Source organism: Domibacillus enclensis (genome assembly GCF_900156125.1).
GTDB lineage: Bacteria > Bacillota > Bacilli > Bacillales > Domibacillaceae > Domibacillus > Domibacillus enclensis.
Genome location: NZ_FTLX01000002.1, coordinates 55929 through 113599, shown reverse-complemented (window position 1 = coordinate 113599; position 57671 = coordinate 55929). Strand labels below are relative to the sequence as shown.

Annotated in this window: 55 protein-coding genes and 1 pseudogene (1 of these 56 only partly in view); 7 read left to right on the top strand and 49 right to left on the bottom strand. The window is 47.3% G+C overall.

All coding sequences use genetic code 11. The features are described 5' to 3' along the window. From BW952_RS04530 to BW952_RS04465, 13 genes and pseudogenes are all read right to left on the bottom strand, one after another. On the bottom strand, window positions 1-416 hold the 5' portion of the coding sequence (locus BW952_RS04530; RefSeq protein ID WP_045849316.1) for a YesL family protein. 217 nt of this gene lie to the left of the window's left edge; only the first 416 of its 633 coding nucleotides appear in the window; it begins with the start codon at window positions 414-416; the stop codon falls past the left edge of the window. Beyond that, window positions 413-943 (bottom strand): hypothetical protein, encoded by a 531-nt coding sequence (locus BW952_RS04525; RefSeq protein WP_045849315.1) that lies wholly within the window; start codon window positions 941-943, stop codon window positions 413-415. Before BW952_RS04525 ends, BW952_RS04530 begins: the two co-directional genes overlap by 4 nt. A 10-nt stretch (window positions 944-953) precedes the next feature. Further along, window positions 954-2246, bottom strand: a complete 1293-nt coding sequence (locus BW952_RS04520; protein WP_045849314.1) for an ABC transporter substrate-binding protein — start codon at window positions 2244-2246, stop codon at window positions 954-956. Between the two features lie 109 nt (window positions 2247-2355). Continuing rightward, window positions 2356-3963: a response regulator transcription factor gene (locus tag BW952_RS04515; protein WP_045849313.1), complete on the bottom strand. Its 1608-nt coding sequence runs from the start codon at window positions 3961-3963 to the stop codon at window positions 2356-2358. A 12-nt stretch (window positions 3964-3975) separates the two neighbouring features. Beyond that, entirely contained in the window at window positions 3976-5700 is a 1725-nt protein-coding gene (locus BW952_RS04510) for a sensor histidine kinase (protein ID WP_045849312.1), read from the bottom strand. Between the two features lie 49 nt (window positions 5701-5749). Then, window positions 5750-6583: a carbohydrate ABC transporter permease gene (locus tag BW952_RS04505; protein ID WP_094031946.1), complete on the bottom strand. Its 834-nt coding sequence runs from the start codon at window positions 6581-6583 to the stop codon at window positions 5750-5752. Between the two features lies 1 nt (window position 6584). After that, the gene (locus tag BW952_RS04500; RefSeq protein WP_082084520.1) at window positions 6585-7550 is read right to left on the bottom strand and encodes a carbohydrate ABC transporter permease; all 966 of its coding nucleotides are present in this window, start codon (window positions 7548-7550) and stop codon (window positions 6585-6587) included. A gap of 252 nt (window positions 7551-7802) precedes the next feature. Continuing rightward, window positions 7803-9062: pseudogene (gene larC / locus BW952_RS19645) on the bottom strand (nickel pincer cofactor biosynthesis protein LarC). 41 nt (window positions 9063-9103) lie between these two features. After that, window positions 9104-9850 (bottom strand): nickel pincer cofactor biosynthesis protein LarB, encoded by a 747-nt coding sequence (larB, locus tag BW952_RS04485; protein WP_045849308.1) that lies wholly within the window; start codon window positions 9848-9850, stop codon window positions 9104-9106. A gap of 65 nt (window positions 9851-9915) precedes the next feature. After that, window positions 9916-11391 (bottom strand): gluconokinase, encoded by a 1476-nt coding sequence (locus BW952_RS04480; protein ID WP_045849307.1) that lies wholly within the window; start codon window positions 11389-11391, stop codon window positions 9916-9918. After that, entirely contained in the window at window positions 11384-12202 is an 819-nt protein-coding gene (gene larE / locus BW952_RS04475) for an ATP-dependent sacrificial sulfur transferase LarE (RefSeq protein WP_045849306.1), read from the bottom strand. The genes BW952_RS04480 and larE overlap by 8 nt, the downstream gene beginning before the upstream one ends. A gap of 18 nt (window positions 12203-12220) precedes the next feature. After that, on the bottom strand, window positions 12221-12991 hold the full coding sequence (locus tag BW952_RS04470; RefSeq protein WP_045849305.1) for an SDR family oxidoreductase: 771 nt from the start codon (window positions 12989-12991) through the stop codon (window positions 12221-12223). Beyond that, a complete protein-coding gene (locus BW952_RS04465) occupies window positions 12988-14268 on the bottom strand; it encodes a nickel pincer cofactor-dependent isomerase, group 22 (protein ID WP_045849304.1) in 1281 nt (426 codons plus the stop codon). The genes BW952_RS04470 and BW952_RS04465 overlap by 4 nt, the downstream gene beginning before the upstream one ends. A 55-nt stretch (window positions 14269-14323) precedes the next feature. Between BW952_RS04465 and BW952_RS19320 the strand changes: the two genes are divergently transcribed. After that, window positions 14324-14464, top strand: coding sequence for a hypothetical protein (locus BW952_RS19320; protein ID WP_156149403.1), 141 nt, complete (start codon window positions 14324-14326; stop codon window positions 14462-14464). On the opposite strand, the gene uxaC is transcribed toward BW952_RS19320, so the two are convergent. Beyond that, window positions 14453-15856, bottom strand: a complete 1404-nt coding sequence (uxaC, locus tag BW952_RS04460) for a glucuronate isomerase (RefSeq protein ID WP_045849303.1) — start codon at window positions 15854-15856, stop codon at window positions 14453-14455. The two genes, BW952_RS19320 and uxaC, sit on opposite strands and share 12 nt — an antisense overlap. A 183-nt stretch (window positions 15857-16039) precedes the next feature. Here uxaC and BW952_RS04455 point away from each other — a divergent pair, with 183 nt between their 5' ends. Then, the gene (locus BW952_RS04455; RefSeq protein ID WP_045849302.1) at window positions 16040-17203 is read left to right on the top strand and encodes an ROK family protein; all 1164 of its coding nucleotides are present in this window, start codon (window positions 16040-16042) and stop codon (window positions 17201-17203) included. Window positions 17204-17404: 201 nt separating this feature from the next. On the opposite strand, the gene BW952_RS04450 is transcribed toward BW952_RS04455, so the two are convergent. From BW952_RS04450 to murJ, 7 genes are all read right to left on the bottom strand, one after another. Next, window positions 17405-18700: a TRAP transporter large permease gene (locus BW952_RS04450; protein WP_045849301.1), complete on the bottom strand. Its 1296-nt coding sequence runs from the start codon at window positions 18698-18700 to the stop codon at window positions 17405-17407. Continuing rightward, window positions 18697-19185, bottom strand: a complete 489-nt coding sequence (locus BW952_RS04445) for a TRAP transporter small permease (RefSeq protein ID WP_045849300.1) — start codon at window positions 19183-19185, stop codon at window positions 18697-18699. Before BW952_RS04445 ends, BW952_RS04450 begins: the two co-directional genes overlap by 4 nt. Further along, window positions 19178-20176, bottom strand: a complete 999-nt coding sequence (locus BW952_RS04440) for a TRAP transporter substrate-binding protein (protein WP_045849299.1) — start codon at window positions 20174-20176, stop codon at window positions 19178-19180. Before BW952_RS04440 ends, BW952_RS04445 begins: the two co-directional genes overlap by 8 nt. A gap of 275 nt (window positions 20177-20451) precedes the next feature. Further along, window positions 20452-21384: a nuclease-related domain-containing protein gene (locus BW952_RS04435; protein ID WP_045849298.1), complete on the bottom strand. Its 933-nt coding sequence runs from the start codon at window positions 21382-21384 to the stop codon at window positions 20452-20454. A 281-nt stretch (window positions 21385-21665) separates the two neighbouring features. Next, window positions 21666-23084 (bottom strand): NADP-dependent phosphogluconate dehydrogenase, encoded by a 1419-nt coding sequence (gndA, locus tag BW952_RS04430; protein ID WP_045849297.1) that lies wholly within the window; start codon window positions 23082-23084, stop codon window positions 21666-21668. A 52-nt stretch (window positions 23085-23136) separates the two neighbouring features. Next, window positions 23137-24642: a hypothetical protein gene (locus BW952_RS04425; protein ID WP_045849296.1), complete on the bottom strand. Its 1506-nt coding sequence runs from the start codon at window positions 24640-24642 to the stop codon at window positions 23137-23139. Next, window positions 24639-26156 carry a murein biosynthesis integral membrane protein MurJ gene (gene murJ, locus BW952_RS04420; protein WP_175607563.1) on the bottom strand — a complete coding sequence of 506 codons (1518 nt, stop codon included), beginning with the start codon at window positions 26154-26156 and terminating at the stop codon, window positions 24639-24641. Before murJ ends, BW952_RS04425 begins: the two co-directional genes overlap by 4 nt. Window positions 26157-26351: 195 nt before the next feature. Between murJ and BW952_RS19775 the strand changes: the two genes are divergently transcribed. Next, on the top strand, window positions 26352-26474 hold the full coding sequence (locus BW952_RS19775; RefSeq protein WP_269430715.1) for a hypothetical protein: 123 nt from the start codon (window positions 26352-26354) through the stop codon (window positions 26472-26474). Between the two features lie 178 nt (window positions 26475-26652). Here the strand turns inward: BW952_RS19775 and BW952_RS04415 are convergent, their stop codons facing one another. The 4 genes from BW952_RS04415 to BW952_RS04395 all read right to left on the bottom strand — a co-directional run bounded on the left by BW952_RS04415 (window position 26653) and on the right by BW952_RS04395 (window position 34134). Next, the gene (locus BW952_RS04415; RefSeq protein ID WP_045849294.1) at window positions 26653-28608 is read right to left on the bottom strand and encodes an S-layer homology domain-containing protein; all 1956 of its coding nucleotides are present in this window, start codon (window positions 28606-28608) and stop codon (window positions 26653-26655) included. A 110-nt stretch (window positions 28609-28718) separates the two neighbouring features. Continuing rightward, window positions 28719-29732: a C40 family peptidase gene (locus BW952_RS04410; protein ID WP_052698340.1), complete on the bottom strand. Its 1014-nt coding sequence runs from the start codon at window positions 29730-29732 to the stop codon at window positions 28719-28721. Window positions 29733-30678: 946 nt separating this feature from the next. Next, a complete protein-coding gene (locus BW952_RS04400; protein WP_045852498.1) occupies window positions 30679-32601 on the bottom strand; it encodes a S8 family peptidase in 1923 nt (640 codons plus the stop codon). 114 nt (window positions 32602-32715) lie between these two features. Beyond that, a complete protein-coding gene (locus BW952_RS04395; RefSeq protein ID WP_045852497.1) occupies window positions 32716-34134 on the bottom strand; it encodes an N-acetylmuramoyl-L-alanine amidase in 1419 nt (472 codons plus the stop codon). A gap of 249 nt (window positions 34135-34383) precedes the next feature. On the opposite strand from BW952_RS04395, the gene BW952_RS04390 reads away from it, so the two are divergent. Together BW952_RS04390 and BW952_RS04385 are read left to right on the top strand one after the other, a co-directional pair. Next, on the top strand, window positions 34384-35685 hold the full coding sequence (locus BW952_RS04390; RefSeq protein ID WP_045852496.1) for a hypothetical protein: 1302 nt from the start codon (window positions 34384-34386) through the stop codon (window positions 35683-35685). Beyond that, window positions 35678-38410 carry a DEAD/DEAH box helicase gene (locus BW952_RS04385; RefSeq protein WP_045852495.1) on the top strand — a complete coding sequence of 911 codons (2733 nt, stop codon included), beginning with the start codon at window positions 35678-35680 and terminating at the stop codon, window positions 38408-38410. The genes BW952_RS04390 and BW952_RS04385 overlap by 8 nt, the downstream gene beginning before the upstream one ends. A 239-nt stretch (window positions 38411-38649) precedes the next feature. Here the strand turns inward: BW952_RS04385 and BW952_RS04380 are convergent, their stop codons facing one another. Next, entirely contained in the window at window positions 38650-39126 is a 477-nt protein-coding gene (locus tag BW952_RS04380; RefSeq protein WP_331428878.1) for a single-stranded DNA-binding protein, read from the bottom strand. A gap of 122 nt (window positions 39127-39248) precedes the next feature. On the opposite strand from BW952_RS04380, the gene BW952_RS04375 reads away from it, so the two are divergent. Next, entirely contained in the window at window positions 39249-39683 is a 435-nt protein-coding gene (locus BW952_RS04375) for a YwpF family protein (protein WP_052698558.1), read from the top strand. Between the two features lie 76 nt (window positions 39684-39759). Here the strand turns inward: BW952_RS04375 and BW952_RS19315 are convergent, their stop codons facing one another. From BW952_RS19315 to BW952_RS04325, 10 genes are all read right to left on the bottom strand, one after another. Further along, a complete protein-coding gene (locus tag BW952_RS19315; protein WP_156149436.1) occupies window positions 39760-39906 on the bottom strand; it encodes a hypothetical protein in 147 nt (48 codons plus the stop codon). A gap of 26 nt (window positions 39907-39932) precedes the next feature. Then, window positions 39933-40337 (bottom strand): hypothetical protein, encoded by a 405-nt coding sequence (locus BW952_RS04370; protein WP_045852499.1) that lies wholly within the window; start codon window positions 40335-40337, stop codon window positions 39933-39935. A 162-nt stretch (window positions 40338-40499) separates the two neighbouring features. Then, entirely contained in the window at window positions 40500-40784 is a 285-nt protein-coding gene (locus tag BW952_RS04365) for a hypothetical protein (RefSeq protein ID WP_045852494.1), read from the bottom strand. An 813-nt stretch (window positions 40785-41597) separates the two neighbouring features. Next, entirely contained in the window at window positions 41598-42020 is a 423-nt protein-coding gene (gene fabZ, locus BW952_RS04355; RefSeq protein WP_045851819.1) for a 3-hydroxyacyl-ACP dehydratase FabZ, read from the bottom strand. Window positions 42021-42033: 13 nt separating this feature from the next. Then, a complete protein-coding gene (locus BW952_RS04350; RefSeq protein WP_045851820.1) occupies window positions 42034-42243 on the bottom strand; it encodes a DNA-directed RNA polymerase subunit beta in 210 nt (69 codons plus the stop codon). Window positions 42244-42252: 9 nt separating this feature from the next. Continuing rightward, complete coding sequence (locus tag BW952_RS04345; RefSeq protein WP_045851821.1) at window positions 42253-43041, bottom strand: flagellar hook-basal body protein; 789 nt, start codon at window positions 43039-43041, stop codon at window positions 42253-42255. A gap of 13 nt (window positions 43042-43054) precedes the next feature. Beyond that, window positions 43055-43855, bottom strand: coding sequence for a flagellar hook-basal body protein (locus BW952_RS04340; protein ID WP_045851822.1), 801 nt, complete (start codon window positions 43853-43855; stop codon window positions 43055-43057). Between the two features lie 139 nt (window positions 43856-43994). After that, window positions 43995-44999, bottom strand: coding sequence for a rod shape-determining protein (mreB, locus tag BW952_RS04335; RefSeq protein ID WP_045851823.1), 1005 nt, complete (start codon window positions 44997-44999; stop codon window positions 43995-43997). 513 nt (window positions 45000-45512) lie between these two features. Next, window positions 45513-45773, bottom strand: a complete 261-nt coding sequence (spoIIID, locus tag BW952_RS04330) for a sporulation transcriptional regulator SpoIIID (protein ID WP_045851999.1) — start codon at window positions 45771-45773, stop codon at window positions 45513-45515. Between the two features lie 121 nt (window positions 45774-45894). Then, window positions 45895-46419, bottom strand: a complete 525-nt coding sequence (locus BW952_RS04325) for a M23 family metallopeptidase (RefSeq protein ID WP_169714082.1) — start codon at window positions 46417-46419, stop codon at window positions 45895-45897. 282 nt (window positions 46420-46701) lie between these two features. On the opposite strand from BW952_RS04325, the gene BW952_RS04320 reads away from it, so the two are divergent. Beyond that, complete coding sequence (locus BW952_RS04320) at window positions 46702-47136, top strand: VanZ family protein (protein ID WP_052698518.1); 435 nt, start codon at window positions 46702-46704, stop codon at window positions 47134-47136. Between the two features lie 21 nt (window positions 47137-47157). Here BW952_RS04320 and spoIID read toward each other — a convergent pair whose 3' ends face one another. From spoIID to BW952_RS04255, 13 genes are all read right to left on the bottom strand, one after another. Next, the gene (spoIID, locus tag BW952_RS04315) at window positions 47158-48066 is read right to left on the bottom strand and encodes a stage II sporulation protein D (RefSeq protein WP_082084661.1); all 909 of its coding nucleotides are present in this window, start codon (window positions 48064-48066) and stop codon (window positions 47158-47160) included. A 166-nt stretch (window positions 48067-48232) separates the two neighbouring features. Further along, complete coding sequence (gene murA / locus BW952_RS04310) at window positions 48233-49522, bottom strand: UDP-N-acetylglucosamine 1-carboxyvinyltransferase (protein ID WP_045852002.1); 1290 nt, start codon at window positions 49520-49522, stop codon at window positions 48233-48235. Between the two features lie 308 nt (window positions 49523-49830). Then, complete coding sequence (locus tag BW952_RS04305; RefSeq protein WP_045852003.1) at window positions 49831-50064, bottom strand: DUF1146 family protein; 234 nt, start codon at window positions 50062-50064, stop codon at window positions 49831-49833. Window positions 50065-50208: 144 nt separating this feature from the next. Continuing rightward, window positions 50209-50616 (bottom strand): F0F1 ATP synthase subunit epsilon, encoded by a 408-nt coding sequence (locus BW952_RS04300; protein WP_045852004.1) that lies wholly within the window; start codon window positions 50614-50616, stop codon window positions 50209-50211. Window positions 50617-50639: 23 nt separating this feature from the next. After that, window positions 50640-52043 (bottom strand): F0F1 ATP synthase subunit beta, encoded by a 1404-nt coding sequence (atpD, locus tag BW952_RS04295; RefSeq protein WP_045852005.1) that lies wholly within the window; start codon window positions 52041-52043, stop codon window positions 50640-50642. Window positions 52044-52110: 67 nt separating this feature from the next. Next, window positions 52111-52974 carry a F0F1 ATP synthase subunit gamma gene (locus BW952_RS04290; RefSeq protein WP_045852006.1) on the bottom strand — a complete coding sequence of 288 codons (864 nt, stop codon included), beginning with the start codon at window positions 52972-52974 and terminating at the stop codon, window positions 52111-52113. 80 nt (window positions 52975-53054) lie between these two features. Beyond that, window positions 53055-54563, bottom strand: a complete 1509-nt coding sequence (gene atpA, locus BW952_RS04285) for a F0F1 ATP synthase subunit alpha (protein WP_045852007.1) — start codon at window positions 54561-54563, stop codon at window positions 53055-53057. A 47-nt stretch (window positions 54564-54610) separates the two neighbouring features. Beyond that, window positions 54611-55153, bottom strand: a complete 543-nt coding sequence (locus tag BW952_RS04280) for a F0F1 ATP synthase subunit delta (protein ID WP_045852008.1) — start codon at window positions 55151-55153, stop codon at window positions 54611-54613. Further along, window positions 55150-55668 carry a F0F1 ATP synthase subunit B gene (atpF, locus tag BW952_RS04275; protein WP_045852009.1) on the bottom strand — a complete coding sequence of 173 codons (519 nt, stop codon included), beginning with the start codon at window positions 55666-55668 and terminating at the stop codon, window positions 55150-55152. Before atpF ends, BW952_RS04280 begins: the two co-directional genes overlap by 4 nt. Window positions 55669-55923: 255 nt before the next feature. Beyond that, entirely contained in the window at window positions 55924-56136 is a 213-nt protein-coding gene (gene atpE, locus BW952_RS04270) for a F0F1 ATP synthase subunit C (RefSeq protein WP_045852010.1), read from the bottom strand. 77 nt (window positions 56137-56213) lie between these two features. Next, window positions 56214-56936, bottom strand: a complete 723-nt coding sequence (gene atpB / locus BW952_RS04265; RefSeq protein ID WP_045852011.1) for a F0F1 ATP synthase subunit A — start codon at window positions 56934-56936, stop codon at window positions 56214-56216. Window position 56937: 1 nt separating this feature from the next. Continuing rightward, complete coding sequence (locus BW952_RS04260) at window positions 56938-57330, bottom strand: ATP synthase subunit I (protein WP_045852012.1); 393 nt, start codon at window positions 57328-57330, stop codon at window positions 56938-56940. A 6-nt stretch (window positions 57331-57336) separates the two neighbouring features. Then, entirely contained in the window at window positions 57337-57561 is a 225-nt protein-coding gene (locus BW952_RS04255) for an AtpZ/AtpI family protein (RefSeq protein WP_045852013.1), read from the bottom strand. Between the last annotated feature and the right edge of the window lie 110 nt (window positions 57562-57671).

Sequence of the window (57671 nt, the reverse complement as noted above, 5' to 3'; positions counted from 1 at the left end):
ATTTTGTACTCGCCGTTCACAAAAACCGGAAAAATGTAAAAAAGAAGGGCAGCATACAATAGAATGAGTTGAACCGTCAGCATTTTCCCGATCAAATTCATGTTAGACTGTCTCTGCGAGAAAAAGTGCCAGTCAATAAAAAGCAGTATACCCGCTACTCCAAACACAAAGCTGATTTTTTGGCTTCTCCAGAAATAAAACCGGTATTCCTGCCAAAACTGCGTGAAAACGGCTGGTACCTCTTCCCCATTCACCCACTTTTTCGTGATGCTGAATAACGCCGCGGTCGCCGGGCTGATGCCGAAAATAACGCCGCCCATCAAGGTAAATAAAAGCCATAGTGCATTCACGTAAACGATTCTAGAGATCCATTCCATTCCTGTGTAAAGTGTTCCGGTTACATATCCTTGGTTCATTCAAGCACCTCCTCCTTTCCATCGTCCAGCATGCCGCGCAGCACTGCCTTGCTTTCTTCCTGCTTTGCACTAAATGACGGCAAAATAGCCGTCATCTCATCCGGTAGTTCTCCTTTTAGCGATGCAAAAATGGAATTCGCTCTTTGCACGGGCAGTCCATAAAGGTGCCGCTCGCCTGTTTTCCTGTTTTCCGTGTAGTCGTCCTGCACGTCCGGCGGCATTAGTTCATCGAGCGGTGTGAGTCCGTTTTGTGTCAGCAGTCCTTGCACGAAAGCCGGCTCTGTCACATAGACATCACCGGCTCTTTCAGCTAAGAGAACAGAAAATTTTTCGCGTGAGAGCGGATAAATAGAGACGTCAACCGGCTGGTCCGGCCCGGTTCGTTCCATTAAAAGCTGTTCGACTTCTTTCTCTTTCCCCATCATTTCATCAGCAAAAAAGAGAATGTTGATGTGGTCCTCGTTCGATGCAGCCGCCTGGCAGCCGGACAGCAAGAGCAGGCTGCCGATCATCAGAATCCATTTCATCCGCCTCACCTTACCGTCCTTTTATTTCTTCATACTGGCTTTTTAATTCTTCAAATGCCTGGTCCGGCTCAATTACACCGAACATGAGCTGTTCGCCAACCTGTCTGTAGGCGTTGTTTTGGAAGTCACCCCAGCCTTGCGGTCCGCCGTTAAATGGCTGTGCGTCTTCTGCTGTCTTATTAACCAGTTCAAGCTGTGCTTTGTCGGAATCTGTGAATCCTTCACTCATCGAATCCAAAATTTGATTCGAAACCGGCAAGCCGCGTGATACGCCTAAAATTTCAGCTGCTTCCGGATCATTGATAAAGAAGTCGATGAATTTTTTCGCTTCTTCCTTTTGTTTGGAGCTTTCACTTACCGACCAGAACATCGACGGTTTTAAATAGCCGCCTGCTTCAACATCCCCTGGTGCTTTCACTAGACCATAAGCGCCTGGCTTTACACTGTCATAGCTTGGGAATTGCGCCGCAAAGCTTTGTTTGATTAAAACAGCGTCCGTTAGAAGCAAGTCGCCTTTCGGATCGTATTCCACCTCTGCCACTGTCATTTCAGCTGGAGAAGCAACACCTTCATTGCGCAGCTGTTCAAAAGTGGAAATCCATTCCTTCCACGTTTCTTTATCGATGTTAAATTCGCCGTCTTCTGTCGTTAAATGGCCTTTGCCTTTGCTGAGCTGGTACATTTCATAAACGCCGGGATCGTACGTAAAGTCGCGAATCGCATATTTTCCATCTTCAAGCTTCGGCTGTACGTCTCTTGCCAGCGCAAACATGTCATCCCACGTCCATCCTGCTTCTGGAGCCGCTACACCCAACTTTTCAAAAGCAGCTTTATTGTACACTAGACCAAACGCATTATTGCCAAGTGGAACCGCATACAATTTATCGTTTACCTTGCCGGAGTCAGCCAGTGTTTCATCCATATCCTCGATGCTGATGCCTTCAGAAAGGTCCGCCAGCTGATTGCGTGTTGCATATTCCTGCAGGTACTGGGCATCCATTTGAATAATATCCGGTGCGTTTTGGGCAGCAGACTGTGTCGCAAGCTTATCCCAGTACCCTTCCCAGCCAGAAAACTCTGTTTCGAACGTAACATTCGGATTTTTTTCTTTGTACAGGTCCAGCACCTTTAATGTAGCATCATGCCGTTCCTGTGAACCCCACCAGACCATGCGCAGATTCACCTTGCCTCCATCCGCGCCTGTGTCTTCCTCTTCCTGATTCTGTGCCTGCTGTGCGCTGCATGCAGATAAAACAAAAACCATTAGTGCAGATAACAATACTGTGAGCCACTTTTTGTACATCCCTTACTCCCCCATTCACCCGTAATGTTTCTTACACCCCAATTATAAAACGCTTTCATAAATGCTTATATAAGAGAGATGCACAATTGTTTTTAAAATTGTACACCGATTATTGCTTTAATAAGTCTGTCGGATTCACACCTGTATACTTTTTAAACATTGAGCTGAAATACGGTGTATTTTTAAAGCCTACCTTTTCAGCAATTTCATAAATTAAATAATTGCCTTCTAAAATGAGGTACTTCGCTTTTTCCATCCGGACCGTGTTCAAATACTGATTAAAAGACGTTCCGGTCGCTTTTTTGAAAATCTGGCTTAAGTAATTGCGGGAAAGAAATACTTGCTCAGCCAGCTGGTTCAGCGTCAGGTTTTCATGATAATGGCTGTCGATGTATTCAATTAAGTATTCGACGGTTTGTTTATGACGAATGTTTTCCTTTTCCTCCTGCTGAATGCGTGACAGGATTTGATCAACAGATGCCAGAAGCCATTGCTGAAACTGCTCTTTATGATGAATTTTTTCGATATGAGACGCGGCTGTCTGGTAATCAATCATTTCCTCGAGGTTGATTCCTTCATCATAAAGGGAGTACGTTAAAATAATCCACGTTTCTTTCCCAATTGTCTGAAGGGTGGAAGGCAGCGAATATGACCGTTCGTTTTCATTTTGCATAAAATCCTGAATGATCCGGACTGCCTGCTCTCTTCGTCCATTTTTAACGGCATCAGACAGCTCCCGGTAAAATTGAACAGGCTTGCGGAATGCGGACTTTTGCGTGAGAAATTCCGACTGCTCCTTTGCCGGCATATCCTCATACGAAACAATGCCCTTTAATGTGATACGGGAAAGCGCGTAAAAGGCTTCTTCTGTTGAGACCGGTATTTCCTCCCACTGCTTTTTCACCCGGCCCATCCCCACCTTGCATTCGCCCGCTCCTTTTACATGAACCAGCTCCAATACTTTATCTGCTACATATTGAGCCGCTTTCTGGCAGCTGGCGTCCTCTGTCTTCTCGTCATATGAAAGCAGCAGCGCCGAATACGCAGCATCAAGCTCAATCCACTCCACATTCTTTACGTGCGTCAGCGTAGGCGCTGAAAAAAAGCAGCTGATGCTTTCCTGCAAATGCTCCCAATCAACGGATGAATGCTCATTATCCAGCTTCACGACGAACACCTGATGCTTTCGTTTTTGCAAATAGTCGGCTTTTTGTTCGTTTCGAATGGCGTTTTGATCCTCCATGCCCAGCATAAGTGACTTCAGCCAGGTGTTGGAGATTAATGATTTATAATAATTGATTTTCTCCTTCAGGTCGTCCTGGTCGCTTTGCTTCGCTCTTTCTTCCTCCAGCTTTGCGGTGACTCTGCCCAGTGATTCCTCCATCGTCTGAATCGTAATCGGCTTGCTTAAATAATCCTGCACCTTCAGCCGAAGCGCCGTTCTTGCGTATTCGAAATCCGAATAGCCGCTCAAAATAATGATGCTGCCTGTGTAATTGCTTTCGCGCAGGGCACTCATCATTTCCAGTCCATTCATAACCGGCATATAAATATCCGTCAGTACGATATCCGGCTGCATGTCCATAATAATGTCAAACCCGGCTTTTCCATCTGACGCTTCTCCAATGCACTCGATGTTGAGCCTTTCCCACGGAATAGCTTTTTTCATTCCACGGAGCACACGCGGATCATCATCTACGATTATCGCTTTCCACATGGAGCTTCCTCCTTATTTACGGCTTTTTTTAGGGATTTTTATGAAGACTGTCGTTCCTGCTCCAGGCTTGCTGTCAATTGTAATAGAGCTGCTGCTGCCAAAATAAGCGAGCAGGCGGTCCTCTACATTTTTAATACCGTAGCCGCCGTCTGCCGTCCGCTTTTCCACGGCCGTCTCTTTTGAAAACCCAATGCCATTATCCTGAATGACGATGCATAAGCTGTTTCCGGCATCGTGTATTTTGATCGCAATCACCGCTTTTTCCTGCCCCCGGAAGCCGTGTATTACCGCATTTTCAATAAACGGCTGCAATGTCAGCTTCGGAATATAATAGTGGACGTACTTTTCCGGAATAAAGATCTGATAGTGCAGCCCTCCTTCCAGCCGGATTTGCTGAATTTGAAGGTACGACTCTAAATGAGTTAATTCTTCCTTTAGCGTAATAAAGGTTTCTCCCTTTGACAGGCCGATCCGGAACATTCTTCCCATCAGCTCAAGCACACGGCTTATTTTCTCCTGCCCTTCCTCAATGGCCATCCAGTTCAGCTGATCGAGCGTATTATATAAAAAATGCGGATTGATGTTTGCCTGCAGGGCGGCCAGTTCTGCTTTCTTTTTTTCCTGATACTCTTCTTCTAAATTCGTATAAAGTCCTTTAATCCGGGTATTCAAGTTAAAGTAGCCGCGAAACAGAGCGCCGAATTCATTCCGGTACCCTGCCGGAAGCTTCGGTTCATGTTCATTTAAGGAAAAGTCATTCATGCTTCGCAGCAAATCCTCAATCGGCCTTGTGAACTGCCGGGATAAATAGTAGGTTAAAAAAACCGTTACAACGATGGTGATGCCGCTGATGAGCAAAAGCAGCTGCGCAAGCTTGACACTTCCGCTAATAATGTCCTCCCACGGTGTGACTTCAATTAATATCCACTCTGAGTTGACCAGCTTGGACCAGACGACCAGTGTTTCGTCCTGCCTTGCTGAACCGTTTACATTTGTATTGATCTTATCTTCCTCGCTCAGCTGATCAAACACCTTCAATGATGCCAGTGCATCACCGGACCCGTTGTACGTAATAATGTTGTGCTTTGCATCGACCAGCAGGCGGTGGCGGCTGTCCACTTCCCCGTCCATTAACCTCAAAAAGCGGTCTGTTTTCGTATTCACGACAATGATACCGGCCGCTGTTCCATTTCGCTTATACACTTTGCGCGCAAAGCTGACGACCGAAATATCTCCCTGCGGCGATGAAATAACATGCTGCTCCAGCCAGGCGGAATCGGCGTTTTTCAGCGGCTGCATCCACTCGATCGATTCATAATGGTCAAACGGGAAATAGCGAATCGGCCCCTCCTGATAGCGCACCGGCGGATCTTCCACATACACGTCGACCGTATCGATGATGGGAATGCTGAACATCGTATTAAAAAAAGACGTGTTAATTTCTGAAATAGCCCGCAGCGACTCATACGGATCGTTTTCACTTTGCAGGTAATCTTGCAGGTCTTCATTTCGTGACATCGCAATTGTCACTTGTTCGACGGACTGCTTCTGCATACTGATTTGCTCGTTAATCTTCCCGAGCAGGTTTTGCTGATAAAAGGATGTGTTTTTCTGCATCTCGGCGACCGACACTTTGTAGCTGACCAGGACAAAAAGCGTCAGCAGCAGCACAATCAAGCTGACAACTGCAAAAAAGAAAACCGTTCGGATGGGATATAGTTTAAATGGGTTTTTCATGGCGGCCCCTCTCTCTATTCCTCAGAATAGCAGAAAAAAGGCTGACGCGTCAGCCCTTTAATCCAGTGCTTGCTACCCCTTCCACAATGTGGCGCTGGGCAAAGAAAAAGATAATAACCGCCGGAATAATCGACAGAAGCGACATCGCGAACAGCTGGCCCCACGGCACGGCGGAATTCGCATCCACGAACATTTTCAGCGCAAGTCCCACGGTGTAGTTTTCCACTGAGTTTAAATAAATTAAGTGACCGAGGAAATCATCCCAGTTCCAAAGAAAGCAATAAATCGCGACCGTTACGAGCGGCGGCTTCATCAGCGGCAAAATAATCCGCCAGTAAATACCGAACCACGAGCAGCCGTCCATTTTTGCGGCTTCATCCAGCTCTTTCGGAATTCCTCTAATAAACTGAACGAGCAGGAAGATGAAAAACGATCCGCCAATTCCTCCGGCCAGCGCATGGGGAACGATAAACGGCAAGTACGTATCCACCCAGCCAAAGGCATTAAACATATCGTATTGCGGCACGAGCGTAATCTGGCTCGGAAGCATGAGCGTCACCAGCACGATGGAAAACCAGAAGTTGCGAAGCGGAAAATCCAGACGGGCAAAAGCAAAAGCAACAAGACTGCAGGAAATAATCGTCGTGAACAACACACCTAAAATTAATTCAAATGTGTTCATGAAGAAATGGCCGAACGAATAACCTGGAATGGCATACCAGCCTTCTGTAAAGTTCGAAAACATAAGCTGCGAAGGAAAAATGTTCGCCGAATCAATTTCTTCATTTGATTTAAACGCGGCGCCCACCCACCATAATATCGGATAGACCATAAACAGGGAGATCACTGATAATGTAAGATGACTTATCCATTTTTTCTGCATATTACTTCCCGCCTTTCGCTTCATAAAACACCCATTTTTTCGATGATAAAAAGATTAGCGCAGTGAAAACGCCGATAATGATAAGCAGTACCCACGCCAGAGCAGATGCATAGCCCATCTGGAAGCCGGCGAATGCCCGCTCGTATAAATAAAGCGCATACATATACGTGGACTGGATCGGTCCGCCTTTTGTAATTACGAACGCCTGTGTAAACATTTGAAACGAACCGATCGTCTGAAGCACTAAATTAAACAAAATAACAGGTGACAGCATCGGCAATGTGACCGATATGAATTGTCTCGTTTTTGAAGCACCGTCCACAGAAGCTGCTTCGTACAATTCAGGTGATATTTGCTTTAATCCGGCTAGAAAAACGACCATCGATGAGCCGAACTGCCAGACGACTAACAAAATAAGCGTGCCGAGCGCTGAATCCGGATTGGCAATCCAGTTCGTTCCTTGAATGCCGAAGATGCCGAGAAACTGATTGATCAGACCGTCGCTGCCAAACAGATTCCGCCATAAAATCGCCACCGCGACGCTCGTCCCGATTAAGGAAGGCAAGTAAATGAATGTTGTGTAAAAGGACATGTATTTAAGCTTCTGGTTTAAAAAGATGGCCATAAACAGAGCGGTCACAAGCTTGAGTGGAACCGAAATGACGACGAATAAAAGCGTGATATAAAGCGATTTGTAAAAGGTTGAATCATTAAAAAGCATGTTGCTGTAGTTTTCCATCCCAATCCATTCCGGCGCTTCCAACAGTGAATAGTTGGTAAAGGAAAAATAAAGGGACAGCAGCATCGGGTACAGCGTTAACAGGAAAAAGCCGATCAGCCACGGTGATAAAAACAAATAGCCCGCTACAGGCGACTCCCATCTTTTCCGTTTCTGTTTCCCTTTTGATATGAGTGACTGCTTCGACAGTTTTTCTTCTTTGATTGCGCTTTCATTTAGTTGCTTCATACGTCCTCCCCCATCTCTTTTTTTAAAGTATACGAAAGAGCGAGCGAAGAATATATGAGAGAAATGCACAATAATTATTAATAATTCACACATTTTTAGCGCAGAATCAGCGGCGATCGCCGATATATTATTTGTTGCGCTGATATCCACCGGGCTAACGCTGATATATTTTTTTACCGGCGTTAGCGGGTGATTTATCAGCGCTTCTTTCGTTTTACCGGCGATCGCCCGGCAAAAAAGCCCCGCCAGCTTTTACATGACAGGGCTTTTCCATACTTCCTCGTACACTTCCTTTAAAGGCACGCCATTCTGAAGAGCGATCGCGCGGCAGTCTTCATATTCGGGGGCGCGCTGCACAATTTCGCCGTCCAACAGCCCGCACTTTACGGTGACGGGTCCCCATTTGGTCGAGACCTCGATAAACTGCCGCTCCAGCCGGTGAACAGTGAGCGGGTAGTAGCGGATACCGAGCGTGGTCGTTTCGCGGAACAAAATACGCTCCATGTCCGGCACGTTCCGGGCAGCACAAAGCAGCTGAAGCAGGACACCGGGGCGGTTTTTCTTCATATAAATGGGTGTATAAAACACGTCATTGGCTCCCGCTTCAAACAACAGATCCATCACATGGCCAAGCCACTCGCCGGATATGTCATCGAGATTCACTTCCATCTTGATCATGTCGTGATCCAGGTGCTCCTCATTGGGCGGACGGTTCATGGCTTCTCATTCCTTTCCGATGACAACGCGCAGCACATTCGGATGATCCTTAAACGTTTTCGTTCCGGCACCATAGCCGATTTTCTCAACCGTCATCGATGGCATTGTCCCAAACGACTGAGCCAAAACGGCGGCAATCGCTGCACCGGTCGGAGTGGCAAGCTCGCCTTTAATCGATGTCCGGGCAATCGGCACGCCCTTTAGGATTTCGAGTGTGGCCGGTGCAGGCACTGGATACGTTCCGTGGTCAATGTGAATATGCCCGCTGCCGGTCGGGATCGGTGAGCAGTGAATGCTTGTAATCCCCAGCTGATCGATTAAAATGGCTGCGCCGATAATATCAATGATGGAATCCACAGCACCCACTTCGTGAAAGTGCACATCGGCAAGCGGCAAGCCGTGAATCTTGCCTTCTGCTTCGCCGATTTTTTTGAAGATGGCAAGCGACCTGTTCGTCACCGCTTCAGTAAAGCCGGCTGCTTTGATCATGTCTGTAATTTGTTTGTAGGCACGATGGTCATGATGATGATGGTGGTCATGAGAATGATCGTGATCATCATGTGAATGGCTATGGTCATGGTCGTGTACATGATCGTGATCGTGAGAGTGACTGTGATCATGATGGTGGTGCTCATTTTCGTTTAACACGTTCACGTCAAACTTCACAGCGGTAATGCCATTTTTGTTTACACTTTTTTGGGTAATGGTATATTCGCTTTCGATCTTCAGCTTTTTAAGCTCCTCTTCCATTTGGGCAAGGTCCGCGCCGGCGTCTAAAAGCGCGCCGATCACCATATCGCCGCTGATTCCCGAGAAGCAGTCAAAGTAAAGTGTTGTCATGTTGTGGCTCCTTTGTGAGCTAGTCGGTGAATAAGCACCGCATTATACGCTGCGCCGAATCCGTTGTCGATGTTCACGACACTGACGCCGGATGCGCATGAGTTCAGCATGGACAGAAGCGCGGATAATCCGTTGAAGTTCGCTCCATAGCCGATGCTGGTTGGGACGGCGATGATCGGATTTTCCACCAGTCCGCCAAGAACGCTTGGCAGAGCGCCTTCCATTCCCGCCACACAGACCGAGACATCGGCTCCGCGAATCTCATCGATATGTGCCAGCAGCCGGTGCAGCCCTGCCACGCCGACATCGTAAAACCGCCGAACCGGCACGCCGAGTGTTTCCGCCGTGACCGCTGCTTCCTCCGCTACCGGCAAGTCGGAGGTGCCGGCACAGACGATGGCAATGTAGCCCGCTCCTTCTGGCTTTTTTGTGACAAAGGATACTGTTCGAGCTGTTTCGTTATATGTAAGATCCGGCATTTCATTCAAAATAAACGCCGCTTTTTCCTGGGAAATACGCGTTGCCAGCACTTCATGGCCGCGTGATTTCAGCGATTCGATAATTGTTGTGATTTGCTCCGCTGTTTTCCCTTCGCCAAAAATGATCTCCGGGACGCCCTGCCGCTGGCGCCGGTGGTGATCAATTTTCACAAAGCCGAGATCCTCGTATGTGCCGAGTTCTTTTTTCGCCTCGGCTGCCGTTAATGTTCCGTTGGCTACGCGGGCCAAAATATCGTCAATCATGTGTGTCACCTGCTTTTAAAGTTTTCAGTGGCCGATCACTGACTGACCGGCCACTTTCAAATTGCTTATTTAAAATATTTAGCGGTATCCGCAGCGAGCGCAGCATACGTCTGATAAAGCGCTTGATAGGTTTGATGGCGGTCCATGTCAGGCTCAACGACATCGCCGGGCGGTACATTTTCTTTGATCTCTTTAAAGGAATCCACTTCACCAAGAGCGACGAGCGCTGTCCATGCCGCGCCCCAGGCCGCACTATGATGGCTTTCAGACATGTAGACGTTTTTGCCGAACACGTCTGCGAGCAGTTGAATCCAGATCGGCGAACGTGCGAGACCGCCATTTACATAAATTTTCTCCGAAGGACCGGCGATCCGTTCCAGCGCTTCTGCGATCTGGTACAGATTAAAGGTGATCCCTTCTAACACAGACCGGACAAAATGCGGGTGCTCATGCGTAATGCTCAAGCCGAAAAACGTTCCGCGCGCATTCTGGTTCCAAAGCGGTGCCCGTTCTCCATTAATATACGGCAAAAAGAACAATCCGTCTGCCCCCGGCTCCACCTGCGCGGCTTCTTCGGTAAATTCTGTATACGTTCCGGAATAGTTTAATGTTTTCTTCAGCCATTCCAGTGCAATGCCGCCATTGTTGGTCGGCCCGCCGATAATCGCCGTATTTTCTGTGAACATGTAGCAAAAGGTTTCATGCTTTTCACTGGCGCGAAACTCGTTTGTCCATTGACGGACGGCTCCGCTCGTGCCGGCTGTTATGGCCACCTCTCCCGGCAGGATCGCCCCGCTGCCAAGGTTCGCCAGCTGACCGTCCGCTGCCCCGATTACAAAGGGAAGGTCCGATGGAATGCCAATATACTTCGCTACGATCTCATTTAAGCCGGTCAGCTTATACGTCGGCGGCACCGGTGTGGACAGCTGCTGCTTGTCAACGCCAATATGAGCAAGAATGTCCTCATCCCACTTCAGCAAGGCACCGTTCAATAAGCCGCTTGCCGATGCCATAGAATAATCAACCACACGCTCGTTAAACCAGTGATACAGCACGTATTCCTTTAACGACATAAAATACGCTGCCTCATGAAAAGGCGCGTAGCCGGTTTCTTTCATCCAAATGAATTTCGTCAGCGGTGACATCGGATGAATAGGCGTTCCTGTTTTTTCGTAAAAGGCCGTGCCCTGCTCCTGCAGCAGCCGGGCTGCCTGTTCACTGCTTCGGCCATCTGCCCAGGTCATGGCCCGGGATAGAGCCCGTCCGTTTTCATCTACACAGATGAGAGAGTGCATCGCGCAGGAGAACCCGACCGACAGCAGCTCCTCCGCCGTAATATCCGCTTGCTCCATCGCTGCCTTCAACACAAAAACAGACGCGGATACGATTACATCCGGGTCCTGCTCAACAAAGCCAGGCTCCGGATAAAATGACGTATTCAGCTGTTCTGTTTCGGCGACGACATTGCCCTGCCGGTTAAACACAACTGCTTTTACGCTTGTTGTTCCAAGATCAAGACCAATTACAAACTGTTTAGACATTCTGAATATCCCTCTCCAGCGATTTATTCATGCTGCCGCTTTGATAGCCAGCCAGATCAAGCGATACGTACTTGTAGCCGAACTGCTTGAGCCGTTTGTCGATGGCAGCATGATAGTCAAGCACCAGCTGCATATCACCCGGCTCCACTTCAATCCGTGCTGTGTCGCCGTGTGTGCGGACACGAACCTGGCGGATAGAAAGTGACTTCAAGTATGCCTCCGCTTTATCCACTTTTGTTAACTTTTCCTGTGTGATTGTTTCTCCGTAAGCGATTCGTGACGACAGGCAGGCAAAGGATGGCTTGTCCCAGGTCGGCAGGTCCAGCTGCTTGGACAGCTGGCGAATTTCTTCTTTAAATAAATTCGCTTCCTGAAGCGGCCCGCGAATGTTTTTTTCCTTGGCTGCCTTCATGCCCGGCCGGAATTCATTCATGTCATCCGCGATGACACCGTAGACGATATTGCCGAAGCCGCGCTCCTCAAGCACCGGAATCAAATGGTCGAATAAGCTGCTTTTACAGAAGTAGCACCGGTTTTGATCATTTTCCGTATAGCCCGGAATCGCAAGCTCCGATGTTTCGATGACCATATGCCGCGCGCCGATCAGCGCAGCAAGCGTTTTCGCTTCCTCCAGCTCGCTTGATGGATAGGTTTCTGAATCCGCTGTGACGGCCAGCACCTGCTGTTCGCCTAATGTCTCCACAGCCGCTTTTAATAAAAAGGTGCTGTCAACGCCGCCGGAAAAAGCGACGACAACGGACCCCATGTCCCGAAGAATCTCCTGCAGCTTCCCGTATTTTTCCTCTGCCATCCTTTTTCACCCTTCCTGTTAAATCGTCATGCTGCCAAATCCGCCGTCCACCCGGATCGTTGTGCCGGTCACAAAGCTTGATGCCTTGTCTGACGCTAAAAACACAGCGGCGCCCTGCAGTTCATCCGGATCACCAAACCGGCGCATCGGCGTATGGTTCATAATAGATTCTGTCCGCTCCTCGCTTAAAATCTTCCGGTTTTGTTCCGCTGGGAAAAAGCCTGGAATGATAGCGTTTACGCGAATGCCTTCCGTTGCAAACTCCCGTGCCAAAAATTGTGTCACACTGTTTAATCCCGCTTTTGAAACAGAATATGTGAACACTTTAGACAGTGGCGTTGTAGAAGAAACCGAGGAAATGTTAATGATGCTTCCCACTCGCTTCTGCTCAATCATGCGCTTCGCAAACACCTGGCACGTCACAACGATTCCTTTTAAATTTACATTCATAATATCATCCCACTCGTCCATCTCCAAATCAAAAAACGGCGTCGTGCTGTTTTTTCCCGGTGCGTTCAGCAAAATATCCCATCCGCCGCTCCACGCTTCAATGTCTGCAGCCGCTTGTTCAAGCGCTTTTCTCGACACGACATCTGCCTGAAATGCTTTCGCTTCGCCGCCCATTTCCTGAATTTCCTTCACGACTTCATTTGCTTTGTCCAAATTGCGTCCGACAATGGCTACCTTCGCTCCGTGAGCGGCAAGCCCTTTTGCCATCGAAGCGCCCAAAACGCTGTTGCCGCCGATCGCGACGGCTGTTTTTCCGCTTAAATCAAATAATGTATTCATTTTGTTTCCTCCGTTATATTCCCATTTTCGTCAAACGTCCACGGCTTTGGTTCGGTCAGCACGTCTAGCTGCGGATGCTGCTTTACGTAGTCGTACAGCGCTTCAGAAACTTCAATTTCACCAATTTCAAGCGTGTTTTTAATCCGAACCATTTTCACGGTCGTGAAGTCCAAAATATTGCACGTTTTTATCGCTGCTTTAATCGCTTCCTGATCGTTTGCGAGTGTCGTGGCGATTTTCGTCGGCGCACAAACGGTTGACGTTAAGCCGTTGGCATACGTCGCTTCCCGGTCCATTTGGTCAACGAGGCGCTGCGTAGTGAAATCCGCTGTCCCGACGCCGTTCGCATTGCCTTCTGTTTCATGGGTCAAGTCCAGCACGACCATTTTGCTGACGTCCGGTCCACCCGTTGCGTATGGCGTCGGGAATCGGCCGGTAATATTCGGGTCCATGCCGTCGCCGCTAATGTTTTTGCCAATTTCATCAATGACCAGCACATCAATTTGGTCAAAAAACAGCTTTGGCAGCCGTTCCTTTGCTTTTACTTGCAGCTCTTTTTCGTTGTCGAGAATTTCCTGCTTCGTTAACACGTCCACGATCATCGCCCGGTCAAACGCGTTTTCCACTGTGGCAACGCCGAACAGGAACGGGCGCTCATCCATAATGATTTTCGCCATCGCCGGCACGTTTTCCGCCATGTATTTAAAGCCCATCTGGTGGCACGCTTCGGCTCCTTTTTGCTTGCCGAGGCCAATGCTGATCATCTTCATCAAGCCGCTTTCCACCGGTCCGCGAAACGCAGTATGCGGCTTAATGCGGTTAATGACAACAAGTCCGTCTGCTTCAGATGCGTACTGGTCGATATAAACCGGCAGCCCATTCTGGAGTTCACCGAGCTTCACAACCTCCATCGTGGAACGGATCTCGGCGCCGACGGTTTCTTCAGTAATGCCGAGATGACGCAATACATCCGTTTGTCCCTCAGCCGTTGCACCGCCGTGGCTGCCCATGCTCGGCACAATAAACGGCTCAGCTCCAAGGTCTTTTAAAAAAGCAATCGTCGCCGCTGTGATTTCCACGATCCGGTCGACGCCCCGGCTGCCGACTGCCACTGCAATTGACATGCCTGGCTTGATTTGCGACTTGATTTTTTCCTGGTCCAGCCCTTCCCGCAGTGCCGCTGTAATGTCGTCAATTTGCTCATTGTCAAAATGCTGCTTCACCTTTAGCATGTTCGGCATGGGGATATCCTTTAACAGCTCTTGTAAAATACCCATTTTCGTTTCCTCCTTTAGCATTGGCTTTTGTCTGTGGCCCCGGGTGGACCGGATTGTGACATGCGGTGACCGGAATGGAGCAAGCGATGACCGGATTCCGGATTTTCCGGTCATCCACTATGCGTTTCCGGTCGACAGGTCCGTTTTTCCGGTCAGCGCTGCGCCATCCAGCCGTGTGTTACAGTCAGCGGGCTAAAAAGTACCGCTCTGCATTTTCATACCCGATATTTCGCACCATTTGCGCTAAAAATTCTTCATCATTAACGGCTTTTCCCTGCTCGGCCCACTCCCCTAAAAGATTACACACAATCCGGCGGAAATAATCGTGGCGCTCATAAGAAATAAAGCTGCGAGAATCGGTCAGCATGCCGATAAAGTGGCTGAGCATGCCAACATTGGCGAGCATTTTCATCTGCAGCTCCATGCCGTCGAGATGATCGTTGAACCACCAGGCAGAGCCGAACTGAATTTTCCCCGGCACACCCGCTTCGTAAAAGTTGCCCATCATGCCGGCCAGCACGGCGTTGTCTTTCGGATTTAAGTTAAACAAAACCGTTCTTGGCAGGCTTCCTTCTTTTTCAAGCGCGTCCAGGAACCGGGACAGCCCTTCTGCTACATCGCCGTCACCCGGTGAATCAAAGCCCGTGTCCGGACCGATTTTTTCCTTCATCGGCGTATTGTTGCTGCGCATCGCTCCCATATGAAGCTGCATGACCCATTTCTTTTCAGCATACATTTGGCCGAGCTCCTTTAATAGGAAGGACCGGTAGCTGATAATATCTTCTTCGGTTAAAGATTCATCGTTCATTCGCTTCTCAAAAACCGCTTCCGCTTCTGCTTTAGTCGTTTCCCGGTAGACCATTTTCTGAACGTCGTGATCCGATGCGCGACCGCCCTGCTCATGGAAAAAGTCCACACGCTGCTGCAGTCCGGCCAGGAAGTCGGAGAACGAGTCCGCTTTTATGCCTGATACATCTGACAGCTTCTCGAGCCACGCGGTAAAGGCCGGACGTTCAATGAACAGCGCACCGTCCGGGCGGAAGGTTGGTGCCACAGTTGTATTAAACGAGTCATCCTCTGCCAGCAATTGATGATAACGCAGCGTCGAAACCGGATCATCCGTCGTCCCGACAAACGCAACATTCGATTTTTTAATAAAGTCACGCGGCAGGCAGCCCGGCTTTTTCAGCTTTTCATTGCATTCTTCCCAAATGGCTTTTGCGGTTGCCGGCGACAGCAGCTGATCGACGCCAAAATACGTTTTCAGCTCCATATGCGACCAGTGATACAGCGGGTTGCCGATTAAATGCGGCACCGTTTCAGCCCAGGCAGCGAACTTCTCCCAGTCACTTGCATTTCCGGTGATGCGCGCTTCGTCAATGCCATGCATCCGCATCAATCGCCATTTGTAATGATCTCCGCCAAGCCATAGCTGCGTCATGTTTTCATACGGCTTGTTTTCCCATATTTCCTGCGGCGGCAAATGGCAGTGGAAATCGAAAATCGGCAAGTCCTTTGCTGCTTTTTCGTACAGGGCAATCGCCGTTTTGTTGTAAAGCAGGAAATGGTCTGTTAAAAATGATGTCATCTTAAACTCCTCCTTCAAAATGAAAGCCTTTTCTTTACTTGTGAAAAAAATCGTCTTTTTAATTTGTTCACCAAACTAATTAATGTATAATAAGCTTATCACCCCTTTTTAAAACCGTCAATATCCCTTTTTATCCGATGGAAAACCTGTATAATATGAATCAAGAATGAAGGAGGATGTACTATGGCTGCAACCGGCGATGCCGCTTACATAAAGCAAATTAACCGCTCACTCATTTTGCAAAAAATTATTGAAAAAAAAATGATCTCCCGAGCGGATTTATCTAAATTGACTGATTTAACGAGAGCCACCATTTCCGTTCAGGCGGCCGATTTGCTTGAAAAGGAGCTTGTGGTGGAAACACAGCTTGAGCACCATTCTGTCGGCAGGCGGCCGATTATGCTGTCGATTAACGGGCAGGCAGGCTTCGTGCTTGGCATTGATCTGGACCTCGGTGCGATGACATTTGCCCTGTCAGATCTGGCTGGAAAGGTCGTCCGCCTGGAAACCATTCCTCTTCAATCGGATTCGTATGAAGAAGTGGTGAAAACAGCGGCAAAAAACATCCGCCGCATTCAATCGTATTGCGAAGAAAGCCGCTACGGACTGGTCAGCGTCGTTGTTGGTGTTCACGGCCTTGTGACGCTGGAGGAGCATGTTCACTTCGTTCCTCGTCTCGGATGGACAGACGTTTCGCTGAAAACGGACCTGGAGGAAGCGGCCGGACTGCCAATCACCCTTGAAAACAATGCCAATCTTTGCTCGTTTGCAGAACGGGTATATGCGCATCCGGAAGCGAAGAACCTGCTCGGCGCCAGTTTTTCCTCCGGTATCGGGCTCGGCATGATGATGAATGAAGATTTTTTCAAAGGGGAAAACGGATTTGCCGGAGAAGCGGGACACATGATCGTCGTGCCAAACGGACGGCCATGCAGCTGCGGCAATAAAGGCTGCTGGGAGCAGTACGGGTCCGAATCAGCGCTTTTCCGTGAGCTGTCCGTTAAAAAGAAACAGGAAACAATCACACGCGCAGATGTCATTGACTGGATTCAAGCCAGAGATGAAACGGTCATGGAGATGATGGACGAGTTTCTCTTTTATTTAAGTGTCGGGCTGAATAATATGATTAACTTATACAACCCGAATGTTGTCGTCTTGAACAGCGAATTGCTCCGGTTTTACCCGGAAGCGATTAAGCGGATTGAAGCGCAGCTCGTGTCGGACATCAGCCATTACCGGGAGCTGCACATTTCAAAGCTCGGCAAGCAGGCATGCTCACTCGGCGCCTGCGCACTCGGCATTAAACAGTTTTTCCACATTTCCACGCTGCAGCTGGAAATGGACTAACGGCATCGCCGGTATATTTCATTTATCGCTGATAAGTTGGCCGCTAACGCCGGTATAGTCAGTTATCGGCGTTAGCATGGCTTTTACCGGCGTTATGTCAGATTTACCGGCGATCGACCGATTTTATCAGCGCTCATCCACTATATCGGCGGTGCACCAAACGAAAAAGACGGCCCCTTGTTTAAAGGGGACCGTCTTTTTTTATAGTCCTAGCAGCTGAGGCAGAAACAGGCTGAGCTGCGGAATAAACGTGATTAGCAGCAGAACAACAATGACCGCTGCGAAAAAAGGAAGCAATGGCTTAATGACTTGCTCAATCCGGACATCGGCGACACTGCATCCGACGAACAGAACACTTCCGACAGGCGGCGTCATGTTTCCGATACATAGCGCGAAGCAGATGATCATGCCGAAATGAATCGGGTCCATGCTGAACGTCTCTGCAATCGGCAGAAAAATCGGTGTGAAAATCAGAACCGCTGGCGTGATGTCCATAAATGTCCCGATAACGAGCAAAATGAAAATCATAATCAGCAAAATGCCGTACTGATTATCCGTCAGGGAAAGCAGCGCTTCACTCATCGCCTGCGGCAGACCTGTGTAGGACATAACCAGTGAGAAAAGAGCCGAAGCGGTGATTAAAAACAAGATCATGCCGGTTATATCCACCGTTTCTTTGAAAATAGCCGGAAGATCCTTTAGTTTGATACTTTTGTAAATCATCGACAGGATAACGGAATAGACAACCGCAACCGCCGCTCCTTCTGTGGCTGTAAATACGCCGCCGACAATACCGCCGATCACGATAAAGATGAGCAACAAACTCGGGACAGCACTCCAGATAATGTACAGTACATCCCGCGCTCCAGGCATTGGAGACACTTCATACTTTTCTTTTTTGGCGATAAAATAAGCAACAATCATGACCGCAATGCCCCATAAAATACCTGGAACATAACCGGCAACAAACAGCGACGCAACAGACGTGCCGCCGCTCACAAGAGAATACACGATCAGCAGCGAGCTCGGCGGAATGATTAATCCTGTTGGCGCTGAGGCAATGTTCACCGCTGCGGAATACGTTGTTTTATATCCCTGTGCATTTTGCATCGGTGTCATGATCCGCCCCATTGCGGCCGCTGAAGCGACACTGGAGCCCGAAATCGAACCGAACAGCATGTTTCCAACCGCATTCGTATGAGCGAGAGAGCCCGGCAGGCGTCCGACCAGCACTTTCGCAAAATTGATTAAACGAAACGCAATTCCGCCGTTGTTCATCACAATTCCGGAAAGCACAAACAGTGGAATTGCGAGCATCGTAAAGTTGTCAATCCCGGTTACCATCCGCTGCGCCGACGCAAGAATCGCCACGTCAAACGGCATGATGAGCATAAACGTTAAAATGGAGCTGATAATAATCGCCACGGCGATCGGTGCCCCGAAAAACATGAGGAAAAAGAAACTTGCAAACAATAAAATTCCTGCGATTGCGGTCATTGCTTCACCACCTCTTCTCCCCCTGCTTCAACATGGTTTTTCATGTTGAGAATCGTATACAAAATAATAAACAAGCCGCTGACAGGAAGCGCTGCGTACACAATCGCCATGGAAATGCCGGTTGCGGCCGCTGTTTGCGACATCGTCAGAAGAACAATTTTAACGCCGCCATATACCATCAGGGCCGCAGTCAGCACAATAATCAGGAGGTCTGTTATTTTCTCCATCATTCGCTGTGTCCCCGCTCCCAGCTTTTCCTTGAAAAACAAGATCGCAATATGTTTTTTAGCCCCGAATACGTAGGCAGCGGACAGCAGGCTGAACCAGATCAGCAAATAGCGGATCGTTTCCTCTGTACCGGGGGAGGAAATATTAAAAACGTACCGCGCAAGCACCTGCCACATGGACAAAACAACCATCGCCGTCAACAGCGAAGCCGATACACCTAGAAGCAATTTATCGAGTGTCGTTTTTACTTTATTCATTCGTCTCAGCTCCTTCAATCAGCTGGTAAATATCTTTGGTTTTTTCATTTTCCGCATATTCCTTATGAAGCGGTTCCACGGATTTCATAAAGGCTTCCTTGTCCACCTGCAAAAATTCAACGCCCATTTCATTTTGAGCGGTTTCTTTTACTTCCTCAATTGTTTTATTCCAGACATCCTCATGATAAAGCGTGGATTCTGCTGCTGCTTCTTGAATAAGTGCCTGCTCTTCATCTGAAAATGACTTGAGGCTTTCCGCATTCATGATCAGCATATCCGGCACAATCTGATGCTCTGTATACATGTACTTTTTCGCCACTTCGCCGTGGTTGTTGCTGACGAGAGCGGATTCATTGTTTTCCGCTGCGTCAATAACGCCGGCCTGCAGCGCCGTGTACACTTCACCGTAGGCCATTGGCGTCGGCGTGCCGCCAAATGCTTCAATCATCTTCACGCTCGTCTGACTTGGCTGAACACGCACCTTTAATCCATTCATTTCATCCGGACTGTTCACCGGCTGATTTTTCGTATAAAGATTCCGGACGCCCGCATTGTAGTACGTCAACCCGACAAAGCCAATCTCCTCGGTCTGGTTGTAAATCTTACTTGTTACTTCCTCATTTTGCATCGTACGCTGGAAATCCTTGTAGTCATCAAAAACGTACGGAAGGCTGAAAATGGAATAATCCGGCTCAAATCCTTCTAAAGCGCTTGCACTCACCTTTGAAATATCAACAGCGCCGGTTTGTGTCAGTTCGATTACTTCCCGCTCGCTTCCCAGCTGGCCGTTTGCATAAATTTTCACCTTAATGTTCTGATCGGATTTTTCCTCCACCAGGCGGCCGAATTCGACTAAAGACTGGTGGATTGGGTGTTCAAGCGGCTGATTATGGGCAAGTCTCAGCTCTCTTACCCCATTTTCAGCTGCAGGACTCTGGCAGCCCGCTACGATGAGCAGCGTCATGATAAACGGCAGCAAGACTTTTTTCATCTTGTATTTCCTCCTCTTCTTATCATCAAGCGCTTCCAAAAACGCTTTTTAATTTGTAAACTAAACAAACTAATTATTTTATATCAAAAATACAGGTAAATTGCAACCGGATTCATTTAATTTTGTTGATGCCATCGCTGATATCTTTCAATTATCGCCGGTAAGTTGGGTGCTAACGCCGGTATATGTGAATACCGGCGTTAGCATGACTTTTATCAGCGGTATTTCACATTTACCGGCGATCGACGGGTTTTATCGGCGTTAACACAAGTTTGTTACTCCTCTTGCTTCCACTTATTTGGAAACTGATAGACTCTTCCCTTTCCTTCTCCTTTTTGTTCAACTGCCCATTTTTGCAGCAGCCTTTTGGCAACGAACTCCGATTGAATACCGAGGAAAGCTCTGATTGTTCCATTGGATGCCTGTGTGCCGAACAAATGGACATACTCTTTTAAAGCGATGAGATGCGGGTCTTTCATCACTTTTCTGCATTTTGTGCAGATCCAGCTTCTTTTTATTCTTTTGATGGACCAGCGTCCACAGTTTTCACAATGGATACCTGACTGAAGATGGGCGGGCAAAATATCAAATTGCCTCATGACATTCGGGTCGTGTGGTTGGTGATGCTCCGCTAGTTTATTCGCTAACTGATGAACTTCATGTTTCGTTAATAGCATGGGCTTTTCTTGATGAAATTCGTCTAGTTTCGCAGGAAGTTCCTGAACATAAAGGAGGAGCGATGAATCGAAGGAATCTGGTGGAGTGATGGTCAGATGGACGTTTGGATGAGTAAAAACAACAGCTGCGGTAATCGGAATGGGCTTATCAAGCCATTGTTCCAGTCCCCTTTTATGCCGCAGCACCTGGGTAATTGGATCTTCATATGCAATTTGACCTCTTTTCAGCTGCCTCGTGACGCGGTCCAAAACAAGGTTTCCGCTAAAATATTTTGCATCCAGGATAATAATCATGTGCTGCGTGATCACGACTGTATCCATTTGAAAATGGGTATAGCCACTCTGAAAAGGAAGCCGGATGTCATGCAGAATACGCACTGTCCCCTTTACCTCAGACAAATAATAAAGCAGCCGTTTTTCTCCTGTGAATCCAGCTTCACATTTTGCCAGTTCTTCTTCAATATCGCGCTTTGGAATGATTAGCCTTTTTTGCAAGGTCGTTATTTTTGTATGAAAGATCGATTTCTTCACTTTTTTCCTCTCCTTTCAATCGAATCATACTATGCATTGCCCTTATTTGCACGTAATTTACAAATTCTTCATAATCCTCCTACTTCTTGCGCCGATATATTTTAATTATCGCTGATATACTATGCGCTAACGGCGGTATATTCAGATACCGGCGTTAGCGCCCCACTTATCAGCGGTATTTCACTTTTACCGGCGATCGGCCCATTTTATCGGCGTTAGCCACATCGACTCACATCAAAAAACCCCCGCCAGCGTAACCGGCGAGGGCCATACAATCCATTTTATTTCTCCATCCACTCTGTGTGGAATGTGCCTTCTTTGTCCACACGCTTGTACGTGTGTGCGCCGAAGTAGTCACGCTGCGCCTGGATCAGGTTAGCAGGCAGTGTTTCGGTACGGTAGCTGTCGTAGTAAGCAATTGCGCTTGCGAATGATGGCACTGGAATGCCTGTTTCGATCGCAAGAGAAACCACTTTACGAAGCGACGTTTGGTAGTTTTGAACGATGTCTTTAAAGTAGCCGTCAAGAAGCAGGTTTGGCAACGATGGATTCGCATCGAAGGCTTCTTTGATTTTTTGCAGGAACTGCGCACGGATGATGCAGCCGCCGCGGAAAATCATGGCGATGTCGCCGTAGCGAAGATCCCAGCCATATTCTTCTGATGCTGCTTTCATTTGAGCAAAGCCTTGTGCATATGAGCAGATTTTGCTCATGTACAATGCCTGGCGAACGGCTTCGATCAGGTCTTTCTTTTGATCTTCGCTTACTTCAGATGCCGTTGGGCCGCTTAGCTGCTTGCTTGCTTCCACACGCTCATCCTTCAAAGCAGAAATAAAGCGCGCGAAAACAGATTCCGTGATAATTGGAAGCGGCACGCCGAGGTCAAGCGCGTTTTGGCTCGTCCATTTGCCTGTTCCTTTTTGGCCGGCTGCATCCAGGATCACGTCAACAAGCGGCTTGCCTGTTTCGTCGTCTTTTTTCGTAAAGATGTCCGCTGTAATTTCGATCAAGTAGCTGTCCAGCTCGCCTTTGTTCCACTCAGCGAATGTTTCAGCCAGCTCTTCTGTTGACAAGCCGATGACATGCTTCAGGATAAAGTAGGCTTCTGAGATCAGCTGCATATCGCCGTACTCGATGCCGTTATGCACCATTTTCACGTAATGGCCTGCACCGTCCGGACCGATGTATGTTGTACATGCTTCGCCATCTACCTTAGCAGCAATTGCTTCGAAGATTGGGCGAACGAGTTCAAATGCTTCGCGCTGGCCGCCTGGCATGATAGAAGGTCCTTTAAGCGCACCTTCTTCCCCGCCCGATACACCTGTACCGACGAAGTTTAAGCCAAGACCGGCAAGCTCTTTGTTGCGGCGAACGGTATCCTGGAAGAATGTGTTTCCTCCGTCGATAATGATGTCGCCTTTATCAAGGTAAGGTTTCAATGAATCGATCGTTGCGTCTGTTGCTGCACCTGCTTTTACCATAAGCAAAATTTTACGCGGTTTTTCAAGAGAGTTTACAAATTCCTCAACGCTGTACGCGCCTTTGAAATTTTTCCCTTTTGCTTCTTCTTGCAAAAATGCGGTTGTTTTATCAGCTGAGCGGTTGAATACAGCGACAGAATAGCCTCTGCTTTCAATGTTAAGCGCCAGGTTTTTGCCCATTACGGCCAAACCGACAACACCAATTTGTTGTTTTGTCATGTGTGAATCCTTCCTTTCTTTTTTTCCCCTTAATTAAGCATTATAGCGAAAGTTATTTTGAATTTAAATACTGTTCTTTACTTTCAATTAATTTCTGCAAAATTGGGCTGGGACTTCCACCAAGTTCTTTCCAGTTTTTTTCGTGTCTTTGAAGATCATAAAGCGTCAGCAATTCATAGTCACCGCCGTCAAATGTCCCGTCCCGGTTGATCTGATACCAGAGGTCGCCGGTCGGCCGAATCCATTTTTCCCCAGTCGATTCGATCGCTTTGCGGATATCCCGGGCAGCGAATAAATATTTTTTATCCTCAGTGACGCGGTATGCCTCGATGAACATGTTGGCCTCGCCAAGCGCATGGTTAAGCGACGCATGAATAAACTGCTTTCCTTGCTGCGGCGAATAATAATCGGCCGGATAATAACCGGTTTCCGCAGGCACAATGTTATCAATGCTGATCAAATTCAGCAAGTAATCACTGTAATCGACAAGTGCGGCTTCGAGCTCCGGCACACCGAGCTCCTTCCCGATCCGGTGCAAATACAGCGCAATCAGCTCGTTGTGCCGCGTGTCCACATACGGAGCGGTAATGTCATACTTTTGCTTTAGCCACGTGCTGGTGAATTCTGTTTTCCAGATCACATCATCGCGGCTTTCCCGGTAGGCCCACAGGTTTGCGGCTGATTGAACGGTTAAATTGTAAAAGTAACGGTCCTTGTATTTGAAAAAACGATCCACCGCTTCTTTTTCAATCATCGTGCCGAGATAGCGTCCGTATCCTTCCTTCGTGAACGGCTCAACCGACCACGGCAGCTTTTTCATCGGACCGTCCACAGTGAACCAGTTGTTCACTTCTTTATAGTTTTCTTTTTGAAACGTAATCCATTCATTTAAATGATTGGTTTCACTAAAAAGCGGCTCCTCCGCCAGCAAAAACCATTGTTCGGTAATTTCGTTTCGTTCCGCTGATAAGTCAAATGCCACTCCTGCTTTTGAGTGGGTCAGTGTATTTTTTTCTGACAGGAGCTCCCGAAGCGTGCTTTCACGCCCATTTCCGTAAAGCTCGCTCATCGTTTTGGATGAAAAAGAATGGCTCATGACCAGTTCGTTCATGAACTGATGGTTGTCGGTAAAACGGAACAAGCCTACCGGCGGTTTTGTCGGGTCCGTTCCTGTTACTTTATTGTGTTCGCGCTCCGGCATCTCCTGCGCCCAGTCAATCAAATAATAATCGTCGGCGCCCTTCATCGCAATCGTGCCTTTTAAGGCGCCCTTTCCATCCAGACGGAGCATAACAAACCGGTCGCCATTATTCAGCTTTCGGACCGTTACCGTGACAGCGGCTGAACCGCTGTCTATTTCATAAACGGTATCCTCGTACAAAGCGTCGAGCCCCTCCGGCTGATATTGACGCTCCATTCTCAGATTCTCTGACGTCAACAGCAATGACCGGCTGCCGAGCGGAATCTCCACTTCATTCCGCGCTGTTTCCTCTTCTCCACTGGCCGTACAGCCTGCTAGCAGCATGATGAAAAACAGAAGAAAAAATCGTTTTTTCACGACAAAGCTCCTTTGTTGCGTTTGACGAGGCTGAGAAGCTTGCGGAATCCTTCTTTATAAAAAAGAAACAAGCCGATCACATACAGAACCATGCCAGCCGGGACAAGAATCGCCAGCTGCCAGAGCGAATACAGCCCATCAACAAATGGACGCATGAAATAAAGCGGCAGCGCCATAAAAGCGGTGACGATAGTCGTCCGGACAAGCAGACCGATCAGCCTCGCCGGTTCCGACCGTTCGAAATCTTTGTAAACAAAAATCGTGCACGTGGTTAAGTAATAAAGCGAGACGATGGATGTCGTCAGCGCCAATCCCGGGTAGCCGAACGGACCGATAAACAGCCAATTCAGCACCACATTAATCGCAATTGTAAAAACGCTGATCCGGAAAACCGTTTTTGTTTTGCCCTGGGCATACAGCGCTTTAGCGACAATATACTGCATTCCCTGTGTAACAATCGTCGGCAAATAAAAAACGAGCGCCACATATGTATTGTGCGTATCCTCGGCGGTAAACTTCCCGCGTTCGAAAATAAAAGACAGCGCCTCTTCTCCGACAACCCATAGTCCGGCCGCAATCGGTGCAAGTGTAAGAAGTGAAATTTGCATGCCGCTGAAAAACGTGTTTTGAAAGCGTGTTTGATCTTTTATTTGTTCCGCCAGCAGCGTAAAAATGATAACCGCAATCGTCGTTGCATAAATGGTGTGCGGGATCGATGACAGAAGCTGTGCGTTGTTTAAATACGTGACCGGTCCTTCTCCTATTCCGGATGCAAAGCTTTTGTTGACAAATACATTAATCTGGCCAACGACCGAGCTGAGAATGGCCGGGGCGAGAAGAATCAAAAAGGAGTGCTGAAATTCCTTGTCCCCTGACAGCACCGGCTTCCACCGGTAATCCGTTTTAAATAAATAAAAGAATTGAACGAAAATCCCGAGAATGGTACCCGCGATAAAACCGTAAGCAAGACTGGCGATGCCCCATTGTTCAGAAAAGAGCAGCGCAAATGTCACCCCGACAACCGTCTGGAGAAGCTTCGCCACTTGTGATGGGACAAAAATCCGCCGCCCCTGCAAATAGGAGTCTAAAATACTCGTCAAGGCGATAAACGACATAAACACAAAGAAAAAGCGTGTAATCGAAATCGCAGTTGCCGCCGTTGGTTCCGTCATATTGCCGTAAATAAGCGGCACAAACCATGGCGCAAAGACATATCCGAGGATGGATACGACTATAAATAGAAGAAAGGTGACATTCATGATCGCACTGGCCGTCCGGTCCGTGCGTTCCGGATTATCCTGACGGTTTTTCACATAAAGCGGCAGAAACACGTTATTGAAGCCGCCCGCGATCATGGCAATCGCCAGTGTAATAAAAGAGAACGCCAGCAAGTATCCATCCGTTTCACTGCTGACACCAAATTTGTAGGCCATGATGCTCTCACGCACAAAGCCTGACAGCTTTACAATAAGCGCAAATAATGCAAGCCATAGCGCTGTTTTTTTCAAAGACATAATTGTCGTACACCCCAGTTTTTATTTAAGTTTCCATTATATATTTTACCTTATTTCCCTGTTTCGCGCGAGAATCCCTCCCGAAAAGAAACTATGTCAGATAAGCTAACAAAATGAAACACAGCACCGCTTTTCTGATTTATAGTAAAGATACATTAAAAATACATCTTCTGAAAACGAAAGGAGTTTTTCTACATGAAAATTTTCACTTTCTTCTACGGATTTTTAGCCAATGGCGATGCAAATAAAGAGGTTTCACATAACTTAACGGATTCTTTCACAGGAATCGAGTCTTACTGGACGTCTTCTTCTAAATAAAGAGAAAAAAAGCTATCTTCTGCAGATAGCTTTTTTTCGTGGACCGGAAAGTTGTGTGTGACGACCGGAATAGTGCTTGCGATGACTGAATCGTCGCTTTTCCGGTCGTCGGTTCGGGATTCCAGTCCTTTTAGTGAGTAATCCGGTCCACAGCTTGATTTATCCGGTCGTTACTCGTTTACTTGGCAATTGGCAGCTTGTTAATATACGAGCTGTAAATATAGCCGTCTGTCCGCGCAGGAACGTCTGAAACAACCTTCGCCCATTCGCCGTCCTGAAGAATCGTAACAGGCATTCTGCTCAATTTATACGTATAAAGCAAACTTCCGCTTGCACTGACGCGCACGTTTAAATCCTCGGTATTGGTAAAGCCGAGTGTATATTGCTTGTCAAAGTCCTTGCCGCCGAGTGCTTGATCCACTGTGTACATGTGGCCGGCAAGCTTGGCTCCCCAGTTTGGATCAGATGCATACTTCACGTTGACGCCATTTGATTTGTTGCCCGGTGCCGCACCGTATGCCCGCCAGGCGTTCGGTGTAAAGTAGCCGCCCCGCCAGTCATTCGGCAATCCGGTTAAATAAGCGTCAGCTAAATGAACAACGCCCTCCTCAACTGAAGCAAAGGCTTTGCCGCCGCTCGGAGCGCTGTCGAACACGGCGATGCCGAATAAGTTGTTCAGCTTTTGCGCTTTGTCACTCATGCCGTAGTCACTTTCATGAATGGCCATGCTGAGAATTAAGAGCGCATTCACGTTATACTGGCTTTCTACTTTTTTCGCAATGGTACCGAGGCCAATCAGTTTGCTTTTTGTCGTGGCATTTTGATATTTTGCCAGTCCCATTGCTTCGCGTTCGGCTAGTACCTTTTCAATATAGCGGTCTAGCTCCTCCGCCGTGTAGCTCGTTTTCACACGGCCTGATAAAAATTGAAAATATTGATATTCACGACCGGCCTGCTGGCCATTTTCCAAATAAAAAGACTGGCCGTCCCAGCTGTAATATTTCACACCGGTCCGCATAAATGACGGGGCAGGCCCTGCAATATACGAAACGGTTTTATTTGTATCGACGTTATAGATGTAATGAACGAGCAAATCATTTGAAACCATGTAATACCCGCGGCCGGCTGCCCCTTCAAAAGGAACTAGACGCGTGTCTGCCTGCTTCATATAATAGTTCTCTCCGCCGAGATACACTTTTACGTATGTATCACCTGATGTTACATACTGTAATTCTGTTGATATGCCGCTGCTGCCAATCGCTGACGCCGTGACATACGTTTTAGCTGTTGTCAGCGTTGCATCAGTATACAGGTTAACTGTCGTGGCATTGCTTGCCGGCTTCGCAAACACTACCCCGCCATATTCCTTCATATAAATAATTTTGCCATCCTTTGTTACAAGTTCAGAACCGCCCTTTGTCATCGCTTGCTTTGCCAGATCAAAAGATTCATATTGCATAGCGGAACGCGTTACATTGCCCTCAGCATCGATATTAGCAGTTTGATAGGCTTTTGCCGGCGGCTCCGGTAAATCGCCCTCAAGCAAGCGGTAAATGAAGGCAGCGGCCTGATCACGGCGTGCGTTGTCATCCGGGCCAAACCGTCCATCTGTGTAGCCGGAAATAATGCCAAGGCTAACACTTTTTCCGATGGCGATGCGATGGGTGGAGCTGATCCCGTCAAGATCTGTGAAGATAGGAGCGACATAAGCGGCTTCTTTCCCAAGATAACGAAGGGCGTTATCAATCATCAGTGCCATATCTTTACGGATAATCGTGTCCTTCGGCGAAAAGTTTCCGTTAGAGCCGCCATTGACGATTCCAGCGGCTGCGGCGGCGTTAATATAAGGAGTGAGCTTTCCTGATGCCGGAACGTCTTTAAAAACAGACGGACCTGCCGGAAGTTCCAGCGCACGCGCTAAAAAGGTGGCAAACTCTTCACGTGTGACGTTGTTTCCGGGCTTGTATGTACCGTCTTCATAGCCGCTCATTACACCGGCGGCAATAATCGCCCGCAGCTCTGTTTCAAGTGTAATGCCGGTGACGTCATCGGCCGCTTGAACTTTGTTGTTTAGCAATGGCAGAAGTGGGAATAATAAAACAAGCGCCATCACGATTGATACTGCTTTTTTCATCCTAGATTGAAACTCCCTTCAATTTGTGGTGGCCTTCATTTGGAACTATTTCTATTATATAGAAAAAACAGCCCCGGGGTAAGGGTCCGGGACTGTTTGTTTTCTTACTATTATTGAGCGTTCATTGCATTGTAGATTGCTACTGTGAATGCTTCGCGTGTTGCGTTGTGTGTTCCGTAGAACTTCTCGCCTTTGAAGAGGCCAGTTTTATCAATCGATGCCATTGTCACGACACCTTCGTATGCCCAGTGGTCTGCACGAATGTCAGAATAGCCGATGCTCGCTGCTGCTGTTTGAGACATTTTCAGCTCAAATGCACGCTGGATGATCGAAGCCATCTCGTTACGCGTCATTTCTTCTTCTGGACGGAATGTTTTGTCATCAAATCCGTTGATGATGCCTGCTTCACGAATCGCTGCAATATCATAAGCGAAACGGTAAGACTTCGGTACATCTTTAAAGTGGCTCATCACTTCCGGCTTCAAGCCAAGAACACGGTTCATGATCGCCGCTGCCTGGCCGCGCGTTACTTTTGCGTCCGGACGAAATGTATAATCTTCGAATCCATTGATTACTTCTTTATCTGTCAATGCTTTAATAGCGGAGTATGTTGTTTCTGATTTTACTACATCTGTGAACCAGTCTGGTTTTACTTCTTCCTTGATCACGCGTTTTGCTCCTGCGTATTTCGGACCCCAGTATGAGTTGTTCATTGAAACAAGTGCGATGCCTTGACTTGACGTTGCGTTCAATACCATATTGCCGCCTGCGTATACACCAACGTGTGAAATGCCTGCTTTATATGTATTTGCGTAAAAGATCAGGTCGCCTGGCTGTAAATCACTTTTTGAAACTGAAGTACCTACTTTGTACTGCTGTTCTGCTGTTCTTGGCAGTGACAACCCGGCAGCATTTTTATAAATATATTGTGTAAATCCGGAACAATCAAATCCTCGTGGTGTTGTTCCACCAAAGACGTAAGGGACACCCATAAATTTCTTACCGTAAGTCACGATCGATTCTCCGACAGACGCCGCTTCCGTTTTAAACGATGTCAGCGGGGACAGAGTCAAAAGCATGACTGCGGCGATAAAAGCCGTTATTGCTTTTTTACAACTGTTCACTATAAACCTCCCAGTTTCTCTTTCGCTCTCTTTTAATCTCTCTGAGAGTAATTGTAGCAAAGATAAACCTAAAATTACGTTACGTTTCTATTACAGTAAGCTACACTTTCATGACACTGGTAACAAAGGGTTTTGAATGATTTTAAACCAAATTTTAGAATACATTAGATGATACTGGGAATATTTGAGCTAAATTTGAGCGGGCTACAAATAGTTGACACGAAACTGAAATTAAACTGAAAATTAAATATATTATGATTTATCAAAAAACCTGTCGACTGTTGCCGGCAGGTTTTTTCATAGTGTTGAAAAACAAACGTGTCAAGGGATTACAGAGGTCTTTTTTATGAGCAAAATAAAGGCCTTTGTCTTTTCTAGAAAAGAACATTCAGGGGCTCCGGGCTGCCGGCTCCGCTTTTCTGCGAAGCAGGCGGTGAGCTAGTCTTTGTCGCTGGCGCGCCAAAGCCGGATCTCACCTGCCCGCCAGTTTCGCGGAAGTCTGCGCCGGCATCCCTCCGCCCGTAGTGGTTCTAAAGGAACGGAGTGAATGACTGACGGCTATTCTTGAAAACGTGTGACATCAAGAAGAAAGCCTGATTTTCCTACATGGGGAAAAACAGAGGGTTCTTGTCTCTTTCTTTCCAATCAGAACAATCCCTATTTTTGGTTTTACTATTTGCTTTTCCTCCCCACCAGGGCGGCTGGCGCAGGACGAAGACTCGGGAGGGATCAGCGGGTCAGGGGAGATCCACTTTTGAAGCATAGCGACAAAAGTTAGCTCACCGCCCGCCCCTCCGAACGCGAAGTCCTGCAGAAGCCGCCCATACTGTGTTGGCGCAAGCACAGAGGCTTCAAAAAAGAGAAGTTGTCACCTGCTATTCATTGACATAATCTTTTTTCAACAGCATGAAAACGCCTGCCGACTTTTGCCGGCAGGCGTCTTTTTTTATCTTAACTGCTCATTTAGTGCTCGAGCCAGGAACGTCGCGAACTGGGCGCGGTTCATGTGTGTCTGTGGTCTGAATGTACCGTCCTCATACCCGCCGGCGATGCCTGCGGCCGCGATTCCATTAATGTATTCATACCCTGTAATAGCAGCTGTAATATCTGTTAAAGAGCTTGATGAAGCCGTTTGGACTTTGTACGCTTTTGAAATTAAAATAGCCATTTCCGCCCGTGTTACAAGCTGTGAGGGCCGGAATGTACTGTCTCCAAAGCCGCTTGTGATTCCTGCCTCCGCAAGGCTTTGAATGTAACCGGAGGAGCTTACGTTTGCTGTCACGTCTTTAAACTGTGTCTGACGTTTCGTGCCGTTTAAGCCCAGTGATTTTCCGATCAAAATCGCTGCTTCTCCGCGTGTAATATTTGATTCAGGACGGATCGTTCCGTCATTGAAGCCTGTCATGATGTCTTCTCTGTGCAAATACGTCACGTACCGGTCATACCACTTGCTTGAACGGAGGTCGCTGATCGACGGAGCGGCTACAGCTGCTTTTAAGGTTGTGAACGTGACTTCATCCTCCACCCCGTTTACGACTGGATGAAAATAGTACGTAACCGTGCCAGCGGATGCGTAATCAATCCATTCATCGGCTGTTTCGTTTTTACCGATCAGGTTATCCCCGCGGTAGACATTATACGCACCAAAGCGGGCAGTCAAGTCACTTGTATCAACCGTGAGCATGCCTTTGCTGTCAGTCGTGTATGGCAGCTCGATGCCATGATTGATCGGGTTTTTGTCCACTTGAACGAGGCCGTAGCCAAAATACGTATCGCGTCCGGCTGCCCCCAAGTCCTTTGCATTTTTCTGCAGAAGCGCCCGAATTTGGACATTTGTCATTTCCGGATACTTCTCTTTATACAGTGCTGCAAGGCCGGACACGTAAGGCGCCGCCATGGAGGTCCCGCTTGACGTTGTATAGTCAGAATCCGGATACGTGCTGTAAATTTTCACACCCGGTGCGGCCAGCTCCACTTCTTTTCCCAGCGATGAAAGCGGGTCGATTTTATCATACTGATCGATCGAGGACACCGCGATCACACTGTCGAATTTCGCCGGGTATTCAACAGAAGATGAGCTTCCGGATACGGGCGGTCCTGTGTTGCCCGCTGCTCCAACAATGAGAATGCCTGCATTGTATGCTTTTTTCATAATTTCTTCTAGGGAAGTCTCATAGATTGGTGCCGTAATACTGATATTTAAGATATCGACCTTTTGACGCATCGCCCACTCAACACCGGCAATCAGTGTGCTGGTTGAGCCTCTGCCGTTTTCATCCAGCACTTTAATTGCATACAAGCTGGCGGATGGCGCGACTCCGACTGTGCCGAATGTATTGTTATTCGCCGCAATAATGCCTGCTACATGCGTCCCGTGTCCTGAATCGTCATTGTAGGAATCCGGACATCCTGCCGGGTCAACAATGGTCATCAAGCAGGTGCCCCCCGCGACTCTTTTTTGCAAGTCTGGATGGCGTGAATCGACACCTGAATCTAAAATGCCGATTTTCACACCCGTGCCTGTTAGAGTGGATGGAACCAGATTTTTCATTCCTACTTTCTCATAGCCGTAAGAAATCGTCTGGGCTGAAGAGGTAACTGGCATATCATATGTGATCGATTTGACCTCCGGAGACATTTGAAGCGCTTTTTTCTGCGCATCCGTCACCGTGATTGATGCCGCTGGAATTTCTTCAAATATGTAATCGGTTGACTGGGAATATTGTTCAATTAGTGCACGATTGACCTCTTCTTCAAACATAATTACCGCCTGTCTGCCATCCGAAGTGTTTGCTTCTGACGATGCAGGGGTATAGAAGAATAGAAAAGAAGCTGTAAAAAGCAATGGAACGAGTTTGTAAGTATTCATGTCGGTCACCTCTTTCTTCTAAGCTGAAAAAATTAAAAAAAATAAAGAGAGGCCCTGTTGGGATCCCCTCTTTATTGTACACGGCATGTGTCGAATATTCTATTTATTATTTACCTATTTTGCGACATTATAAAGCGAGTTTACATCGTAGCCTTTTGCATTATAATAGTCCAAAATACCGTAGTAGATTGCTTTTGACATCGAATTCAGCCAGTAATCTGACTTCAGCTTGTCATTGTCGCCTTTATTGGTGATAAAGCCGAGCTCGAGCAATGCAGAAGGCACCGTGTTGTTTTTTAGCACGTAGTAGCCAGCCTCTTTAACGCCACGGTCTCTCAAGTCCCATGCTGCAATCATGCGTTCTTGAATTTTCGTCGCTAAAAGCTTGCTGTCTGCTGCATTTTGGCTGTTTGCGGCAGCCGAATAAAATGTTTCCGTACCTGTTGCGCTCGCAGAAGCGGCATTGGCATGAATGCTGACAAACACGTTGCCGTTATTGCGGCTCGCAAAAGCAGCTCGGTTTGCTAATGTTAAATATACATCGGTAGAGCGGGTCATTTTTACATTAAAAGGCGTTTGCTTAAGCAGGTTGTTCACTTTCAAACCTGTTTTAAGTACAACGTCTTTTTCCTGCAGTCCAAACCCGATTGCCCCTGGATCCGATCCGCCATGTCCTGGATCAAGAATGATCGTCTGGCTTGTAAGACGCGGGTCAGCTGTTGAAACAGGAGGCTTTGTGGCGCTCGATGTTTCGGTGCTGCGTAAATAGTAGGAATTCACAAAACCAACCGTTGTGCCGGAACGGATATATGTCCAGTTTCCGACTTTGTGCGCCGCGGATACACGTGCATCCTTGGCAACCTTTCCTTTTGAAGCGTATGCTGTAGATGGGCCAGAGCGAACATTCAAATCGCCTGTGTTGCTCCACATCGTTGTTTTAAATTCATCTGTCTGGATCGTCCGGAATGTCGGCGCGATCGCACGTGCAAGGAAAATAGCAAAATCTGCTCGCTTGATCATTTGAGAGGATCCAAATGACCCGTCTGCAACACCGCTCGCGATTCCGCGCGATGTTAATGCGTTTGCTGCACCGGAAAGGGTACCGCCAAATGAATAGCCAAATGCCTTCGATAGCATAACAGCCATTTCACCGCGTGATACTTCTTTATATGGTAAGAACCGTCCGCCATCATATCCCGAAAGAATGCCGCCTTCCACTGCAGACTGTATGTAGCCAGAAGCGAAATTGCCAGAACCTACGTCGACAAATTTGGTTTCACGTTTTGTGCCATCCAGCCCGAGCGCACGTCCGATAAAAGCCGCTGCTTCAGCCCGTGTGACTGTTTTATCCGCGCCAAAAATAGTCGCTGACGATCCGTTGGCAATCCCTCCTTCCGCCAAATAATTTACTTCTTTTGATGCCCGGTACGGAACATCAACGAAGCCTGCTGCGCTGGCACTCTGTCCGAAACCTAATAGAGGAACTGTCAAAATAAACGCCAATACGACAAAGAAAAAACTTCTTTTCACCATTTTGTCTCCTTTCGTAATATTTACCACTTAGGACAGTCTAGCACAGAAAATGTAATCTAAAAACCTCCCTTTTTTAATATTTATCGAAGAAGCCGCTATTTCACTAGATTCCCCCTAAAAATGTAATTTTCCTGTAACAGTTGTCATTCTCAAGAAATAATAGAACTAATGTTCTTTTTTGTTGCATGAACAGGGTTGTTTCATGCTATAATGAAGAAATCTTATAGTATCGAAAGGGTGCCATCTATTTTGACGAAGGCGAAATCGCTGATTACTGATTCAACTTCTTTGGAGCGGGCGGATTTATTTTCAATTCCAGGTGTTATGAGGGCTTCCGATTTAAAAGCCGCTCCTTCCATTGGCCAATCGGCAGACGAATGGAAAGAATTTATCCTATCTTCTTTCAGAAGCCGCCTCTCAGCTGAACAAATTGAAGAAGTGCCGTATCAGACAGAGTATGCGGCAAAAGAGCTTTATCGCGCTGTTCTCAAAAAGGCACCCGCCGACCGCGAATGGGCTCTTTTATTTCGCTTGTTTGCTGCTTTTTATTCCTTCTCGGCTTTAGCCGAGCTGATGGATGAAACCGAGCTTTCAGCTGAAGCAGGCGAACGGGCTGCGTATGATGTGCTGTTTTATTTTGCGGATGAGGCGTATGACGCGGCGAAAATGTCAGGCATTACAATCCCTTTTGCATTTGAGTCGTACATTAGCCGCCTGCGGGCGGATACCGGGCGGCTGCTTGCTTTTCCATTCGACCGCTTTCCGTCAGCCCGTCTTGATTTGTACCGTCTTCTATGGGATGCCCTTTTTATTAAAACGGAATGGCGCCAGGAGGAAATGGACCGATTTTCGTCAGGCACCGGAAGAAGCACCGTCCAGCATGTTGCTTATTTGCACCAGCTGTATTTATTAGGGAACATGGACCGGTTCGTAGAGGAAGCAGCAAGTGGAACGGCCGAGATCTTTCCTTATTTTCTTCACTGGCTTCAGGAAGCCAAACGATCCAGCCGTTTTATCTATCTTCTAAAGGCAGCGGCTGCTCTTGCGTACGATGGCATTATGACGATTGAAAATGAATACAGCCGCCGTTTGTTTGTACGTCAGGTGATCCGCCTCGTCGATGAGGAAGAAGTGGACGAACGGGCGCCACTTCTTATAAAGGATTTGTACACCTCTCTCTTGCCGTTCAGCTATGTGTCCCTCAGCTACTTTTTAATCGGACGCGGCGACTACGCCGAATGGGTTGATTTGCAAATACTCATAGATGCAGACTTAACCGACCTTGACCGGGCTGGCTTAAAAAGTGTTATTAAAGAAGCACCGGCACTTTCGTTGCCACTGCTTCACCGGGGCATTCATGCTTTTATTGCCGAACGCAATCGGTCTTCTTATCGAAAAGCCGTCCGTTATATGAAGCGGATGCGAACGATTTACAAAAAAGAAAAGCGGGCAGACGAATTTGACCGCTGGCTCGAATGGACGCTTGGGGAAACAAAACGTCTCAGAGCGTTTCAGGAAGAATGCAAAAAAGGCGGGCTGCTTCATGATTAATTTGGATACGATTCACCTGATTACGGGCTTCGAGGAGGAAGCCTTTTATTTGCAGGCAATGGATGCGGACGGGGCACCATTGCCTTTTGATTCGTGGACGCGTCTGCTTTTCGGCAGCCATGCCGAAAGCTTTTACGGCACGAAGCTTTTTAAAACCGAAAAAAATGGCGGTCCGGCCGTTCAGCTCACTGCCTTTGAATGGGCTTCCCTGTTTAAAGCAGAACACTTTAATCGTTTTGCGAAATTTGAATGGGATGAGGCGGGTCACTTCAGCCTTGCCGCTGCCCCTATTTTGTTTGAAGCAGTTTTTAATGCGATGCCCTTGTTTGAAGAACAGGGTATTCTCTGGCCTTTGCCTGAAGAAGTGTACGAAGAATTTGCTGAGTCTTTTTGGCAGGAGGATATTTTCGGCGAGAGCCGTCTGTCCTTTGCCCGCCGCATCTTTCCATTGCTCGCCGCAGAAGCTCACCCGAACATGGCTGTAATGATGGATTCCATTGGCGCGGGACTTAGCACAGAGGAATTAAACCGCTACTTTGACGCAGCACGTCTGCAGCAGTTCTTGAACGAATCAGAACAAGCTGCATATGAACCGGGGCTTCGCTTAAGTGAACCACAGGCAGAGGATGACATGTGGTCGCTTGAACCGATTTTGCTGCGCAATAAGCCCTCTGAAAAAATATTCGATTTCTCAAAAAAACTGCCGAAAAGCGCCGACCCTTTTTTACCAGGGGCTGAGGAAGAAATGCGCCGCTGGCTCCGGCTGTTTCCAGAGCTGGATCAGGAGGGCGAATTAAAGCGGTCCTTATCCGAAGAAGAAGCGATTGCATTTTTAACCGACCGTGGTGAAAAGCTCACCGCTTTAGGCATTCCCGTTCTTCTTCCGCCGTGGTGGGAATCCGTTCGGTCAGCAGCCGTCTCCGTTGCCGCTGACGTAAAGGACCGCCGCGGACCTTCTTTTGTGGGCATGAATGCCATTTTAGAATTTGATTTTAAAGTGGCGCTTGGCGGCTCGGAAATGACCGAGGAGGAATTTTTAGCTCTTGCCGGTTCCGGTGCGCGTCTCGTGAAGTCCAACGGCCGCTGGGTACACTTGGACCCCGACGTTATTGTGAAGATTAAAGCCTTAATGGAAAAAGCCAAGCAGGACGGCATGACGGTTGTCGATGTACTGAACCAGGAATTCGCTGATCCGGACGATGCGGCGAGAGTGCACATCCGGCTGAACAAGTCGCTGCAGTCAATGATTGACCGGCTGAAAAGCGGTGCGGATATCCCGCTGCTTCCGCCTCCTGAAAAGTTGAACGGGCAGCTGCGCCCTTATCAGCAGGCAGGCATGAGCTGGCTTCTATTTTTACGGGAATGCGGCTTCGGTGCTTGTCTGGCGGACGACATGGGGCTTGGAAAAACCGTCCAGCTCATTTCGTATTTGCTTCACGTCGAAAAAAAGGAGCGTCCGGAAACCCCCGCGCTTATTATTTGCCCGACATCTGTACTTGGCAACTGGCAGCGGGAGCTCGAATCGTTCGCTCCCGACTTATCTGTGATGCTGTATTACGGAAAGTCCCGTCCGCGCGGTGACGCCTTTCTAAAGGAGATTTCTCATGCAGATGTTGTGTTAACGACTTACGGCCTCGTTCATTCAGACTTTGAAACGCTTCAGTCGATTGAATGGAGTACAGCCGCTTTAGATGAAGCACAAAACATTAAAAATTCGGGCACGAAGCAATCCCGTGCGGTTCGGAAGCTGCAAAGCCGTCATGCGATTGCTCTAACAGGTACGCCGATGGAAAACCGCCTGTCTGAGCTGTGGTCGATATTCGATTTTACGAATCACGGCTGGCTCGGCTCACTGGCTCAATTTCAAAAAACGTATATGGCGCCGATTGAAAAAGACCGGGATGTCTCGCGTGTGGCGGCGCTGCAAGCCAAAATCCGGCCGTTTTTACTGCGCCGGACGAAAAATGATCCGGAAGCGGCACTTGGGCTGCCTGATAAAGTGGAGCAAAAGGAATACTGTCCACTTTCCAAGGAACAGGCCGTATTATATGAGCAAACGGTTCGGGAAACGATGGAACAGATCGGCCAGCTGTCTGCTTTTGAACGGCGCGGGCTCATTCTCCGGCTTTTAAACGAATTAAAGCAGCTGTGCAGCCATCCGGCTCTTTATTTAAAAGAAAGCGATCCAGCCGATGTTCGGACACGCGCTTCCAAAATGGAAAAGCTGATGGAGCTGGCAGATAATATTGTCGACCAAAATGAAGCCTGTCTTATTTTCACGCAGTACATTGGAATGGGGGAAATGATTCAGCAGGAGTTATCAAAGGAATACGGCATTAACGTTCCGTTTTTAAATGGATCAACGCCAAAGCAGGAGCGCGACAGGCTCGTTATGCAGTTTCAAAACGGAGAATTCCCTTTTTTCCTTCTTTCTTTAAAAGCAGGGGGCACCGGATTGAACTTGACTGCAGCCAATCATGTGATTCATTACGACCGCTGGTGGAATCCTGCCGTTGAAAACCAGGCAACAGACCGGGCATACCGGATCGGCCAGAACAGATTTGTCCACGTTCATAAATTCATTACGACCGGAACGATTGAAGAAAAAATTGATGCGATGATTGAATCAAAGCAGGCCGCAAGCAGCGAAATTATTCAAAGCGGTGCCTTTATTGCGAATATGGATGATCAGGAATTGTCTGCCTTGTTCAAGCTGGATTCTTAAAAACACGGTCATCCGTCTAGAGGTACTGATGACCGTGCCGGTTGGCTGGCGCCGAAAGAGGCTATGCGGGGATTTACAGAAGCCAGCTCCCACACTGGCTTCTTTTTATTTCTTTTGCTGCTGTTCCAATTTCTCAATACGCTGCTCAAGCTGGAAGATCACTGTTTTGGCTTTGCCCAGCTGAAAAATCATGTCTTCAATGACACGCTCGACTCGGTCTGTCATCTGACTGTTCACCCCTAAATTAATGGCACGGTCTGTATGGATTCAGGCGGCTGTTTCGACTCAACTTGTTGATGTCTTTTATTTAAAAATCGAATCGTTTGAACAAGTACTTCCGTGACATATACCGTTTTCCCATTGGCATCTTTATAATTCCGGGTTTGAATCATGCCTACTACCGCAACCAATGAACCCTTACTGCTGTATTTGGATGCCGTTTCTGCTAATCGGCCCCAAATGGTGCAGGAAACAAAGTCAGTATCCGTTTCACCTTTTGCATTTCGATAGGGCCTGTTTACGGCGATCGTCGTTTGTAAAACCGGCGTTCCATCCGCCGTATGTTTTACTTCTGGATTCCTTGTCAGATTTCCAATGAGTGTCACTTGATTAATCAGCTTTCTCGCCTCCTTCCGCTTTAATACCCTTATCATAAACACCACTTGCTCATCAGACAATTCCGGTTGCCGCATGCTTTTTTCCATTTCCTTTTCCATAATGGGAAATAAGAACCGCTTCCTCTTGCTTTTCTTGATTTCTTTGGAGAATAAATGATTTTTCGCTTAATTATTGTTATACTTTTTGAATAAATCGCTTTCAGGATAAGGATGTGAGTTGCTTGAAAACCTTTAAAGTCGCTGCATTTTTTTTAGAGAAGCAGGGAGAGCTGCTCCCCATTCCCATTCAAGACGGGCTCATCATCAATCGGGAAGATGAACAGCAGTCCTGGTTAATCGAATTATTTTTAGACGAAAAAGAGGAACAAAGCATTCGCCCTTTTGAAGGAAAAGAACAGGTACAGGCCCGCGTGGCGATTACGCACAGAGGCAACGATCCTGCTCTTTTTGACGTAGCAATCCGATCTTTTCAGCCGCTTGAAAAAGGGGTTAGTGTTCTGCTTGATGCTCAGCTTCGCCAAATGAGGAATAAATATGCCAAACAGGTTCTTCATTCTCTTGTTGAACAAGGCTTAGAAGGAGACGAGCTGCTAGATACCTTTGCCAGAGTACTCCGGAAACGGCCTAACGTCCCGGCACAATCAGAAAAAAAATGAAAAGACCGGCTCCTCTAACGAATTGAAAGGATCATCCTTTCATTCGTTGAAAAGCCAGTCTTTGTATAATCCATTCTTAATGAACAATACGGGACTGCAACTCGTCTTGTCCCGTTTGAATCGTTTGTTCAAGAAGCTGTATGATATAGTGAATGTCCTGCTTTGTGTACGGCTGCCTCGGCATGACCGCATTGTAGACCTGTGTGTAAAGAAGAGAAGCCAACGCAAGCTCCCGCTCATCTGCCGGGCTCAGCTGTTCCGCTTTTTTTTTTCGTATTCAGTCAAAAAGCCGATATAGAATCGCGCTTCTGCTTTACATGAGAAATCATAATCCGTACCAAGACGCTCCTGCAGCGCATTGATTGTCTCGATTTGCTCGGTTGTCGGTTCTTCTGAGAAGATTTTTTCAACGACCTGGTTTATTTTCTTTGCCAGCTCTTCATGAAATTGCGGATCGTTTTTCACGTCATCGGGAACGTCATTGTACCACGAAGCACTTTGCTGAATATAACGCTGCCATTCCTTCATAAACCCGGATGGGCTGTAGGCTTCTTCTTCCCAAAGAATGTCTGCCATATATTGTTCAAACGCCGTTGTAATCGAACGGGTAATACTAATTTTCATACCATGTGATAAACCATTTAATATTGACATTGCCAATAGGTACCTCCTGGAAATAGCCTCATTGACTCCTTAAAAATCATAACTCTTATACTCTACCACACTTTCGAACCAGTGACAAAATTATTTTGTCAATAAAAAGCAACGAGCTGCTGAAAGCCCGTTGCTTTTGTTGTGTTTTACTAACGCTGTTTATTAGTTGTCCTGATTGTCCGCGTCTTCCATGTCCTGCTCGTCTTCAATCACATCTTCTTCCGGTGTATTCTCATCGGTTGCCGGGTCCATGTCATCTTCTGTGTTTGTATCCTCTGTTTCATCGTTTTCTTCCATCATGATGTCCTCATCGCCTTCTTCATCCTGCACATCTTCTTCTACTGCTGGATCTTCAACCGGCTCTTCTTCAGCATCTCCTCCACAACCTGCTAAAAGCATTGCTGTTAAAACGGAACCGCCCGCTAATTTTAGTAATTTCGCATTCATACGAAAAATCCCCTTTCCATTCATCCGATTTTTGATGACTTACTTGATGTATTCTTTCCCGAATATGGACAATATAACCGGATCTTTTTTAAAAGGGGTGGGAAGTCCTTGTTTTTCGCCTTTCTTATCCTTTAAACGTTGGAAAGGACCTATTTATTGAAAGAAATGAGGGTAGAACAATGAGGGCAGCCATTATATCCGAGCAATTGAATATCTGAAAGCCTTGATTCTTCTTTTTCTTGAAAAAGCACATTCAGGGGCTCCGGGCTGCCGGCTCCGCTTTTCTGCGAAGCAAGCGGTGAGCTAGTCTTTGTCGCTGGTGCGCCAAAGCCGGATCTCACCTGCCCGCCAGTTTCGCGGAAGTCTACGCCGGCCTCCCTCCGCCCGTAGTGGTTTTAAAGAAACGGAGTGAATGACTTGCGGCTATTCTTGAAAACGTTTGGCATCAAGAAGGAAGCCCGCTTTTCATACATAGTGAATATCAGAAAGTTCTCATCCCTTTCTTTCCATTCAGAACCATTTCCATTTTTAGTTTTGCAATCTGCTTTTCCTCCCCACCAGGGCGGCTGGCGCAGGACGGAGACTCGGGAGGGATCAGCGGGAAAGGTGAGATCCACTTTTGGAGCAAAGCGACAAAAGTTAGCTCACCGCCCGCCCCTCCGAACGCGAAGTCCTGCAGAAGCCGCCCAAACTAGAGTTGGCGCAAGCACGGTTGCTTTAATAAAATGGATTGGTACCTGCTTTTCATTGACACATTCTTTTTTCAACAGTATAAAGCCCCGTATCCTTTAGAATACGGGGCTTTGTCGGTATCTATTCAAGCGCAAACATTAAGTCCGCCTCACAGACGAGCTCTCCTTCGACGGTGGCTGTTGCTTTTGCTTTGCCGATGGAGCCGCGAAGGCGAGTCATTTCGACCTCAAGGCGCAGCTGATCGCCAGGAACGACCTGGCGTTTAAAGCGGCAGTTGTCGATACCGGCGAAAAAAGCTAAACGTCCTTTGTTTTCTTCTTTCTTCAGCATGGCCACTGCGCCTACCTGAGCCAGCGCTTCAACAATGAGTACACCCGGCATCACCGGATAGTCTGGAAAATGGCCATTAAAAAATTCTTCGTTCGCTGTTACATTTTTAATTCCAACTGCACGCTTGCCGTCTTCTACCTCAATTATTCGATCCACGAGTAAAAACGGATAGCGGTGCGGAATCGTTTCTTTAATTTCACGAATATCCACTATTGCACCTGCCTCTTTAGAATAAGCTGTTCATCACAACGTCATACAATTGAATCCATGTATCCGGTTTAAATACGTCTACTGGATCTCCCTGACCGATAATACTATATCCGATCAATGCGCCGGCAACAGCCGTCAGCGCGATGAAAAACAGTGATATCATCAATCTGCCGAGGGGCGTAAGGCGGGTTTCTTTCGTCCGCTTTCGTTCATGCACCATGATCATCGTTCCCCTCTATCTGACCCCATTAATTAAGCCAAGCATTTGATCAGCGATCGATATCGCCTTTGATTGAAATTGATAAGAGCGCTGAGTTGCCGTCAAATCGCTCATTTCCTTCGCGAAATCAACATTTGACATTTCAAGCGCCCCGGCCTGAATACCGGCTTCCTGCCGCTCAGCCGCATTTAAGTTCCGCAAAATCTGTCCCTCCGCAGTGGCCGGGTTTTGGGGAAGCACAAACAGGTTGGCGGAAGCCCGCTCTAAAAACTGCGGCTTATCCACTTCCACAAGACCGAGAAGCCCCCCTGCCTGCTGCTCCATCTCTTCTTCCGGCAAAACGATCGGCGCATCATTTTCATCAAGAACAGGATTGCCTTCTGATGTAACGAGCATCAGATTGCCGCCGCCCGCAGGCGTTACAGAAAAAGCGCCGTCCCGCGTGTAGTGAACGCGGCCATTGCCCTCTTCATCCTGAATCAGCACTTTGAAAAACTGATTTGGCTTCGTCAATCCAAAGTCCAGCGTCCGTCCTGTTTGCTGAATATTCCCCTGCGTGCTGACCATTTGCACCTGCGCCATCATCGCACCTGCCCCGAGCCGGATTCCGTAAGGCGTATCACGGCCAACATCCTCATTCTCTCGGTACATGTTGACGGTCTGCTGATGAATTAAATCGGCAAACGACGCATTGCTGCTTTTATATCCGGTCGTTGTCAAATTGGCTACATTGCTGCTTGTTACATCCATTTTTTTCTGAAGCTGAGACAGCGTGTTAACGGCATTAATCATCGTTCTGTTCATCTTACGCTCTCCTTTACGTTACGCGCCCGATTTCGTTTGCGGCTTTTTCCATGCTTCGGTCATACGCCGTCAATACTTTTTGATTCGCTTCGAATGATCGGTACGCCGTCAGCATATCGGTCATCGTCCGGGACAGATCCGTTGTCGACCCTTCTAAAAACATTTGCTGCGTGGAGAATTGTGCTGCATCCGTCTGATACGCGTTTGGCAGAGCAGCACCATCGAGCCGGTACAATCCGTCGCCTTCCTTGATCAAGTCATTTGGATTTTCAGCGTATGCCACACCCAATTGAGCGACAAGCTGGCCATTTTCGGTGACATCACCGGATTCACTGACTTCAAAACGATCCGACGTCAATTGAATTCGTTCTCCATTTGAATCCTGCACGTAAAAGCCCGATGCCGTTGTTAAGTACCCTTCAAGATCCAGCGTGAAATTTCCATTCCGAGTATAGCGTGTCTCTCCCGCTGCATTTTGAACCGTAAAAAAAACAGATTCTCCTTGAAGAGCCACATCCGTTGTCAATCCTGTTTCCCGCAGATCTCCCTGACGGAAATTCGGGATGGTTTCCTGTAAATATACACCAGTATTTAAAGAACCAATGGTTGGTTCGTAGGGCAAGTTTAATTTATTTTCCACCGGCACAGATGTATCATCCATTCGTTTCAGCAGCATTTCTGGAAAAGCTCTTACGCTCGTCTGATCTGCTTTATAGCCCGGTGTATTCACATTGGACATATTATTGGTTAGTATTTCTGTACGCCGCTGCTGGGCAATCATGCCTGAAGCAGCCGTGTAAAACCCTTTGAACAAATTGTTCACCTCATTTTTAAGCAATACATGCCGTCTTTATTATACAATAGTCGCTGCATTCATTAACAGAAAATATTGAGAAAATAGGCAGAATGAGCAAAAATAAATAGAGCTGCTTATGATTAGCAGCTCTATTTCATCATTTAATCCTTTTCTTGGAAGAAAGTCGATCCATACTATCGAGCATTCTGCCGGTGCCGATCGCTACACAATCCATTGGGTTTTCCGCTACAAAAACAGGCACCTTCAGTTCATCCGCCATCAGCTGATCAATCCCGTGCAGCAATGCGCCGCCGCCCGTCAGCATCACACCCCGGTCAATAATATCAGCAGACAGCTCTGGCGGCGTTTTCTCCAGCACATTTTTCGAGGCCTGGACAATTTGAGCAACAGATTCACGCAGCGCTCCTTCAATTTCTGTCGACGTGATCGTTAAAATGCGCGGAAGCCCGGTCATAATATCGCGGCCGCGTATTTCCATTTCTTCGTTTCGCGCGCTCGGATAAACGGTTCCCACATTGATTTTAATCGCTTCGGCTGTCCGTTCACCGATCAATAGTTTATATTGCTTTTTCACGTAGTTCATAATATCTGCATCAAAGGTGTTTCCAGCTGTTTTAATGGATTCAGCTGTAACGATCGCCCCTAAAGACAGGACAGCAACATCTGTTGTCCCGCCGCCAATATCAATGACCATGTGTCCGCTCGGCTCAAAAATATCCATGCCGGCGCCAACCGCTGCCACTTTCGGCTCTTCTTCCAAATAAACCGTTTTGCCGCCGCTTTTTTCAGCCGCTTCACGGATCGCCTTTTGTTCAACAGCAGTAATTTGGGTTGGACAGCAAATTAAAATACGCGGCTTGGATAAAAAGCCTTTCACGTTCAGTTTATTAATGAAATGCTTCAGCATGGACTCGGTTACATCAAAATCCGCAATAACGCCATCACGAAGCGGGCGAATCGCCACAATATTCCCCGGCGTACGTCCAACCATCTGGTACGCTTCTTCACCCACAGCCAGCACTTTATTCGTTGTCCGGTCTAACGCCACGACAGACGGCTCGTTTAATACGATTCCCTGTCCTTTTACATGTATTAATACGTTAGCCGTCCCCAGGTCAATTCCAATATCTTTCGAAAACATGTCCTGCCCCCTCAATAGTCTTCATCTATTTTTCATATAATGGTCGCTTTTATACTCCAAATACCTATTTTACCATATATTCAAGGAAGATTGGACTGTGAATATTCGGTTATTTTGGACAAAGTGAAAAAGGGAAAGCAAGGGATGCTTTCTCTTTACATAGTATTGAAAAACAGAGGGCCATTGTTTCTTTGTTTCCAATCAGAACGTAACGTATACCCATCTTTGGTTTTATGATCTGCTTTCCCTCCCCACTAGGGCGGCTGGCGCAGGACGAAGACTCGGGAGGGATCAAGCGGGAAAGGTGAGATCCACTTTTGGAGCCGTGCTCCAAAAGTTAGCTCACCGCCCGCCCCTCCGAACGCGAAGTCCTGCAGAAGCCGCCCTGACCGTGTTCGCGCAAGCATAGGGGCTTTGAAAAAAAGAAGGTGTCACTTGCTTTTCATTGACACATCCTTTTTTCAACAACGTGAAAAAGAGAAAGCAAGGGATGCTTTCTCTTTTTGTTTCGTGTTAGCTACAGCGGTCCGGCTGCTTCCACTTTTGTTTTGTTGCTTCGCCTCCGCGCAGATGCCGGATGGATTTATGGTAGTGTAAAATATGTTCGACTCGGGCAGACAGTTCCGGATTGACATCGGGCAGCCGCTCCGTTAAATCTTTGTGAACTGTACTTTTCGAAATGCCAAACTCTTTTGCTGCATCCCTGACCGTTTTATTTGTTTCGACGATATACTTGCCGGCCCTCAGTGCTCTTTCTTTGATGTACTCGCGCACGCACACGCCTCCTTCAGCGGAAACGGGATGAGCGGTGTCGACTATTTCGGCCATGGGTTTCATCGAATACAAGCAGCCCCATTTCGTTTACTTAACGATATGTGTATTGCCTGGGAAATATTCATTTCCAATCACTAACCGTTTTCCCATAAACCGAGGAGGGGTCCAGGAGCTCGCCATCCTTCGTTATTTCAAAGTGAACGTGTATGCCAGCCGATTCATTTAAAATGCTTCTGCCTGCTTCTCCAAGCTTTTCGCCCTGTGTGACTGTGTCATTCTTCTTTACTTGAATGTTGTCCACTGATTGAAATGTGCTGACCGCTCCATTGCCATGATCAATTTCAATGTAGTTGCCAAGAAATGCGTCCTCCCGCACATCTGTAACCGTTCCTGAAAGCGGCGCTGATACGGCAAACGTTTTGCCGTTTTCAAGTGCATAATCAACGCCTGTGCTTTCATAATACGTATCGTTAAATACGACCAATGCCTCCTCTTGCTTGTCCGCCTCAGCTTTTTCATCGTAAAAAGCCGTTTTTGCTGCTGCCCCTTCTACAACCGGCTTGATCATTTTTTCCGGCTTACCGTTCACGCTTTCCGCTGGTTCATTAAACAGATCGGCTGCTCTTTCCTCGTTCTCTGGCTTCATCACCTCATAAAACAACAAACTAGAAATCAATAAAATGGCACAAGCTAAATAAATTGCAGGCAAAGCCCGCCGACGCGTTAAAAAGTCTTTCAGTTTTGGGGGGAGTTGTTTTTTGCCGCCCTCTTTCATGGTCATCACCTCGTCATCCATTTTCGACGGAGGAATGGGATTTTATACATATGTCCCTTAAAATTCCTGAAATCGTAAAAAAAACGCCACAAACAAGGCTGTTCACATGAAAAGGAGGTGGTAAAATCAAAGAGGATGTGGAGGTGTGGAAGATTGAAAAAAGGAATTCGATTGTTTGTTATGGCACTGCCCGTTTTTTATATGATAGCCATTTGGATTATGTCGGGCCTTCCGCACGATACCATTATGGATTTACCGAATAACTCTCTTGATTTACTTATTAAAGAATCTCTTCATTTGGTTGAATTCGCTATTTTATATGGACTCATTGCTGCAGCTTTTTTAGCAAATGGCCGCCTGACGCCTGTGGTCAGTTTTGCGGCAGCCGTTTTCGCTTCTTTTTACGGGCTGGCGGATGAAATTCATCAGGCGTTTGTGCCATACCGCTCAGCCACGCTTATTGATGCCATTAAAGATGTAACGGGTGTGGCGATTGCTTTTCTCGCCGTCAAATATATGTATTTTGAACGCAAGTCAAAAATCGGCCGCTGGATGGCCGGCTTTAGTGAATGGGCACGCCCGCAGTAAATGCGGACGTGTTTTTTTCATTTAACGAGTTAAAAAAACAGAGGCTTCCTCCAAACTGGCACCTGGATAATAATACGCTGTAATCTCCTCGTATGTTTTCCCTTCTTTTGCCATTCCGTTTGCTCCATACTGGCTCATCCCCACACCGTGGCCGTACCCCTTTGTTTTCACGACAACTTCTGTCCCGTCCGCAATCATTTGAAAATCAGCAGAAGGCAGGTCGAGCAATTCACGAACTTCCCTTCCTGTGAATGATTTGCCTTCAATGGTGATAGAGGCGATTCGGCCTCCTGCTGTCCGTTGCGTTACGTCTCCAATCACACCTGAATCAGGAAGCGACACACCGAGCTTTTCTTCTGCCTCCTGCTTTGGCAGCTCTACTTCTTGCTCGAAGTTCGGCGCCTCTTTATCCCATGGGCTGGCGACGCTGATTAAGTAAGGCTCTGCAGACTGCCAGTAGTCTTCCGAATTTTCCGTCTGCCCGTTTCCTGACGAGAAAAAAGCAGCAGTGATCGGCTCATTGTTGTATACCAATATCTTTCCTTCTGTTTCCCGTGCAGCTTCTTCTATTTTACCTTTATTTTCCTCATACTCTGATCCCCACATGTTTTTTTGATCCTGTTCATCCTTGTATACCTGGTCATCCACGGTGTCCGTTACATCGTTTCCCTTTAATGTTTGCGTTAAAATAAACGTGCGCGCTGCCACTGCCTGCGCTTTTAAGGCTTCTTTCTCAAAGGAAGCCGGCATTTCCGCCGCAACGACACCGGCTACATACGATTCAAGCGGGACGGATTCCGTTTTTTGTGTGTCTGTCCGCACGACATCTACTGTAGGCTCCTGCTCTGCCGGAGGTGTGTTTGTTTCAGACAGCCAGATGCCGGTTGCTGGAACAGCGATTGCCGCAATCATAATAAACAACAGGGTCATAACCGGTTTTTTCAACAAAGTTCCCTCCTTGCCGTATAAAAAGGGATATGCTCGACTATACTGTTTATGACAAAAGAAAAAAGCCGGCACCTGTTTTCGCACACAAAAAAACCGCCTGTACAAACAGACGGTTTTTCAAGAAAAATAATGATAGGTAGGAATGAATTCAGCTTTTCACCGCGACTGGCGTGTCTGCTGTTTCCGATACACGTTCAATATCTGCACCAAGTGCGGCAAGCTTGCCGTGGAAATTCACGTATCCGCGATCAAGATGCTTTAGTTCTGTTACACGTGTGTAGCCATCTGCTACGAGTCCAGCCAGGATCAATGCGGCAGCTGCACGTAAATCCGTTGCGGCAACTTCAGCTCCCTGCAAATCAGATGGACCATCAATAATGACCGAACGGCCTTCAATCTTTGCATTGGCATTCATGCGGCGGAACTCTTCCACGTGCATAAAGCGGTTTTCAAAAACGGTTTCCGTAATGACGCCTGTTCCTTCCGCTTTCAGCATCAATGCCATCATTTGTGATTGCATATCTGTCGGGAAGCCAGGGTGCGGCATTGTTTTAATATCGACCGATTTCATTTTTTCAGGACCGATGACACGAATGCCATTGTCCTCTTCAATAATTTCCACGCCCATTTCACGCATTTTTGCGATCAATGACGACATGTGCTCGGCAACAGCACCTTCTACTAGGACGTTTCCGCCTGTAATCGCGGCAGCAGTCATAAATGTGCCAGCTTCAATACGATCAGGAATAATTGCGTGGTCCGCACCGGTTAATACGTCAACACCTTCAATACGAATCGTTTCTGTACCAGCTCCGATTACTTTGCCACCCATTTTGTTGATAAGGTTCGCAAGGTCAACGATTTCCGGTTCTTTTGCTGCGTTTTCAAGGATGGTTGTACCTTCTGCTAAAGCAGCAGCGGTCATAATGTTTTCCGTAGCGCCGACGCTCGGGAAATCCAGATAAATTTTTGCTCCTTTTAATCGTCCATCTGTTTCGGCTTCGATAAAGCCGTTTTCCACACGGACATGAGCGCCCATCGCTTCAAATCCTTTTAAATGCTGGTCAATCGGACGTGAACCGATTGCGCATCCGCCGGGAAGTGCGACACGGGCTTTTCCATTTCGCGCCAAAAGTGCACCCATGACTAAAACAGAGGCACGCATTTTGCGAACGTATTCAAATGGAGCTTCAATTAGAAGATCTTTCGTTGCATCAACTGTTACTGTGTTGTTTTCAAATGTCACTTCACAATTTAAGTGGCGCAATACTTCATTAATTGTATATACATCGGATAAAGTTGGTACGTCACGAATGACACACTTTCCTTCTCCTGCAAGCATGGTCGCTGCAATCACTGGCAGCACCGAATTTTTTGCTCCTTCAACTTTGACGGTACCATTCAATTGGTGACCGCCGCGGACGATAATTTTGTCCAAACTGTTCCCCTCCGCGTCCTTTTCTATTATACATATTCAAATCAGTGGACTGACGTGCCAGCCCTTTCCAATGTCTTTTCGTCACTTCGACAAAACTTCTTAAAGTTTACCATCCTGATCGCAAATTTCTCAAGTGAAATTTAGCACAAATTGTAGAGACTTTGTGAAATTATTCAAAAAACCATCCTTTTTTTGTTTTCCCGTCTAACACGGCGGCAAACCCAAAATGCATGTTTTTTCACAAAATGTCTCCATTCAATTTAAATGATTTTACCAGAAAAGGCAAGTACGTCAGTGCACAAGTCCAATTAAAACAGTAAAGGAAGCTGGCGAGCCCATTGCAAATAGTTCAAAAAGAAGCTGCTGACGGCCGATCCGATCGCAATGGAAAGCAATAAATAAAGCATTCGGGCACGGGCTACCTGGTTTTTGCGAAAGAGCTGATCGAGCCGGAGCGACTGAAGCGACCAAAACGACAGGCCAATACAAAACAGGCTGAGAACCATGCTAATAAGCGCTTCTTGTCCGAAAGATTCAATCATGATCATCCTACTCCTTATTCCTTGTTCACGTTCGATTCTTTTTGCTTTTATTTAATCAGGAGACCGCTTATTTTAAAAGAGTGTCTCGTTCCTGATTAGCAAAAAAAAAGCTGCCCGATCGTCAGGCGATGGGCAGCGTCTTTTTTATAGTTTGCCTTCGTATACATTGACGCGGTTAACCGCGCGTTTCAATGCCAGTTCGGCACGTTTAAAATCAACATGATCCTGCTTGCTCTGCAGCAGCTGCTCCGCACGAAGCTGAGCTTCCTTTGCACGGGCAATGTCGATGCTTTCCGCTTTTTCAGCAGCTTGCGCTAATATCGTTACCTGATCCGGACGAACTTCGAGAAAGCCGCCGCTGATCGCGACCAATTCGGATTGCTTGCCGCCTGTAACTAACCGGACTGCGCCGATTTGCAAGGGAGCGACCATCGGGACGTGGCCGGCCATGATGCCGAGCTCGCCGCTTTGTGCTTTTGCACTAACGAGTTCTACGTTCGTATCCACGACCGGACCGTCAGGAGTGACGATATTGACGTTAAATGTCTTCATAGCTAAACCTCCTGGTCCCTATATTAGGCGTTCGCACCCATTTCTTGTGCTTTTGCCACCACTTCTTCAATGCCGCCGACCAAACGGAATGCATCTTCAGGAAGAGTGTCGTGCTTGCCGTCCAGGATTTCGCGGAATCCGCGTACTGTATCCTGTACTTGTACGTATGATCCTTTTTGTCCTGTAAACTGCTCCGCCACGTGGAAGTTTTGAGAAAGGAAGAACTGAATGCGGCGTGCGCGTGATACCGTCAATTTATCTTCCTCTGACAATTCATCCATACCGAGGATCGCGATGATATCCTGCAATTCTCTGTAGCGCTGCAACGTCTGCTGTACAGAACGTGCGACATTGTAATGCTCTTCGCCAACGATTTCCGGTGACAGGGCACGGGATGTTGAAGCGAGTGGATCTACTGCAGGGTAAATACCCATCTCTGAAAGCTTACGCTCAAGGTTCGTCGTTGCATCCAAGTGAGCGAATGTTGTCGCAGGTGCCGGATCCGTGTAATCATCGGCTGGGACATAAATCGCCTGAATAGAGGTAACGGAACCGACGTTCGTTGATGTAATACGCTCTTGAAGCTGACCCATTTCTGTTGCCAATGTTGGCTGGTAGCCTACCGCAGATGGAAGGCGTCCAAGAAGGGCTGATACTTCAGAACCCGCTTGCGTGAAACGGAAGATGTTATCGATAAAGAACAAAACGTCTTGTCCCTGGTCGTCACGGAAATATTCAGCCATTGTCAGGCCAGTCAGGGCAACACGCATACGTGCACCAGGAGGCTCATTCATTTGGCCGAATACCATCGCTGTTTTAGCAATAACGCCTGAATCGCTCATCTCGTGGAAAAGGTCATTTCCTTCACGAGTACGCTCACCAACACCAGCGAATACCGAAATACCGCCATGCTCTTGTGCGATGTTATTGATCAATTCCTGGATTAAAACTGTTTTCCCTACACCGGCGCCACCGAAAAGACCGATCTTACCGCCTTTAATGTATGGTGCAAGAAGATCAACAACTTTGATCCCTGTTTCCAAAATTTCAACTTCTGTTGAAAGCTGGTCGAACGTTGGTGCAGAACGGTGAATCGCATCAAGACGAATTCCTGACTCAATTGGCTTTTCATCAATTGGCTCACCAAGTACATTAAATACACGGCCAAGCGTAATATCTCCAACTGGTACTGAAATGGCGCTGCCTGTGTCAATTACTTCCTGGTTACGCTGAAGACCGTCTGTTGATGCCATCGCAATCGCACGGACAGAGTCATCGCCAAGGTGTGTAGCGACTTCTAATGTCAGTTCTGTCGCAGTTGAGCCGATCTGAACTTTTAAAGCGTTATAAATCGAAGGAAGCTGACCGTTTTCAAACTTAACGTCAACGACCGGACCCATAACCTGAAGAACGCGTCCTTTGTTCATCTTTTTCCCTCCTGTTTTGGTTCATTGCTTATTAGTTATTCATACGGGACAAATCCCGCCTGATTTATTACGATTCGAGTGCGGCTGCTCCGCCGACAATTTCCGTGATTTCCTGGGTAATTGCCGCCTGGCGTGCACGGTTGTATTGAAGTGTTAGTGAACGGATCAGCTCTTTGGCATTGTCGGTTGCATTTTGCATAGCCGTCATACGTGCCGCGTGCTCACTCGCTTTTCCATCTAGAAGAGCGCCGTAAATTAAGCTTTCTGCATATTGAGGAAGCAAAACTTCAAGAATCTCTTCTGCAGATGGTTCAAATTCGTATGAAGAAAGACTTCCGCCTGTTGATTCAATATCCGTCAACGGCAATACTTTCTTCATTGTTACGTCCTGCTGAATCGCATTGACGAAATGGCTGTAGTACATGAAAAGCTCATCATACGCGCCTTCTGAGAAAAGATCGACCGTCTTGCGGACGATTTCTTTTACATCAGCAAACGACGGCTGATCCGGCAGACCTGTTACGCTGTCGATAGCTTCGATTCCCCGCATGCGGAAGAAGTCGCGGCCAACACGCCCAACGGCGATGACAACGTATTCGTCTTTAGACGTATGACGCTCTTGAATTTGTTTGTAAACAGAACGTAAAATGCTGCTGTTATAGGCTCCCGCCAAACCGCGGTCCGATGTAATTACAAGGTACCCGGTTTTTTTAACGGGGCGGGAGACTAGCATCGGATGTGTTACATCTTTGCTGCCGAGGGCGATTGACGCAACAACTTCCTGAATCTTATCCATATAAGGAACAAATGACTTCGCATTTGATTCCGCACGGCTCAATTTAGAAGCGGATACCATTTGCATGGCTTTCGTAATCTGACTCGTCTTTTTGGTCGATGTAATACGTGTTTGTATATCGCGTAACGATGCCACTTTCTCTCACCACCCTTTTTTGTGTTTGATGACGCAGACAGGGCGGACGTCCGGTAGACGATACCGCCCTTATGCTGCTCTTATTCGGATTTCACGAACGATTTTTTAAACTCGCTGATCGCTGCTTTTAGTTCATCGTCAGACGGAAGTTCTTTCGTTGTGCGAATATGATCGTACACATTTGTGTGGTTTTTATCGAGCCAGTGTAACAGTTCATCTTCGAAACGAGTGATATCTGAAACCGGAATCTCGTCAAGATGGCCGCGTGTTAATGCATAAAGAATAACCACCTGGCGCTCAACTTTAAGCGGCTTATTTAAATCCTGCTTCAATACTTCAACTGTACGGGCACCACGGTTTAGCTTTGATTGCGTAATCGCATCAAGATCTGAACCGAACTGTGCAAATGCTTCAAGCTCACGGTAAGCGGCAAGGTCAAGACGCAGTGTACCTGCAACCTTTTTCATCGCTTTAATTTGTGCGGAGCCACCAACACGTGATACAGAAAGACCCGCGTTGATCGCCGGACGTACGCCCGAGAAGAACAAGTCAGACTGCAAGAAGATTTGTCCGTCTGTAATCGAGATCACGTTCGTTGGAATGTAAGCTGAGATATCCCCCGCTTGTGTTTCAACGAATGGAAGTGCTGTAATCGAACCTGCACCAAGTGTATCGTTTAATTTCGCTGCACGCTCAAGAAGGCGTGAATGCAAGTAGAATACGTCACCAGGGTATGCTTCACGACCTGGAGGACGGCGAAGAAGAAGGGAAAGCTCACGGTAGGCTGCTGCTTGTTTCGAAAGATCATCATACACGATCAAAACGTGCTTGCCGTTGAACATAAATTCTTCAGCCATTGATACGCCTGTGTAAGGCGCAAGGAATAACATTGGTGCCGGTGAAGACGCGGACGCTGTAACAACGATTGTGTAGTCAAGCGCACCGTGCTTACGAAGTGTTTCCACCGCATTACGGACCGTTGATTCCTTCTGGCCAATCGCAACATAGATACAAACCATATCCTGATCACGCTGGTTCAAGATTGTATCGATCGCTACCGTCGTTTTACCTGTTTGACGGTCACCGATGATTAATTCACGCTGTCCACGGCCGATTGGCACGAGGGCATCAATCGCTTTAATCCCAGTTTGCAATGGCTCATGAACCGATTTACGGGCCATAACGCCTGTTGCCGGGCTTTCGATTGGACGTGTTTTTGTTGTGTTAATTGGACCAAGACCATCGACTGGCTGACCAAGTGAGTTTACAACGCGGCCAATTAGCTCATCGCCAACCGGCACTTCCATGATGCGGCCTGTGCGGCGCACTTCATCGCCTTCCTTGATGCCTGTGTAAGGACCAAGAATGATAATACCTACGTTGTTTTCTTCCAGGTTTTGAGCCATACCCATTACGCCATTAGAGAACTCAAGAAGCTCTCCTGCCATAACGTTGTCGAGGCCATGAGCACGTGCGATACCGTCCCCAACCTGGATGACAGTACCGACGTCGCTAACTGTAATATCGGACTGGAAGTTTTCAATTTGCTTTTTTATCAGCGCACTGATTTCTTCAGCTTTGATGCTCATGCATGTCACCCCTCAGTTTCTTCAAGAAGCTTTTGCTTCTGTCAATTTTATAAATTCGTCGTTAATTTTTTTTCAAGACGGTTTAATTTGCCGCGCAAAGTGCCGTCAAAAATGCGGTTGCCAATCCGGACTTTCAAGCCGCCCAGCAGATTCGGGTCCACAATGTTTTCAATGTTTAACGTCTGCTTGCCAACCTTGCGTGAAAACGCCTGGGAAACAGCTGTTTCCTCGATTGGAGAAAGCGGGCGAACCGAATACACGATGGCATCCGCTGTTCCACGCTCTTCATTTGCAAGCGTTATGTACTCGTCACATACCGCAGGGATTTCATTCGTGCGATGACGCTGAACGAGCAGCTTTAATGTGTTTACAACAGGCGCTGAAGCCTGGCCAAATGCAGAAACGATCATCGCCTGCTTTTGTTCAGCTGAAAGCTTTGGCGCTTCAAGAACCGTTAACAATTCTTTGCTTTCGCCAAACACCTGCTTGACCACACGCAATTCCTGTTCGATCTCTACTACTTGTTTTTGTTCTTTTGCCAGTTCGAAAAGCGCGATCGCGTAGCGTTTTGCCGCTCCGGATTTACTCATCGCTCTTCGCCTGCCTCTTTAATGTACTGATTAATCAGTGCTTCTTGATCGGCTGCTGAAAGATCTTTTTCAATTACTTTCGACGCGATCATGACAGATAGAGCTGCAACTTGCTCGCGCAATGAGTTCATTGCATTATCGCGCTCTTGCGCAATTTCAAGCTTCGCTGATTCTTTTAAACGTTCAGATTCTGCACGGGCAGCCGCGAGAATTTCTGTTTTTTGTTCTTCGCCAAGCTTCTTGGCGTTTTCAATCGTATTTTGTGCTTCAAGGCGGGCTGTTTTCACTTCCGCACGTGTTTGTTCTAATAGTTGATTCGCTTCGACACGGCTTTTTTCTGCCGCTTCGATTTCTGATGCAATATGCTCTTCACGCTGCGTCATGATGCCCATAAGCGGCGCCCATGCGAATTTCTTCAGCAATGCGAGCAAGATGATAAACATAAGCAATTGGAAGATGATGTCGCCGCCGTTAAAGCCAGCGCCAGCTCCAAGTACAAGTGCGTTTGTCGTCACGATCAGTTCACTCCCTTCAAGAGGTTCATGTCCTTTCCTTCATTAAATGAAGAAAAAAACATTTTATTAAACGGTTACGGTGATTTACACATAAAGGAATGGCGAAGGCTCGCATAAGAATGTGATCTTCGCCATAGGGCTCACAGGAATTAAGTTACAAAGGCATCGCAACAGGACGTTGCGTTCTTAGCCTTTGTTCCTTTTTCCTGAAGCGTTTATTGTCTAGCTCAGACGGCCAGGCCGTCTGCGCACTTATTATTGTCCTTGTACCATGAACGCGATTACTACGGCGATGATAGGAATCGCCTCTACTAGTGCTACCCCGATGAACATTGTTGTTTGTAGCATTCCACGTGCTTCTGGCTGACGAGCCATACCTTCGACTGTTTTCGATACGATCAGACCGTTACCTACGCCGGCACCTACGGCCGCTAAACCAATTGCAATTGCTGCTGCTAAAAGACCCATGTTAATTTTTCCTCCTTATTTTTGAAAACATGATTTACGAAAAATGCGTTTGTCCAGTGGCTGAACAGGTAATTATATTAATGGTCATGGCTCACTTTATGTGAGATATAAACCATCGTTAACATAACAAAGATGAATGCCTGAATGGCACCAACGAAAACAGAGAAGCCCATCCATGCAAGCGTCGGAATAACCGCTGCTAAATGTCCGCCAACGCCTGTGGCAAGTGATCCTGCAAGTAGTGTAAGCAGAATTTCACCGGCAAAAATGTTACCATAAAGCCGGAGGCCGAGTGTAAGCGTGTTGGCAAATTCTTCAATGATTTTCAGTGGGAACATAAACCACATCGGGCGGAAGAAATCTTTTCCGTATTCGGAAAAACCTTTCATGCGGATCGCATAATAATGAGACAAGCCCACTACCATAACGGCCAGCGTGAGTGTGACAACCGGGTCGGCTGTCGGTGATTTCCACCATAAATAATCGTTATAAACAATCGCGAACGGAAGTCCGAGCATATTGGATACGAAAATGTACATAATCAGTGTGATTCCAAGTACATGGAATCGCCCGCCTGTCTTCCAGTCCATATTGCTTTTAACAATCCCTTTGACAAAGTCCATGACCCATTCAAAGAAGTTCTGCATTCCTGTTGGTTTTAGTGCCAGCTTGCGCGTGGCAAGAACCGCGATCAGAAATACAATGACACTGGCTACTGTAATCATCAGCATGTTTGCCAGGTTGAACGTCAATGTGACCCCAAACAAATGAAGGTCATATAATGGAGACTTATGATCCAAATTATTTCACCTCTTTCCCGTTCGTGCGTTTTATAAAATGTTGGATTCCAAAATCTATCATAATCACTGCATAAGCAGTCATTAATCCAATAACAGTGGCGACCAAATGAAACTGGTCCGGGTTTTGAATGGCGATCATGGCAGCGAGGGCCGCAGAGCCCATTCGCAGAATTGTGCCAAGAGACGGAATTTTCCGTCCATCTTCCACCGCTTTGCTGAAACGGTCGATTCTTCTGCCAATGATCCAGTGATTGTAAAGACTCAGTGCAGTCCCAAGAAATAAGCCTGCAAAAATGTCTTGTGCAGATGTGAACCCCCAGCCGAGTACAAAAATGGCCAGCAGGTAAATCAAATATGTTCGCTGTCGTTTAATGGATTGCTGGAGTTCGGGCATAGAGTGCTAGTCTCCTGAATTGAAATGTTGAATTGTCCGCAGCATGGCGTAAATTCCTGCCGAGAGTCCGCCCAGCAGTCCGATGATTAAAAAAAGAGGCACTGTTTGAAAATAGCTGTCAAGCGTCAGACCTGCAAAAATACCGGCAATCATCGAGCCGGCGAGCTGGGCAAGCACAGCACTGTAAAGCGCCATCGCCCTAAAAGGTCGGTTTTCCTGATTCCGGTTCATCACACACCTCAATCGTATGCTTGAAAACATAAATAAACAGCGGCAAAAAAACGGTTACACTATGTATAAAAACCTATTCTCTTTACCCTTTGTTAGCATACAATAGCCCT

Bases quoted from the DNA above. Each gene is read 5' to 3' on its own strand.
- BW952_RS04400 (WP_045852498.1), bottom strand. From the start codon at position 32,601: ATGAATACTTACAAACTCGTTCCATTGCTTTTTACAGCTTCTTTTCTA.
- atpA (WP_045852007.1), bottom strand. From the start codon at position 54,563: ATGAGCATCAAAGCTGAAGAAATCAGTGCGCTGATAAAAAAGCAAATT.
- BW952_RS04280 (WP_045852008.1), bottom strand. From the start codon at position 55,153: ATGAGTAAATCCGGAGCGGCAAAACGCTACGCGATCGCGCTTTTCGAA.
- BW952_RS04300 (WP_045852004.1), bottom strand. From the start codon at position 50,616: ATGAAGACATTTAACGTCAATATCGTCACTCCTGACGGTCCGGTCGTG.
- BW952_RS04350 (WP_045851820.1), bottom strand. From the start codon at position 42,243: ATGATCATGGTGCATGAACGAAAGCGGACGAAAGAAACCCGCCTTACG.
- BW952_RS04520 (WP_045849314.1), bottom strand. From the start codon at position 2,246: ATGTACAAAAAGTGGCTCACAGTATTGTTATCTGCACTAATGGTTTTT.
- BW952_RS04480 (WP_045849307.1), bottom strand. From the start codon at position 11,391: ATGTCTAAACAGTTTGTAATTGGTCTTGATCTTGGAACAACAAGCGTA.
- gndA (WP_045849297.1), bottom strand. From the start codon at position 23,084: ATGACAAAACAACAAATTGGTGTTGTCGGTTTGGCCGTAATGGGCAAA.
- BW952_RS04325 (WP_169714082.1), bottom strand. From the start codon at position 46,419: ATGAAGCCAGAGAACGAGGAAAGAGCAGCCGATCTGTTTAATGAACCA.
- BW952_RS04255 (WP_045852013.1), bottom strand. From the start codon at position 57,561: ATGAACCGGAATCAGGAAAACCGACCTTTTAGGGCGATGGCGCTTTAC.
- BW952_RS04395 (WP_045852497.1), bottom strand. From the start codon at position 34,134: ATGGTGAAAAGAAGTTTTTTCTTTGTCGTATTGGCGTTTATTTTGACA.
- BW952_RS04305 (WP_045852003.1), bottom strand. From the start codon at position 50,064: ATGATTGAATCTTTCGGACAAGAAGCGCTTATTAGCATGGTTCTCAGC.
- BW952_RS04345 (WP_045851821.1), bottom strand. From the start codon at position 43,041: ATGAACAGAACGATGATTAATGCCGTTAACACGCTGTCTCAGCTTCAG.
- BW952_RS04385 (WP_045852495.1), top strand. From the start codon at position 35,678: ATGATTAATTTGGATACGATTCACCTGATTACGGGCTTCGAGGAGGAA.
- BW952_RS04455 (WP_045849302.1), top strand. From the start codon at position 16,040: ATGGCTGCAACCGGCGATGCCGCTTACATAAAGCAAATTAACCGCTCA.
- spoIID (WP_082084661.1), bottom strand. From the start codon at position 48,066: ATGACCCTGTTGTTTATTATGATTGCGGCAATCGCTGTTCCAGCAACC.
- BW952_RS04500 (WP_082084520.1), bottom strand. From the start codon at position 7,550: ATGAAGCAACTAAATGAAAGCGCAATCAAAGAAGAAAAACTGTCGAAG.
- BW952_RS04450 (WP_045849301.1), bottom strand. From the start codon at position 18,700: ATGACCGCAATCGCAGGAATTTTATTGTTTGCAAGTTTCTTTTTCCTC.
- BW952_RS04370 (WP_045852499.1), bottom strand. From the start codon at position 40,337: ATGTCAATATTAAATGGTTTATCACATGGTATGAAAATTAGTATTACC.
- BW952_RS04415 (WP_045849294.1), bottom strand. From the start codon at position 28,608: ATGAAAAAAGCAGTATCAATCGTGATGGCGCTTGTTTTATTATTCCCA.
- atpE (WP_045852010.1), bottom strand. From the start codon at position 56,136: ATGGGTCTTTTAGCAGCAGCAATTGCAATTGGTTTAGCGGCCGTAGGT.
- BW952_RS04525 (WP_045849315.1), bottom strand. From the start codon at position 943: ATGAAATGGATTCTGATGATCGGCAGCCTGCTCTTGCTGTCCGGCTGC.
- mreB (WP_045851823.1), bottom strand. From the start codon at position 44,999: ATGTTTTCGAAAGATATTGGAATTGACCTGGGGACGGCTAACGTATTA.
- uxaC (WP_045849303.1), bottom strand. From the start codon at position 15,856: ATGACATCATTTTTAACAGACCATTTCCTGCTTTACAACAAAACGGCG.
- BW952_RS04510 (WP_045849312.1), bottom strand. From the start codon at position 5,700: ATGAAAAACCCATTTAAACTATATCCCATCCGAACGGTTTTCTTTTTT.
- BW952_RS04445 (WP_045849300.1), bottom strand. From the start codon at position 19,185: ATGAATAAAGTAAAAACGACACTCGATAAATTGCTTCTAGGTGTATCG.
- BW952_RS04380 (WP_331428878.1), bottom strand. From the start codon at position 39,126: ATGGAAAAGGAAATGGAAAAAAGCATGCGGCAACCGGAATTGTCTGAT.
- BW952_RS04470 (WP_045849305.1), bottom strand. From the start codon at position 12,991: ATGAATACATTATTTGATTTAAGCGGAAAAACAGCCGTCGCGATCGGC.
- BW952_RS04440 (WP_045849299.1), bottom strand. From the start codon at position 20,176: ATGAAAAAAGTCTTGCTGCCGTTTATCATGACGCTGCTCATCGTAGCG.
- BW952_RS04465 (WP_045849304.1), bottom strand. From the start codon at position 14,268: ATGGGTATTTTACAAGAGCTGTTAAAGGATATCCCCATGCCGAACATG.
- larB (WP_045849308.1), bottom strand. From the start codon at position 9,850: ATGATTGACGATATTTTGGCCCGCGTAGCCAACGGAACATTAACGGCA.
- BW952_RS04260 (WP_045852012.1), bottom strand. From the start codon at position 57,330: ATGCCCGAACTCCAGCAATCCATTAAACGACAGCGAACATATTTGATT.
- larE (WP_045849306.1), bottom strand. From the start codon at position 12,202: ATGGCAGAGGAAAAATACGGGAAGCTGCAGGAGATTCTTCGGGACATG.
- BW952_RS04505 (WP_094031946.1), bottom strand. From the start codon at position 6,583: ATGCAGAAAAAATGGATAAGTCATCTTACATTATCAGTGATCTCCCTG.
- BW952_RS19775 (WP_269430715.1), top strand. From the start codon at position 26,352: ATGAAAATTTTCACTTTCTTCTACGGATTTTTAGCCAATGGCGATGCA.
- atpD (WP_045852005.1), bottom strand. From the start codon at position 52,043: ATGAACAAAGGACGCGTTCTTCAGGTTATGGGTCCGGTCGTTGACGTT.
- BW952_RS04365 (WP_045852494.1), bottom strand. From the start codon at position 40,784: ATGAATGCGAAATTACTAAAATTAGCGGGCGGTTCCGTTTTAACAGCA.
- BW952_RS04515 (WP_045849313.1), bottom strand. From the start codon at position 3,963: ATGTGGAAAGCGATAATCGTAGATGATGATCCGCGTGTGCTCCGTGGA.
- murJ (WP_175607563.1), bottom strand. From the start codon at position 26,156: ATGTCTTTGAAAAAAACAGCGCTATGGCTTGCATTATTTGCGCTTATT.